Raw genomic sequence first — 54,834 nt, 5'->3', positions numbered from 1 at the left:
GGGCTGTTTGGCCGCAAAAAAGAAGCGGTGAAAGAAGAACGCAAAGGTTTGTTTAACCGTAAAAAAGAAGCGCCGGAGCCCGAGCCGGAACCCAAGGGCCTGCGCAAGTTGTTTCCCAAAAAATCAGACTAGGCCCGCCGGCAAAAGCCAGCAGCTTATGGAACGGTATTGGCAGCTTTGTTGTAAAAAACAGCATGCAATTCATTCCACTGGATAGTGCCCAACAACTGGCCAAAATTAAACAGAGCCCTGCGCCTGTTGTTATTTTCAAACACAATACAACCTGCCCCATCAGCAAAGGGGTTCACCGTGGCCTGGAACAGGATGGATCCGAATTGGGAAATACACCGGTGTACCTGCTCGACCTGATGGCCCACCGCGACCTGTCGGATGCGGTGGCGGAGCAGTTTCAGATTCCACATGAATCGCCACAAATCCTGGTGATCAAAAACGGCGGCTGCACCTACAGCGAATCGATGCTGCATATTTCGGCGGCAGCAACAGCAGAAGCGTTGCAGGATTGATTTGTAAAAACCCCGGAAGATTTTAGGTACAACATGCAGTTGTTATAAAAACACCTGCATGTTGTATATCCCCTTTATTAGGAGGCTGTTTTCACGCTTTTCTCCACACCCAGCGCTTTCCTCACAGCGGGTGCCACTACGGTGCCCAGCAACTCAATGGAGCGCATCAGGTATTTATGCGGCAGGGCGCCCACATCCATCTGTGCCAGAAAACGGGTATGCCCGAACAACTCGTGTTCATACAAAATTTTATCGATCACTTCCTGCGGGCTGCCTACCAGCAAAGCGCCATGCGGGCCGGTGCTTTGGTCAAACTGCTGGCGGCTCGACGGTGGCCAGCCCCGTTCGCGGCCAATGCGGTTCATGGATGCGGCGTAGGTGGGGTAAAACTCGTTGCGTGCAGCCTGCGAATTTTCGGCTATATATGCATGTGAGTTGATACCGAGTTGCATGGGCGCTGCATGACCCGCTTTTTGATACAACTCGCGGTATAGTTTTGCAAAAGGCGCAAAACGAGCCGGCTGCCCGCCAATAATAGCCAGCGCCATGGGCAGGCCATAATCTGCAGCCCGCACCACCGACTCCGGCGTGCCGCCAACGGCCACCCAAATGGGCAGTTTGCCCCGCACTGGTTTTGGATAAATGTGCTGCTTGTGCAAGGGCTGTGTATGCTTGCCGCTCCAGGTTACTTCGCCCGAATTGTTGATGTGCACCAGCATGGCCAGCTTTTCGGCGAACAGCTCATCGTAGTCTTCGAGTTTGTGGCCAAACAGCGGAAACGATTCGATAAACGAACCGCGGCCCGCCATGATCTCGGCACGGCCGCCCGAGATAAGATCAACGGTGGCAAACTGTTGGTACACCCGCACCGGGTCTTCGGACGAAAGCACGGTAACGGCGCTGGACAACCGAATATTTTTGCTGTGTGCAGCTGCCGCAGCCAGGGCCACTGCCGGCGCCGACACGGCATAATCGGGGCGGTGGTGCTCGCCAATGGCAAACACATCCAGTCCCACTTCGTCGGCCAGTTTTACTTCTTCCATCAGGTTGGCCAGCCGTTGCTGTGCACCCAACTCCTCTCCGGTTTCGGGGTGGCGGCCAATATCTGCAAATGTGTACACGCCTATTTCCATAATGTTGTGCCCATTGCTTGCTGCAATGGAGCTATAAAGTTGCAGAAAAAAGAGCGCCCTTTGCAAAAGGGCATCCCGTTTGCCGCTAAAGCGCATCAGCATTATGTTGGGCGAAAAAATTCCGTTGTTCTATACCGCGGCATCCGGCACCTATGTGTGTACCCGGTGTGGCCATGCCCTGTTTGGCGCACACCAGCAGTTTGATGCGGGGTGTGGGTTTCCATCGTTTTAGCTGCACTTAGCCAACGGCGTAACGCAAAAGCAATTGGATACTTATGGGCGCAGCCGCATCCAGTTGTTGTGCACCCATTGCGGCCAGCACCTGGGTCATCTTTTTCCCAACAAACATACGCCTACCGGGCTGCGTTATTGCATCAGTCACACAGCAATTTCCTTACAGGATTCAGCAGATAAAAACATTTCCATGAACGATAACACATCACACTTCGACGAGCTGAAAGAGTTTATTAAAACGCAGCGGAGCAATGAAAGCAATTTCGAAACCGTGCACCAAAAATTAAGCGAAGAACATGCGTTTGCACAGCAGGCAGCAATGACCGGTTATGCAGATAGCCTGCAGGAGATTTTGGACAAACAGGTGGCTGATTACCGCAGTGCAAAGGAAAGCGCTGGGGCGGCATGGCCGGAGTACGAGAAGCTGGTTACGGCCTGGGAACGGGCTATTGCGGCGGTTGGTAATGGTGGGTAAAATGTCGGGGGTTCTGGTTAAAATCGATGATATAGATTGCGCGGCACTTTGTGTGGCGCTCTCCGATTGCTACATTGCTTCGTGAAGCAATGTAGCAAACAACTTTTTCTGCGACTCTTCTTTTACTTTTTTGCAGGGGCAAAAAAGTAACCCCGCAGGCCCGAAATCAAATGACAGCTTGATTCCAGGATAGACCCTTTATTAGGCTGTGGTACTACTGGAGTGAAGTGCAACAGATCATTATTCGATAATGGGATAGTTGCTACTCTTCAATCGGCATTTGTACGAGTATTTAATAGAACAGTAGCAGATTTTACCATACCCCTACTTCTTCAACTCAAACACCACCTTCGCATTTTTCTGCTCCGATGAGGAAATGTGCACCTGGTAGCGCTCCTCGCCTGCAGTAACAATCATCAGCGATGTATTGGGCGGAATGCTGCCCAGGTTGTGGGCCACCATGATCAGTTCGTGGTGCGGGTTGTCGGCATCAATGCGCACCTTAATGCGGATAGGCGTTTGCGTTAGTCGGGCTGCCGCCACCACCTGCCGGTTGTTGTGGTATACGCTTACCGTATCGCCATCAATTTGCCCGTTATCATACAGGTCAATCAGGAGTTCGCCTTCGCCTGTTTCTATCTGGCGCACCAGCGGGTTGGCACGGGTACGCAGTACGGCGGGCACGGGCACCGCCGTTACGGGCCGCAACTGTGGCTGCGGCACGGGCTCAACAGCCACCGCTTTTCGTTGTGGCGTTGTAGCCACTGGTTTGTCAGCTGTTGTTGCAACCGACGTTTTTTCTTTTGGCTTGGCAGCTACAGGTTTTGCTGCAGCCGGCTTTTGTGCGGTTGTAGTAATGGGTTTCTTTTTAGGCGCAGCCGCAATTACCGGCTTGGGCGGCACACATTCCCTGAAGGTGATATCATCCACCGCGAAGTCGTTGCCGCAACCGCCAATGGTGCTGTTCAGCAGCGTCAGCATCACCGCCGTTTCGCCGGCAGGTACGGTAAACATGCCCGCAAATTTGCGCCACTGCGGCGTGGTGCGCTGCGGCAGGTCGCCGATGCGGTATGACGCCAGTTTGCGTCCGCTGGCGGTAGACAACTGGAATGAAATGGTGGGCGACAGCGACGAGCAGCAAATATGCAGGCGGCATACATTGATCATCCACAGCGCCACCTCGTAAGTGCGGCCACCAGTAAGGCCGCGAATGGGCCTGCTGAAAAATACGCCGCCGCTCGGCGATGCATTTACCAGCAGCATATTGCCGTTTACATCGCCGGGTGTGTGGTCCTGCGCAATGGTAAACCAGTCGCCGCGAAAACAATCGTAAGTGGCCGGTGTGTAGGTGTAATGTCCGTCGGTGGGGCAAGAGCCGAGGATGCGGTCGTAATTGGATAGCGATGCGGTATTGAAATCATCCACATCGGCACTGCGGCCAAAATCAATCTGCACTACCGGATCTTTTAATGTGCAGCCTGCGGGTTGCGCAAAACAGAGGTGCATCTGTGCAACAAAAAGGGCGCACAGCAAGGTGTAGCGTAAGGTTGGTGCTTTCATACAAAAGCATTTCGTTGGTAAAGGGAAATTGCTTTTTAAAAGGTACCGCTATTTCCGCTTATTTCATCACCGGCAGCAACCCTTTCCACCCGCTCAAATAATACACCCGGAACAGCTTGGCCTTCTGACCACTGCGGCTTACCTCCATGGTTTGCTGTAGCCTTATGTTTTGGTAATACCGGCCGTAATGCGCTGCCACATCAAAATGTTCGTCGGCGGGCACAACGGTAAAAGCCCGCTGTATCGCTACTTCATCTTTACGCTGGTAGTTGAGCCAGGCATAGTGGTGAATGTCGCGGATTGGGCCCAAGCCAATCATGGGTATATCGTGTGGGCGGGCAAAATAATATTCCACATGGGCGCCCCACCAGGTGTTGCACACCAGCGGCGTACCCTCCGGTATGGCACCGGAGGCCACCATGCGGTTGTAATAAGTGCCAAATTTTTCGCCGCTATCTTCCCAGCCCAGGCGGTCCAGCGTTACATCGCCGCTGCCAAAATCGTCGGCCCTTTTACTACCCCAAGTGCCGGGGTAAAAATGCGTGACCAGCGGCCAGCTGAGAGAAAAGACCAGCAACGCACCCAGGCTCCAGCGCAGCCACACCGGTTGCGGGCCGACGCCCCTTTTTCGGGCCAGGTAAAGCGCGGCAATGGGCATGAGGGTAACATAAGCCGGGCCGCTCCAATGCGGGTACACCGTTCTAAAAAGGGAAAGAAACAACAACACGGCAGCCAGCGGCAACCCGATGCACACAAACAGCCACAGGTTGGGCCGCACCTGCCGGATTCGCCTAAAAAAAGCCGCCAACGCTACGCCGGATAAAACAACATTGACCGGGTTGTTGAAAAAAACCTGGCCCCACACTTCGCCGCTAAAGGTGCGCCAGTTAATGCCTTTGCCGGCCACCACCACCCGTTCGCTATGAAAGCGATAGGTAACAAAATCGTACTCGGCATTCCAGATAAGGATGGGACTGATTACCACCAGCGACACCAGCGCTGCTGCATACAACTGCGTGAGGCGCAGCCAAGCCCTTTTTTGCCACAATATAAACAGCCCCAGCCCGCCCCACAGAAATACGCCGTGCACCTTGCTCATGATGCAAAGCCCGGCGGCCAGCCCAAATAGCAGCCAACTGCTCCAGCCCCGTTCGTTGCGGAGCAGGCGTGCCAGCATCCACAGGCTGGCGGTCCAAAATACCATTTGCGGCGAATCGGGCATCAGCAGCAGGCCGGCCACCATGCCTGCATAAAAAGAAGTATTGTATAAAACCACCGCGTACCAGCCCGCCTTTGGCGAGTGCAGCGTAGCGGCTGTTTGGTACATAAACAGCGACGACGATGCACAGCAAACGATGGGGCCCAGCCGCACAAAAACTTCGTACTCCTGCAGGGCGTTGTTGGCGGTAAACAGGCGCCCCAATAGTGCGACCATCGGCGGATGATCGAAATAATTCCACTGCAACTGCTGCGTGTACAGCCAGTAATAGGCTTCATCATTGCCCAGCTCGATAATGCCTGCAAGCAGCAGGCGCAGCAGCGAGCAGGCCAGTACCAGCCAACCTGCGGCACGGCCATAATGTAGGGTTTTGGGTACAATGGCGGGTTGCAAAACCAGCGTTTGTTCGGCAGGGTGTGTCAAGTACTACAAAGTTTGTTGATAAGGGCGAACGTCTTGCTTTTGCAATATACGGGCCGTTCAAATGGCCTGCTGCCAGCTGGCCGCAAGGGGAGCAACACCTTAAACAGCAGGAATGTTGTTTTTGCTACAACAATTGCAACCTGCTGCACCAAACCGTTACCCGGTGCGGCTTGCACCGGCAATGCTTTATGCCGCAATTAAAATGCGGGCACCTACGGCGATGCTATGGCCTCAACTTTGTATAGATGCCCAAAAAGAATTATGATAGAAAAGCAATCCATAAACGGCAAGGAAGTGTGGCTTAAAGTGGACGCACACCCCATGCAACGCGACAACCCGAATATTATTCCCCGCGAATATTTTACCGCCACTTATTACACCGAAGACCCCAACGGCGGGCCCATCCACGGCGAGGTGGTAACCGACGAAACCGGCGAACCCAAATTGTTTGAATCGCCGGTGGCAGCAATGTCGTTTGCCCGCAGCCGCATGGAAGGTGAGAACGGCCGCCAGCGATGATGGTGGCCGCGGTGGCCTGTTTTCATTACATCGTTTTTTTGGGGAAAAACAAAGGGGCATTGCCTGTTGGTGCTGCCCCTTTGTTTTTTGTGCTTTTGTAAAAAAACCGGGCGGCTGCCCTGCGCCGCCCGCCACAGGCCCAACCATTTACCCGCAAAAATGTTTACCTTCTTTACTTAAAACCCAACGAACCATGTCACTAACTTTTCGGCTGGCAGCCCTCCTGTTGACTGCTGCCAGCATCACTGCCTGCAACAATGCACCGATTAAAGAACCCACAACAACCGATAGCACCGCCAACACCATGAACAAAAATGCCGACATCAGGGAAGAGCCCGTAAGCTATACATCGGGTGGCACTACGCTAGCCGGCTTTGTGGCTTACGATGCGGCCCGCAACGATAAACGCCCCGTGGTGCTGGTGGTGCATGAGTGGTGGGGCCTAACCGATTATCCCCGCATGCGGGCCCGCCAACTGGCACAAATGGGTTACCTGGCAATGGCGGTAGATATGTACGGCGATGGCAAGATCGCTGCCAACCCCGAAGAGGCGCAAAAAATGGCAACACCATTTTATCAAAACCCGCAGGAGGCCAAAGCCCGCCTGGATGCAGCCCTGGTCAAAGCCCTGAGCATGCCACAGGCCGACACCACCAAAACCGCCGCCATTGGCTATTGTTTTGGCGGATCGATGGTGCTGAACGCAGCCAAACTGGGCAGCAACTTCGATGGCGTGGTGAGTTTTCATGGCGGGCTGGAAGGTGTGCCGCCAAGCAAGGAGGCACTGAAAGCAAAAGTGCTGGTGGCACATGGCGGCGCCGACAATTTTGTACCTGAATCACAGGTGGCAGCATTTAAAAAAAGCATGGACTCGGTTGGCGCCGATTACGAGTTTAAGGTGTACCCCAATGCCACCCACGCTTTTACCAACCGCGATGCCGATAAAAAAGCAGCCGAGTTTGGCATGCCCATCCGCTATAATGGGGCGGCCGATACCGCATCCTGGAACGATATGAAGGCGTTTTTTACCCGCATTTTTTAAGCCTGCGGCTAAACGTATTTTCATCTAGTAGCCATTTTGGGTGCAGTAAAACGGGCCGCATCTTTTGGCAATGTACTTGTGCTGTATTTATGGGCGGGGTTGGTAAATGGCCTTGCCCGGCCGGAAAAACCGGTCTGTTGTTAACCGGAAAAATAATCAGCTATGGAGCAGAACAGGGGAAATGAAGCGGTGCGCCGCGATGACCTGCGGCAAAAGAACGAAGACGGGGTGGAATCAACCCGCACGGGCTCGACCGGCGGCGACATACAGGCCACAGAGTGGACGCCGGGCGGCGATGCGCAAAAAGTAAGCGAAGACCCGCATGCCGGAAGCTATACAGGCAAGGGCACCAATGCCGGGAACGGCGGCGATTATACCGACCGTTAGCAGGCAAAAAAATATGCGGTACCGTTTGCAGCTTTTTATTGTCGCCGGTTGTCATTATTTGCACCCATTGGGCGACTACGATTGCAAACCTGCCGGAGCATGGCGATTAGCTACAGCTTTGTAACTTTCCGTAATGCTCCGGTATTTTTTTGCCCTCCTTATTGGTCTTTTATTGTTGAACGGCGTGCAGGCACAGCCCGAAACCGACTCCTTGCTGCAACGCATTTTAAAAGCCAACCCCAGCCCTGCCCTGCAGCACGTGCTGCGCAACCCGCAGGCCTACCGGTGCCAGATCATTTACACCCAGATCAACCGCAACAAAAAAAACAAACCCCAGTTCAGGCACTACTATTTCAACTACGACCCCGACCTGTATTTCAATCCCGCCTCTACAGTAAAGCTGCCGCTGGCCGCACTGGCGCTGGAAAAGCTGCACCGCATGGAAAGCCAGGGGCTGGATAAACATACCACCGTGCTGTTCGACAGTAGCTACCCCGGCCAGCGGCGCCTGCTGCGCGATACCACTGCGATCACCGGCCTCCCATCGGTGGCGCATTTGATCAAGCGGGCCCTGCTGGTTTCGGAAAACGATCCGTACAACCGGCTGTACCAGTTTTTGGGGCAGGGCCCCATTAATAAAAGCCTGCGCAGCAAGGGTTATAAAGAGAGCCGCATTACCCGCCAGTTTATGCCTTTTACCGACGAGCAAAACCGCCACACCAACGCGGTGCAGTTTGTGGGCGCCGACGACCGGCCGCTGTACCTGCAGCCGCCGGCTTACAACAAGGATTCTTTTAAGTTCCGGAAAAAGTTTTTGGTAGGCAAAGCCCACATCGACCGCAACGGCCGCACCGTGCAGGCGCCCCTTGATTTTACCCGGCACAATTACCTGCCGCTGCAGTCGCTGCAGCAAATGCTGCAGTCCATTATTTTTCCGTACTCGGTGGGGAAAAGGGAACGCTTTTATTTCAGCACCGACGACCGCGAATTTTTGCTGCGCTACCTGTCGCAATACCCTTCCGAAACGCCGTGGCCGCTGTACGATACGGCGACGTATTACGACAGTTATGTGAAGTTCTTTTTTCAAAATGGCACGCACCGGATGCCGGCCGGTGTGCGGGTATTTAACAAAGTGGGCTGGGCCTATGGCTTTATGACCGACGTGGCTTATGTGGCCGATTTTGCCAACGGCATTGAGTACATGCTTTCCGCCACGGTGTATGTAAACAGCGATGGCATTTTGAACGACGATAAGTATGAATACGAAACGGTGGGCATCCCGTTCATGCATGCACTGGGGCAAACCATTTACCAGCACGAACTAAAGCGGCAGCGCAAGTACCGCCCCAATCTTTCGGACCTGCAAATTCAATACGAACAACGCGACCCGGCCGATAAAAGAACAGCCATTTCGGTGGTGGATAATTAGAGAAAAAACAGTCCGCATTTAACAACAATCAGGATTTGAACATGTCACTCCTGCATCGGGATGACAGTGCACAAAAGGATTGATGATGCAATACAAAAAGGGGTGGTGAGTTAATGCAACTCGGAGCTGTATTTCATCTATATCTGCGATGTGTGTTAACCTCTTCTTGGCAACTCCTGCAAACACTCGTGCACCCGCTCTTTCACCGTATGATATAGGCCTGCATGCCCCAGCGGCATGGCCTGCAACAACATGCGGCATTCTTTTAGAAAACGCGGTGCAAACTGCGGGTCGGCTGCGGTTATTTCGTGGCTGTTATCGAGTATATCGGCGTACTTGATGGTTTGCGCATAGGGGCTGATGCGGCGCATCCGTTCCCGCTCCTCTTCTTTACGTTTTTTGCGGTTCCAATTCGGGTAGCGTTCCTTGGTGTATTCGTCGGTCAGATCATTTACCAATGCAATGGTCGTTTCGGCATCTTCGGGCGGCATAACAGTGTGCAAAAACCGGAGCAATTCTTCACTGGTTACAGGTGTGTCTTCCAGCACATCGTGCAGCAGGGCTGCAGCCAGCACCGGCACCGAATTGTTGTAGCGGCTGCATATTTCCATTACCCTGATCGGGTGCACCATGTAGCGCTCCGGCGTGTATTTGCGGGTTTGGCCGGCATGTGCTGCTTCGGCAAAATCGAGCACCTGTTGTAGGGGTTCCTGCATGTGTATAATCTTTCAAACGGCGGGCCGGAATAAAGGGCGATTACAGTTTTAATTTAATGTCTAAAGTTTAAAGTTGGGTGGATTCGGGAGGGGTTAAAAACAGGAGGTTGGTGTGCGGTCAGCGTCATGTTTTATACAAAAACAAAGCGCTGCGAGGTGTTATTTGCGGCAACAATTTTGCAGCGCCAATGGTATAAAACAAAACATCATGGAGCAGCAAAAAAACGAGGAGCAACTTGCAGGCAAGCACCGCAATGCGAACGATAAAACAGTGGAAGGAAGGGAAGCTGAAGGAAGCCTGAAAGGCAGCAAGAAAAGCGCATTTAACGAACGCAATATGCAGGAGCACGAACGCCCCAACAATAATGAAATGGACCACCTCGATGCACGGGAAGATGCTACAAACACCGGGCCTGCGGGTATTTAGCGGCAGGCAAATAAGGTGTTAAATAGCGATGCCGTTTGCAACGCAACATTAAGCCTGTACTGTGTTCAATAGGCTTGTGTGCATTGCAGAAAATCAATAGCCAGATTTACTTTTTAGGTGCCGTGGCCGGCAGCAGTTTGAAGTAGGTAGCTACAAAACGGTCGTTGGCAACTTTGCCTTTTACTTCGGCTTTGCGGATGGCATTGCAAAAACCATCAGTGGCATGTGCATCGCCATGATCGTCGATGTTGGAGCCATCAACAAAATAAGCCTTGCCATCAATGCGCACCGCAAGGCTGCAACCATCGCCTTTGAGGCCAAAACGACACTGGCCGCAAGATGCTTCCACGGTTTTTATTTGCTGCGCCGTATCGGTAGCGGGCTTTTGCGGCCCGCTGCTTTGTGCGGCAGCACCCATTGCACATCCCATCATCAGGGCCAGTAGCCAATGCTTCATAGCGGTTTATTTTATAGCCGAATATAGCCCATAATGAGCAGCGCTACCACTTGATTATGATCAGCCGGTTATTGATCGCCTAGCTTTTGCCGCAGCAATAATTTATTGAGCATAGAGGCAATGCGGTTGGCCTTCGTGCTTTCTGTTTTGGCGGCGAAGATCCAATCAATAAAAGCCTTTTGCGCTCCTTTGGGATAGCTTAAAAAAATGGCGTGTTCTTCGGGATAATCCTGCAGGCACAAGATCAATTCTTCCGGGATGGCCAGTGGCTCATTGTCCCGCTCCAGCACCAGTTGCACAGTGTCGCCCTGCCGCTTGCCTATTTGCTTGCGTATGGCGGCTTTTACCGGTAAAAATAACACGCCGTTGCCCAGCGGCATCAGGCGGCTGCTGTGCAGCGGGTGGTTGTCGATGCAGCCCCTTACTTTGATCCACCCAAAATGCGCATGTTTGTCGGGCGGCACTTCGGGCAGGGCAATATAAGTCCAGCCGCCCTTGCCTTTAAACTGTTCCAGCAGGTATACTCCATTGACCAGCATTGTTGAATTTTCTTTGCGTTTGATTTTTTAAATGCGCTTTATTCCAGCACCATGCATTGAAAACCGCTGGCCTCCACCAGTTCAATTACCTGGCTGCCGTTTACTGTTTCGCCTTCCACCCGCAAAATGCGGTCGCAGTCTTCCAGGTCGAAGTTGATTTTACTGCCGGGAAGTTGTTGGCCAAATGCAGCCAGCAGTTGCCGCGCCACCTGTTGGTTGGGCACGTTGGTTTTAAAAACTTCTACCATAAAAATGTGTTGCAGCAGGCCGTTGCCTGCCGTAGTTAGGCAGCATGGAAACCGCGGGGCTCCCATGCTTTTGCCCTACAAACCTAACTGCATTTTTGGTATCATACGGTATACAACTACGACATTCGGGGTGGTATTTTGCGACAAACAGGCCGCAATAAATCAATGGTTAAACATGCGGCCCACCGGGCTATTGCCAACCGATCTTTCGGATCATTTTATTATCCGTATCGGCCACAAAAAATTGGATGTTGCCCGCAGCATTTTGCACCAGCACCAACCCTTCGGGATGGCGCATGCGGCCAGTTTTTCCATCTTCATTGCCGGGGTCGCCCGTGCCAATGACATCGGTTTCTACACCTGTCGGTGAATATTTTTTAATGCGGTGCAAACCGCGATAGAGCACATACAAATTGCCATCGCTATCCAGCGCCATGTGGCTGGGATGATTGTTCACGCTGAGGTAGCCGCCAATGGTAGAAACCTGCCCCGTCAATGCAATTTTGCGGATGCGGCCACCGCCTCTTTCGGCCACGTAAATGTTGTACGCCTCATCCAACACAATGCCGCCGGGCCACGAAATGCCGGCCTCTATATCCATGCCGTCGCTGCTGTTGCTCGACCCATTACCTGCAATGGTAGTCACTACTTTTCCAGGTGTTATTTTACGGATACGGTGATTGGCATGATCGCCTACATAAATGTTGCCCACATCATCCACGGCAATGCCATATGGCGTACTGAACTGTGCGCTGGCAGCGGGCCCATCCCTGAATCCATAAGTGCCTGTTCCTGCGACCGTGCTCACCACACCAGCCGGTGTAATTTTCCGGATGGCGTGGTTGCTGCCATCGGCCACCAGGATGTTTCCATTCATATCTACTGCTACGTTGAGCGGGTTGTTGAACGTTGCTTCGGTGAGTGCATTGCCGTTGTTCATGCCCCGTGCACCGGTGCCGGCGATGGTGCTCACCTCGCCTGCCGGTGTTATTTTGCGAATGCGATTGGCAGCGGCATCGGCCACATACAGGTTGCCTGCGGCATCCATGGCCATGCCCTTGGGTGTGCGAAACGTGGCTGAGCCTGCAGGGCCATCGGCATTGCCTGTGGCACCGCTGCCCGCAAAATGACTGAGCGACCAACCAGCTGGTGGCTCACCGGGTTGCTCACTGGCAGGCACAACCGTAAATGTAGCGGCGCTCATGTGCTCTTTGTCGGCTCTTGCTATTTTGATCTTACCTGTGGTGGCACCTTGCGGCACCGTGGTAACGATGGTATTTCCATTGATGGAAAGAAACGTTACCGGCACACCGTTGAACGTTACCACAAGGCTGTTGGTGTTGTTGCCAAAATGCTGGCCTGTGATGGTAACCGTAGTGCCCACCGGCCCTTGCTGCGGTGTAAAGGATGTAATCACCGGCCCCTGCTCTTCTTCGCCTGTGGGCTTTTCGGGTTGGGGTTTGGTACAGGAAACAAAAAGGGTACAAATAAATGCTGCAAGCACGACAACGGGTCGGCGGGCAGCAATGAAACATTGAATTTGAAACACGTCAGTTGGTTTTGGGTGTGTAATTCCCGGCAGGCATGTTGTCGCCGGTTTTGTTAGCAAGGCAAAGAAAGAAACCAACTTCCACTACACATCATAAAAGCTGGACGAACAGCCGCACAAACAAATAAATGGAAAAAGGTAGCACCGATAGCGTCTCATTTTTACAACAGCATCAAAAGTTGTTGCACTAACCTGCATCACCTGCAGCACTTTTGCAAAACATTACCTTCGCCGCCAAAACAGAACACTATGAAAGAAGCAGAACTGCACCAGCGCAGCGGCGGCAAATGCGAACTATGTGGCGCAACAGAAGGCTTGGAACATTTTGAAGCCGGGCCAGAATCGGCAGCTACCGCCGATGCCAGTGTGCTGCTGTGTGCAAAATGCAGGGCACAAATAGAAAAGCGTGAAGAATTGGACGCAGCGCATTGGACCGTGCTGTCGGAAAGCATGTGGAGCGAAGTGCCTGCCGTGCAGGTGCTGGCCTGGCGCATGCTCAACCGGCTGCGCAATGAAAGCTGGGCGGCCGATAACCTAGACATGCTGTACCTGCCCGATGAAACCCTTGCCTGGGCCAAAGCCACCGGCGATCATGAAAACGACGCCAGCGTGGACCTGCACCGCGATGCCAACGGCGCTGTGCTGCAGGCCGGCGATACCGTGGTGCTTACCCGTTCGCTGGATGTAAAAGGCACATCGCTCAATGCCAAGTTAGGCACCGTGGTGAAAAACATACGACTAGTGGAAAACAACACCGAACAAATTGAAGGCAAGATAGAAGGACAGGTGATTGTGATTTTGACGAAGTATGTGCGGAAGCAGGGGGCGTAACATCAGCCTTTTACTGCAGGCACATTTCAATAGAAACAATTCAAAGCCATTGCTTCAGTAAAATTCCTTTGTTAGGAATCGGTATATTTAGCTGCAACTATTTTGCATGGCAAATAGTAAAATGTAGCTTGTCAGCAACAGTAGTTAGCGGCAAATGAAACTTTTACTATATGGTTAGGTGCTTATGAGAAAACTTCTATTATTAATTGTACTCTTCGTATTTAGCTGCCACTCTAAAAAGGAAGTTTTTGACGAAGCCGATTATGTTTTGGTGAAGTCTGATTCATTAAATGGAATTGTTGGTACTGAGTGGTTGGTATACAAATATGATAGCTTGCGGATGCTCCAAGTTGACTATTATGGAGACGGCAAGCTGATGGGCAAAGCATTTTTATACAACGGAAAACTTGATGGCAGAAGAGTTGTTTATAATTTTGACGGAAAGTCGTTGCTGGCTGTGGACTCTTACAGCATTGGCAAGAAAGTTATTCCGACAAAGTACTTTAAACCGGCTGATACTACTGTCAAGGAGTTTTCAGATGGTAAGTTAAAGCCATTTACAAGCTTAGATTCGCTGAAGTAGCCTACGATGCCGCTAACAGAGCGTTTGTAAAAGAATGGCCGACAAACTATCGTTCAACGATATAATATAAATCTACGACACCGCAAAAGTGAAGCTGAGGAAACACAGTACACCACTCCTTCACAAACGCTTTTCACGTTAAGTGTGAATATGGCGGAGTGTTGTAGCAAAAAATGTGCAGCACATAAGTATTCCCAGATAAATCATTCAAAACATTTCGAAAGCCATTGGCATTGTTCCTAATGCAGAAAATATGAAAAGCATTCTGAGTAAGATTCCCTATTTGCGGTACGCATATTTCTACCGGGAAAACTGCGCACAGCGGCCGGGTCATTATTATTCGCCAGTTGTAGACCTGGCCGATCTATCAGCCAGGAAGGATACTATTTGGAAAAAAGGTAAAAAGCTTCCGGGAATCGATTTGAATACAGCAGGCCAGGAAAACGTTTTAGACCAGATTGTAGCACACAGTCAGAAGATTCCATTCTCAGATAATAAGACGCAACAATACCGGTACTACTACAACAATAAGACCTATGAACATGCCGATGGATGGGTGTTGTTTGGTATGCTCAATGCCTTCCGGCCGCACAGGATTATCGAGGTTGGTTCCGGCTTTTCTTCTGCGCTGATTTTGGACACAAAAGATGAATTTTTAGATTACCCGATCGACCTGACTTTTATAGAACCCAATCCACAAGATCGGCTAACCGGGCTTTTGAAAAAAGATGACTATAAGAACACAACGATCATCAAAGACATTGTACAGCATGTGCCGCCAGAAACTTTTCAACAATTAGAAGCCAACGACATTTTACTTATTGACAATTCGCATGTGTCTAAAACCGGTAGTGACGTTAATTATTTAATGACAGAAATTCTGCCCGTTTTAAACAAGGGAGTAATTGTTCATATTCACGACATCTTCTACCCGTTTGAATACCCGGAAGAATGGCTTTTTGAACACCGGCTTAACTGGAATGAACTGTACTGCGTGCACAATTTTCTTTTGTTCAACAATGCTTTTAAAATAATCTTCTTCGCTGATTTTATACAACAGGAATACAGCGCAGCATTGCAGGAAAAAGTTCCCCTGTTTTTTAAAGGCAGGCCCGGAAGTTTGTGGATTCAGCGGGTATAGCCTGCTGCAGTTTTCGACTCTATACGAATGCTGGCAAAAGCTGAAATTTAATGAAGCTTGCAATAGCCAATAAACAAAAGAAGCCGCATCCCTCGATGCGGCTTCTTTTGTTATTGATATACCCAACTACATCGCTTTTGCCGTAGTAGTCTTCGCGCCTTTCACGTATCGCTCCAGCCATTGAAACTGCTCCCATAACACATGCAGCAGGTTTTCCTTGCCGCGGTAGCCATGCGCCTCGTAAGGCAGCATCACCAGGCGCACCGTGCCGCCATGGCCTTTTACGGCGTTGAACAGTCGTTCGCTGTTGATGGGGTAAGTACCGGTGTTGTCGTCGGCCTCGCCATGGATCAGCAGCAGCGGCGTTTTAATTTTGTTAGCGTAGCTAAACGGGCTCATCTCGTAGTATAGCTGCGGCGCCTGCCAGTAGGTGCGGTCTTCGTTTTGAAAACCAAACGGCGTCAGCGTACGATTGTATGCGCCGCTGCGGGCAATGCCGGCTTTAAACAGGCTGGTATGCGCCAGCAGGTTGGCCGTCATAAAAGCGCCATAGCTATGGCCGCCCACTGCCATGCGGGCCGTGTCGCCCACACCCATTTCGGCCAGCTTGTTGATGGCTGCACGGGCATTGAGCTCCAATTGAGCGATAAAGTTATCGTTGGGTTTTTTGCCTTGCGCTGCTACAATTGGCATTTCAGCCGCATCGAGCACAGCGTAACCTTGTGTTACATAAAAGATCGGCGAGCCAGCAGCAATGGTGGTAAACCTCGATTGCGAACCACGCACCTGCGCTGCATCATCAGCCGAGTTGAACTCACGTGGATAAGCCCAGATCACTGTTGGCAGCGGCCCGTCTTTTTCCTTGTTGTACCCTTTGGGTAAATACAAATTGCCGGTCAGGTCCACACCATCGGCACGCTTGTAAAAGATCTTTTGCATGCTCACGCCTTCCATTTGCGGATAAGGGTTTGCAAATGCAGTAACCGGCTGGTCAGCAATTCGCCGCACCAGGTTTTTGATGTAATAATTGGGCACATCTTTTTGCGATTCGCGGCGGGTTAGCAGCACCAGTTTATCGGCATCAATTACATCCACTACATACTCATACACGCCTTCGTTGCTGCGCCAGATCACTTCGCTTTTTTTAGCGGCCAGGTTATATTTTGCCAAAAACGGCAGGTCGCCTTTAGGCGATGCACCAGTGGTGTTGTTCATCAGCAGGCTGCTGCCGCCATCAACGGTAAAAATCACCTGGCGGCCAAAATTGTTTTTACGTGTAACGGGTGTGCCGGGGTTGTTATACGCATCGTTCTGGCTCAGGTCATACAAGGTTTCCAACTTGCCAGTAGCGGGGTTGAACAGGCTGGTGCGGGATACCTGTTTGGAGCGCAGGCCTTCCATTACCAACGCCAGTTCGGCATTGCCCCATTGCACGCCGCGGTAGCGCATGGCGGTGCGGAATATTTCTTTTGGCTGCCCGCTAAATGGTGCCGCAAGTGCATATACGGCATCGTGGTGCGGCACTTCTTTTTTGATAAGGCCGCTATCCAGCGGATGCGCCCATACCAGCGTGGCCGCTTCATCGTCGCGCCAGTCAAAGCCGCGGGGCAGGTTTTGCGTGTTGTCGTAACCGCTGGGCGTGCCTTCGGCCGAGGGCAGCTCAAACAGTTGTTTTACCACCTTGCCCGATGCATCTAAAATGCGGATGCTGGAAGGAAAACCGTTGGCCGTAACGAGGTAAGAAAACGGCTTGTTGAGGGTGCGGGTCAGCAGGTATTTTTTATCCGGCGATAGGGATACGGTTGTGTAAATGGCCGGCGTGCCCAGTTTTGTTTCCACGTCATTCCTATTTTGCACCAATTGCGACGTAGCATAAAACTGGAACAGGTCTTCGTCGTACGGCGATTTGATCAGATCCTGGTAAGTGGGGCTGGGTGCGGCTTTGCCCAGTGCTTCCTGCACGGCAGGCCTTTTGGGTGTAAGCGATCGCTTGGGTGCCGCAGTGGCCGGTTGCGTAGCTGCTTTATACAACACCGTAGCATCATCTACCCATTGGTATGCAGCGCCCAGTGTGGCGTTCACCGCACTCTTGCTGATGCGGGTAGCTTTTTGCGTAGCCACATCAATCACATACAGGTCAACGCGTGTAGGATTGTTTTGCAAAAAGGCAATCTTTTTTTCGCCGGGGCTCCACGAAACGGAGGTGGCCCGGAGGCCAGCGGGCAGGCCGGCAACCGGCATTTCCTTACCGGTCTTTATGTTTTTGATGCGGAAATTGTTGATGAAATTCTGGCGGCTCGGCGAAAAGTTTTCGGGGTTGAGGCGCAGGCCTGCAAGGCGCAGTTCGGGCTGGCCCAGCTCTTCCACATCGGGGTACGAGGCCCGTTCGCTCAGCAGCATCCACTCGGCCTTGCCATCCACGCTAACGGTAGGTGTAGGCTTGGCCAGCAGCAGGTCGGTAATGTCTTTTGGTGGTGTTTGATAGGTGGCTGCGGTTTGTGCCTGCAGCGGGCCGGACAAAATCAACAGGCCGGCAAGGCACCAAACGATTGGTTTCAATTTCATTGCGGGTGAGCTTTTCTGTATTTAAATCATGTGTTGCGGGCAAAAGGTACGAAATCGAGATAAAAGGACTTTTTCTGCTAAAAACGGCGAGGTAAGTGAAAACACTGCTCATCCCTAAAAAACATAGCTAACATAAACGAAGGTAATAACATAAACATAGCTTTGCAATCCACTAAAACTAGCTCTGCAATGAAAAAATCAATTTTAAGTATCCTCATCTTTGTCATTTTCTCGGTTGCGTTGACTTCTTGTGCAACAGTTAATAGATCGAAAACCGCCGATTATGACTACATGTTCATCTCAAAACAAGGAATAATCCAACGGCCTCTCGTTACAGATCTTGAAGTTGCAAAGGAAAAACAAAAGCTTGCCCGCACTTATGTAAATGTGACTGTAGCACAAGCCAAAGAAAACATTATGGGTGACTTTATTGAGCAATTCAAATGTGATTTGATTGTTCAGCCTTATTTTACTACATCAACCGAAGGAACGTCAGTAAAAACGACGGTAAATATTACAGTTAACGGCTACCCCGCTTCTTATAAGAATATAAGAATGTATGAACCAAAGGACTCTGCCAATTTCAAAATCAGAGCTTTTGTAAATAACGAACAAAATAAGCCTATAACTAACGAAAGTTCTGAATTGACACCTCAGAAAAAACGTAGTGTCGTAGGAACGGTTTTGGGTGTATTAGGTACCGCTGCCTTGGTTATTGTGGTTGCAGCTTTAGCTGGCGCCTAACTTAAATTAAACGCGAGGCCTTTAAACGAAAAAGGCAAAAACATAAAGGCCATACTTTGTCTCATGCGCAGATGAAGTATGGCCTTTATGTTTCAAAGTATGTTTCATTCGAACAACTTTATCAATAAGCTTCAAAAAAATCGGATAGTGTCATGCTTATCTTTGTAAAAAGGCGTCAGGTATCAAAATGGTTTTCAAACCAGTATTGGAAGTTGTACAATTCTTGTGTAACCAATGATAAAAACGACCTATCGTAAATTGTAGCCGAAATGAAAAAGTCAAAAAGTATTGTGCTGTGTAGTGTGCTGGCTGCTGCCATCAGCAGTTGCGGCGGCAAGGAAAAACAAGACGACTGGATTGTAGGCGATGAAGGCGGCCGTACCCGCGACACTACCCTCAACGGCCAGCAATACCGCCACTACGGCGGCTTTTGGTATCCCCTGCTGCTGGGGCGCATCAGCCCGGCATCCTACAACGGCGCCACTGCTGCACAAATCAGCCGGCCCGGATTTACACCCACCAAAATACGCACCGGTGGTTTTGGTTCTTCTTCCCGCACCGTTTCGGGATAAGCGCCTGCCCGCATTTCAGGTGCATCGCAGTTTACCAACAGCAATCTATTTTTTATAAAAAAAAGCGCATGGCCAACAGGCTTTGCGCTGCTCCCCTTTATGCAACGCATTGCCATTACACCCCGCCCCAACTGGACCCAAAAAGTAGAAGAGCAAGGCTTTCTTTTTTACGACCTCAATAACTATTACAACGAAACGGCGGCTTATGCATTCAGGGCCGATGAAATAGATGCGTTGGAAAAAGCCACCGCCGAAATTTTTGACATGTGCCTGGCGGTGGTGGAGCATGTCATTGCAAATAAATTGTACTCCGATTTTCACATACATGCCGCTTTTGCCGATCTCATTGAACGGTCGTGGGAGGAAGACCAGCCTTCGTTTTACGGAAGGCTCGACCTGGCGTACAACAATGGACAAATAAAGCTGCTGGAGTTTAATGCTGATACGCCCACTTCGTTGCTCGAAGCATCGGTGATACAATGGTACTGGCTGCAGGAGTTTGACCCCGTTTACGACCAGTTCAATTCCATACATGAAAAACTGGTGGCCCACCTGCAGGATTGTGCTGCGCACCTGAAACCGGGCACGTTGTGGTTTACGTCGGTAAAGGACAATGTAGAAGATTTTATGACCGTGAAATACCTGCAGGATTGTGCGCTGCAAGCAGGCCTTGCCAACGATTTTGTACACATCGAAGACCTGGGTGTAAACGAGTTGGGCGAGTTCATGACCGGCTCGGGCCAGCCGGTGCCCAACATCTTTAAGCTATACCCGTGGGAGTGGATGTTCAACGAAGAGTTCAGCCCGTACCTGGGCCACAACATGGATAAAACATTGTGGATCGAGCCACCGTATAAAGCCATTTTATCCAACAAAATGCTGCTGGTGTACCTGCATAAATTGTTTCCCAACTCACCTTACATTTTATCGGCCCACTACAACGGGCCCGGCGGCCTGCAGCATTATGCAAAAAAACCGGTGTTCAGCCGCGAAGGTGCCAACGTTAGCATCATTCAAAACGGTGCCGTGGTGGAGCAACAGGGCGGCGACTATGGCGAGGAAGGTTTTATTTACCAGCAATACGCACCACTGCCCGAATTTGGCGGCAACAAAGCCGTAATTGGCAGCTGGCTTATTGGCGGTGAACCTGCCGGCATTGGCATCCGCGAGTCAGACGGATTGATCACCGGCAACACCAGCAGATTTTGCCCGCACTATTTTGCCTAACCTAACGGCAACCCGCAACCGGTTAATAGTCAAACGTGGATTGCGTGGGTGCCTGCTCCACACCGCCTGTGGCATTGTATTGTTTGCGTTGCTGTGGCAATCCTTCCGCATTGTAGGTATATTCAAACCTGCTGGTTGCCTCCACCGTATTATTGGGCAGCAGTGTGGATACCTTCAGCGGGTTGTTGCGGTGTAGCACCACACCCGGAAGCACTACGCCCAGCACACCATCCGGCTCCGGGTTGGGCTTGTTATCATAGGTTTCAAACAGCTTTGAAAAATTGGTGGTAAACGGCTCAGCCAGTTGGTGGCGGTAAGCAAAATCGATACGCCGCACATTTCCATTGGGATGGTAGGCATAACTTACTTTTGTTTGCAACACATCATCGGGCATGCGCAGTTCGTTGTGTTCAATTACCCACGCCAGCTTGCCCTTTTCAAAGCCGTATGTCATCGAGCTCAGTTTGCGGCCGTTGGATAAAAAATGATCTGAACTTTCCAACTTGCCATCTTTATACACAAAAGTAGCGTGGCCGCTTTCATTTTGCCAGCGGGTGATCTGTCCTGCATCATTATAAGTGTACACGCTGTTGAGCCGGTTAACGCTGCCGGCGCCATTGGCCCACTGCGATACATGCCGGGTGAGCAAGCCTGCGGTATTGTACTCGTAGGTAGCAAAGTCCTGTTCGGACCAGCTGACCTTTTTTACCGTCTTTGCCGACGGTGTTTCGGGCGGTGGCACAGGATCGTTCTGGCAGGCAAAAAGGCCAAAAAGCAAAACGGAAAAAAGCAGTAAGGGGTTGGTTGCGGCCCGCATAACATTGGTTTTGGGGGGTGAAATATGTTTTAGCTACTGACAACGCCACCACGGCCGGCCGCATGAATTTGGGATGAACGGCCGTATTGTGTGATGGCCATGGTTGTACTGGATTGCGTGGCAGTAACATGCCGCAACATAGCGGGTCCAAAGCACAAAAATCTTGGTATGCGCCAAGATTTTTGTGTGCAGCACCAAGCAGCTTTGTGCAACAAATAAAACAAACTGTTTATGAAAAAATCATCCCTTATTCCAATGCTCTCCAAAGGATTTATTTTATTGTCGGCCTGCAGCCTGCTGTCGGTAAGCCTGATGGCTTTTGCCAACCCGCAATCGGTAATGGACATGGTTGAGGTATCACTGGAAAACAACGATGCTGCCAGCTCCATCCGCGGCGTATATGGCGGCGTGGGGCTTACATTGGTGCTGGCCTTGTTATACACCATCCGCAAAAATGTACAGGAAGGTTTGGCGCTGCTATCTCTGTTGTGGGGACTTTATGCCGTGTCGCGCATCATTACCATTTTCAACGAAGGCAGCCTCGGTGCATTTGGCACCAAATGGCTCACCATCGAGTCGCTGTTTTTTGCCATTGCACTCACCCTTTTTTTATTGGGCAAACGATCTTACGCAAAGCAAACACCTGCATTGCGTTAATTCGAGCTAAAACCATTTTCCCGCAACCGAAACAAACCAACTTAAAGAGCAACTTCGGTTGCTCTTTTCTATTTGGAACAGGAAAAAAATATCCCTGTCCGCATGGCGCAGACAGGGATGTTCCAACAAAAAATAAACGGGTTACTCTCTGTCGTTATCGACAGCATTTTCAATTTTGTCGCCTGCTTTACGGGCAGCATCGCCTACTTCTTTACCGGCTTTCTTCACACCTGATTTGGTTTTATCCCAGGCGTTTTCAATAGCGTTACCGGCACGGTCGAAAAAGCGACCGGTTTTCGATACTACTTCACCGTCTTCCAGCACTACTTCATTGCCATCGCGGGTTACACGGCCATCGCGATATACCACTACACCATCATCAAGACGCACATCGTTATCAGCTTCTACCCATGCACCGTTGCGGTACACCATTACGTCATCGCCGCGGCGGGTAACGTCACCTTCGCTGGGGGCATAAGCATAGCTGTCCGATGTCGTGGCAGCAGCGCCCATTGTATCCATGGTAGTTGTTTCGGGCACCGTTGTAGTTTCGGTGCTTACAGTTGCGTTTTCGCCGTCGTTGCAGGCGACAAGGGAAACGGCAGCAAATGCCAATGCAAATATCTTTTTCATAATGACTGATTTTGAAGCGTGGTTTAAAGCAAGCTGCACCCTGCACATGCAGGGCACTATTGCACGCCACACCTTTTGTTTGGTGTGTATAAAAAATGTGTGCCAAAACTACTGATCGGGGAAATTTTCAACGTGCAAACGGCTCTGTTTAGCTTGTTTAAACAGGACACAACCGTTCAATGTTGCTGCATTTTTTGTGTAAAAGCTGCAACAAAGAATATCGTGTTTCATTGAAATTAAAATCTGTTGCATACCATGAATAATGCACAAACGGCAGCAGGTAATTCGTTTTGATGTCCGAAAAATTTTGGCTGCGTAAAGTCACTTGTCGTTGCACATCTGCTTGTTTCCGCAGCGCATCTTTTTTATTTTTTAGCCAAAACCAACAGCATGAAGCCAACAGTCGTTTTACTTTTGTCGCTTTTGAATGTGTTGCCGCTTGGTGCACAACAAACTGTTGCCCATACAGTCAACAGTGCCGGTGTGCAACTCCTGTTTAAAGGCGTTACCACCAAACTCACCGCGGCCGATAAAGAAAGCATTTTTAAGCAACTAGGTTTTTCGGTTGCGCCAGACCGTAAACAATTTATAGCCGGTGCCGATGCAAAGGAATTTCCGTTTACCGCGGAGGTATTGCCCACGGATTTGAACCGGGATGGCATTGAAGAACTGTTCGTGGTGTATGGCAACTCGTTTACATCGGGGCATACGGGTTCATCGGTAGTGTTGTTTATTAAAAATGCTGCAGGCCAATATGAAAGCAACCTGGGTTTTCCGGGCACGGCACCCGATGTGCTCCCCACAACCAACAAAGGCTATCCCGACCTGGTGATTGGTGGTCCCGGATTTAGCTACCCCGTGTGGCGATGGAACGGGAAAAAATATGACCTGCTGCGGCAGATCTCGGACAAAGCGCTGACTGCAGCAAAAGCCCGGAATGTAGCCGACCTGAGCGCAGCTTATACCAGGCAATAGACCGCATTTATACAAACGCTTTTTTCAGCCGGATCACTTGCAGCAAATGTTTGCCAAACGGCGTACATTACAATAAACAATAACCCTTCAATGCTCGCTGCAATGCAGCTAGGTTCAACCCATTTTATTAAACCCACTAAACCTGGATCCATGAAAAGATACTTCAGCTTGCTGCTGTGCAGCGCTGCGTTTACTGCCTGTGCGCAGCAAAAGGTGCCCACTGCGGAAGTGCAGATCAAACAGGCGCTGCTGGCTGCACCGGCCGACAAGCGGGCAGGTGCCACCGTGTATGGCTACGATGCCAACAAAGAAGTGGTGGTGCTGCGCAAAGGCACCAACGAACTGATTTGCCTGGCCGATAATCCTTTTGAAGCCGGCTTTTCGGCGGCCTGTTATCACCGCGACCTGGAGCCGTTTATGCAACGTGGCCGTGCCCTGCGCAAAGAAGGCAAACAGGGCCGCGAAATTTTTGATCTGCGGGAGCAGGAAGTAAAAGCCGGCAAGCTGGTGATGCCCAAACAGCCCACCACGCTGTTTGTGTACACGGCAAAAGATGAAGACGTGGAAGGCGGTGGTGGTGTAAAAAACGGCTACCTGCGCTACGTGGTGTATGTACCTTATGCCACCGCCGAAAGCACCGGCCTGCCGCTAAAACCCGAAGGTCCTGCAATGCCGTGGATCATGGATCCCGGCACACACGGCGCCCATATCATGATCTCGCCGCCGAAGCAATAACGCCTGTTCTTTAATACAAGTTGATTTAAAAATAACGCCTTGCAACTGTGATGAATCATTACAGTTGCAAGGCGTTTGCATTGGTGCAATACTAACTACTCGTCGATGCCGAGGCCCGAACCTACCACTACAAAACCGTCGTCTTCTTCTGGTGTTTCGCGTGGGTTGGTTGGCGGGTTTTGTGCATCCGTATGTACCGGCTGAATGGGTTCGTTGCTGGTGGTAGCCGGCATATCTGCCTGCCCTTTTTTATCCATTTCTTTCATAGTCTGTTTTTGCTGCAAAACGGTACTAAAACCATGCCCCTGCGGCAAAACAGCACGGATGTAATAACGCCCTAAATGCTTTATTGCTGCAGCATTTGGGGCGTCCACACAACGGCGCTGGTGCAACAAGCCCGGCTGAATGGCCAAATCAGGTACAGAAAGTGGCAACAGGCATCAATTGTTGTTGTTTCTGGTGGCATTCTTGCGGCCGATGGGCATTCAATTAAACACTACACCTAAAAACAACACCATGAAAAAGCTTTTGCTATTGGCCATACTGGCCACTGTTTTTGTACAATGCAATACACCGCAACCCACTACCACGCCCACTACCAATGCCATGGATACTACTACAACAACCACGACCGACACAACCCGCCAACAACCCTAAGCAAAACATAAAGGCGCAGGCCATAGGTTTGCGTCTTTATTCACGAGATTTTTTTCCAAAAAATTAGTTCCTGACTACAACTGCACAACACTATAAAACTGCAATGCCGTTTTGTATTTTAACCAAAACATTTAACCATGAATAAAATAGTTTTTACACTGTTGCTGCTGGCAGCTATGCCTGTGGCTTTTGCCCAGTGCGAAAAAAATGTGTTGCTTTCTTCTTCTAAAACTGAATACGTTGATGCATCGGGCAACGTGGACCGCACCGTCGAGGAAAACAGCACGGTTGCCATCACCAAAGACTCCATCGTTATTACACCCGGCCACGATCAAACCATGTCCGGTACCATTGTATCAAAAACCTGCAATTGGACCGTACCTTTCAAAGAAGGTAAATCGGTGATGAAAGTGCAGCTAAAAAACGGCACCGATAGCGAGGTACGCAACCTCACCATCACCGTGGAAGGCAAAGAGGGAAAAGTAACCCTGCTGGCTGTGATGGACGAAATGCCCGACCGGCAGATCAGGGTGCCGATTGATAGTTTTGTTGAAAAGATGTAAGGACAGCTATACAGTTATTCTATTACTGTTATCAGTGTTGTATGCCACAAATAAAAACATCACTATACCACTTGTTCGACCGCTTTCATCGTTTGTTATATCCCCATCAAAAGCATACACCCATTGAACTTGAGCCGTTGGGTTATGCCCCTGCCACACCCGGCAACAAAGTACTGCTTGTGGAAGAGGAGCAGGATCTATGCACACTAATCAAAATTTATTTAAACCGCATCAACTACGAAGTGCAGGTGACGCACAACGGCATTGAAGGTTTAGCAACAGCCGCCGCTACAAAGCCCGATATTATTTGGGTATCGTCAACGCTTGTTGCCCAGGATCCGGACCTGCCGTTTAAACTACGCGATGCAGCACCCAATGCACGGGTTTCAGAAAAAATGAATATCAAAGAACTACTGAAAAATAATCGGGATAACAATGGTGCAAAAATTGAGTAATCTCCTGTTCTAAACCTCACCGCATGAAGAACATGAGCTTGCTGCTGCTGGCCCTTTTTGCAGCCACAACGGTAATGGCGCAAGCCGCCAACTATCCGCACCCCGTTCGTTTTGTATCACTCACCATTGAAGGGCAGCCGGTAAAAATGGCTTATATGGATGTGGCGCCGGCTGCACCCAACGGCAAAACCGTTTTGCTGCTGCACGGCAAAAATTTCAACGGCTATTACTGGAAAGAAGTGATCCCTTTTTTACAACAAGCCGGCTTTAGGGTGGTAGTGCCCGACCAGGTAGGCTGGGGCCGGTCGGACAAGCCCAATATTCATTACAGTTTTCACCTGCTGGCCCACAATACACGGCAACTCCTCGATACGCTGGGCGTGCAGCAGGCCATTGTGCTGGGGCAAAGCATGGGCGGCATGCTGGCTACCCGCTTTGCGCTGATGTACCCGCAACGGGTGGCGCGGCTGATTTATGAAAATCCAATCGGTTTGGAGGATTACAAAACCTTTGTGCCCTACCAACCGGTTGATGCACAATACACCGCCGAACTAAAAGCCACAATGGCATCGCTGCGGCAATACCAGCAAAGCTATTACCCGCAATGGAAGCCCGAATACGAACAGTATGTAACCGCACAATATGATGCTTTGCAACAACCCGATTTTAAACAGGCCACCTGGGCCAGTGCACTTACGTACCAGATGATTTACGAACAGCCGGTGGTGTATGAGTTTAAAAACATCGGCGTGCCTACGCTGATCATTATTGGGCAGGAAGACCGAACCGTGGTGGGCAAAGGTTTGCTGGAAAAAGCAGTGGCTGCGCAACACGGCAATTACCCGCAACTGGGCCGCTGGCTGCAGGGCCAGATCAAAGGTTCGGAACTGGCGGAACTGCGCGGCGTGGGACATATTCCGCATATACAGTCACCCGAAGATTTCAAAAAAGCAGTGTTGCAATTTATCAGTAACTAATTCTTGAATTAAGAAGTGAAAATTTTACCGCCATAAATGGCTGCAGCAAGATATTTTTATACATAAACCAACAGCAATGGACAACCGAAATAAGAAAGAAAAGCTAGGTATAGCACTGGTAGGGCTTGGATCGTATAGCGAGGGGCAACTGGCACCGGCACTGCAGCAAACAGCGCATTGCTACCTGGCAGGCATTGTTACCGGCTCCGAAGAAAAAGCCAAAAAGTGGCAGGTGCAATACAACATACCGGAAACCAACACCTACAACTATCAAAATTTCGAGGACATTGCACACAACAGCGATATCGATATCATCTACATCGTGCTGCCCAATTCGATGCATGCCGAATATGTGATCCGTGCAGCAACCACTGGCAAACACATTATCTGTGAAAAACCCATGGCCCTTTCGGTGGAAGATTGCAACCGCATGATTGATGCATGCAACAAAGCCGGCGTGCAATTGTCAATTGGTTACCGCCTGCATTTTGAACCATTCAATGCCGAAATGATGCGCATTGGAAAGGAACAGCCTTTTGGACCATTGAAAAAAATTAAGTCTGACCACGGCATGGCCGACACGGACGGATGGCGCATCGAAAAAGCCCTGTCGGGCGGCGGCCCGCTGCAGGATCTGGGCATCTATTGCATACAGGCATGCCGCTACACCACCGGCACGGAGCCGATTGCTGTAACCGCACAGGAAGGCGCCAAAACAAAGCCTGAAAAGTTCAAGGATGTGGAAGAATCAATGACCTGGCAAATGGAATTTCCGGGTGGCATCACCGCCGAATGCAGCACTACATACGTCAAGCGTATGAGCTACCTGCGGGCTGAGGCAGAACGGGGCTTTGCCGAACTCGATCCCGCATTTGATTACAACGGCCTGCAGGGTAAAACCGGCGATGGGCCCATGCAATTTGCCGACATCAACCAGCAGGCGGCGCAGATGGATGATTTTGCGCTGGCCTTAAAAGAAGGGCGCCCCACACCGGTACCCGGCGAAATGGGCCGGCAGGATGTGGCAATCATACAGGCTATTTACAAAGCAATGGAAACAGGCCAACGTGTAGAGCTAAAATAGCCACGAGTAGTCATTGCCCCACCGCATTGCATGCAGCCCATTGCAAAACATCAACCCTTTTCAACTATATGCCTAAGGTTCACATCAAGGCCAATGAGATACTTTCCAATGGACATTTCAAGCTGCAAAAAATCAGTTTTGACATTGGCAAAAAAGACGGCAGCACCGGGACACAACACCGCGAAGTGTTGTTCCGCAACGATGCGGCCACCGCACTGCTGTATAACAGGAAAGCACAAACGATTATACTCACAGAGCAGTTTCGTATTGCCACCTATGTAAACGGTAATGCAACCGGCATGCTGCTGGAAACGCCTGCAGGCCTGCTGGAAGATGGCGAAGACCCAAAGCACAGCATCATCCGGGAGATCAGCGAAGAAACGGGTTATGCGGTAACGGATGTTCGCCAAGTGCTTTCGGTCTATTCATCGGCCGGGGCACTTACGGAGTTGATCCACCTGTTTGTGGGCGAATACAACAAAGAACAGCAGGTTTCAGATGGAGGCGGGCTGGAGGAAGAAGGCGAAGAAATTACGGTTCGGGAAATGCCGTTTGCCGAGGCGGTAGCGATGGTCAACCGCGGCGAAATCAAGGATGCGAAAACGGTGTTGTTGCTGCAATATGCGCAGATTAATAAATTGCTGGAAGCGGGAGAATGAATGATGAGAATGTCGAACAGATGAATAGATGAACAAGGAACAGAGGAAGTTGAGAAGAGAATATCGAACAAGGAACAAGGAATGATGAACCGCAGAAGGGAACAGCCGGTGGGGAATGCTTGAATATTGATAATTAGGGTTTATCAATGAAGGGGATGGTGAAGAAATAGCGCAAATATTTTGCATTGAAAAAAGTGGGCGTAGCCCACACCATTTGGTAGCAACATGTAAACCATGAAAATCATTTGGGCGTAGCCCAAACCGGTGCACGGGCACATGCTGTCCATATTGCAAATGGCTGCAGGGTTGATCTACGATCAACGGAAATGAACAAAATGTTTAGCGGGTTTTGCTACCAACTGGTTTGGGCTACGCCCAAAATATTCTATTCATTTTTAAAATCTCCCACAACGGGTTCGTTCGTAATTCACAATTCACCACTCACCATTCACCATTCCCCTCACGACGCCATTTTTGCCAACCGCACCGGCCGCCATACTGGCATGGACGCAAACACGATATAACCCAACCCTACGGCAATCATCGAAAAAAACAGGAGCAGGAAAAAATCGCGGAAATAAAAGCTCAATCCAATGCCGCCCAGGAAATAACAAAACACCGCAACCTCCAACACATATACCCAACTGATCTTTCGTTCCAGGTATGCGTTGTTGCTGGCTGCATCGCTCATTTTGGGCGTACGCACAAACTCCGACTTCGAGCCCCAAAAGCCCTGCATCACTGCGCAGGCATTTTGTACCGAAAGGCCCATATACACCACCAGGAAAATGGGGTAATGCCTAAAGAACTGCACCATACCCTGCCTGCCGCCAACAGCAGCGCCATTGTAATAAAATACTGTTAGCGCCACCAGGTTCAGCCCGGTAATAACGGTGTATTTACTCCACTCCATGATCTCGGGATACATGTTGCGAAACACCAGCAGCGGCACCGTAAGCAGCGCATTTACAAACAGGCATACAAACAAAAACGACGACAAGAGATGAAAAACACCGTGCAACTTTTTATCAATGGGCAATGCAGCGGCCAATAGAGCCCGCACATTTTTGCGCAGGCTTTGTGCCATGCCTTTTGTCCACCTGAACTGTTGCACCTTAAATGCCTCAATCACCGAAGGCAACTCCGCAGGCACTTCTATCTCCTGGTCGTACACCAGCTTCCAGCCCTTCATTTGTGCCCGGTACGACAGGTCCAGGTCTTCGCTCAGCACATTGCCATCCCAGCCGCCGGCAGCCTCAATACACTCCTTGCGCCAGATGCCTGCAGTGCCGCAAAAGTTGATGAAATAACCGGCATTACTGCGGCCGGTTTGCTCCACCGAAAAATGCGTGTCGAGCAAAAAAGTTTGTATGCGGGTCAGGTGGTTTTGTTCGCGGTTGAGGTGGCCCCAGCGGGCCTGCACCAGCCCCACATTGGGGTCGGTAAAGTAGGGCACCATTTTATTTAAAAACTGAGGGTCTGGCGTAAAGTCGGCATCAAAGATAGCAATGAGGTTGCCTTTGCAATGCGCCATGCCTGCCTGCAGCGCACCGGCCTTGTAACCCTTGCGGTTGGGCCTGCGCAGCACGGTGGCATCAATGCCATTTTGCCGCAGGCGCCATACCGCCGCATCAATAATGTTGGAGGTTTCATCGGTGGAGTCGTCGAGCACCTGCAGCTCAAATTTATCTTTTGGATAATCCAGCTCCGCCAGGTTGTGCATCAGCCGCGCAATCACGTATTTCTCGTTGTATACGGGTATTTGTATCGAAACAAAAGGCAGCGCACCAGGCAGTGCAGCGTCCGGGCTTTTGCGCCGGCTCTTTTTTTTATAATGCCACAACAGGTGCAGCTGCACCAGCCCATTGATGAGCAGCCATGCGGCTGTAAGCACATAAACTCCAAAAACAACGTACGCCACAATTTTTACTGGATCGGCCACAGAGCAACTGTATTAGGCCAAAACCCCAACAAAACTGGTGCCCTTTAATGATTGGCGGAAAAGTAAAAACAGCTATTGCTCCAAATACCGCTCAATAGCCTGAACAATACGGGAGATCAATTCGTACGACGGACCGTTGGTTTCACGCTGCAGCGATGAAAGCCCCTCGGTGCTTTTGTACATAATGGTGCCGTTGGGGATAAGGTGGTGCAGGGTAGTATCGGGCACTTGTATGTGCACCGAAAAAAGATCGGAAGCTGTGGTGATTTTTACAAAAGCAGTGTATTGCCTGCCTTCAAAAGAAAAATCCACGGTAAAGATTCTACCCATATAATTTGGTTATCAAAAACAGGTATCGGAGTTGCCAGCGCCGCTTCGGTTAAGCATGGCTGCGATAGCAAGCTAAACAAATAAAAATATAATTCGCAGAAATGCACCCTTTTGCACTTCATATTTATCCACCGATAGATGTTCGATAATGAAAACCATCTTCCATTGATTTATGTTCATTTTGCAAATATGACGCCCCGCCACTGCCCACTCACTATTGCTTAATTGCGCTATTTTGCCCTTTTTATTGGAGGGATGTTTGCAAACCCCAAAGGCCGCAATACATCCATTGCAGCTAGCACCTATGACCAAAATTCTCATTATATATACCGGTGGCACCATCGGCATGATGAACGACACCACTACTGGCGGGCTCCGGCCGTTCAACTTCTCGCAGATTGTGGAAAATGTACCCGAGCTTAAGCGGCTCGATTATGAGATAACGGTGGTTTCGTTTGACCCCATCATTGACTCATCGAACATGGAACCCGCCATTTGGGTGCAGCTGGCCAAACAAATTGGGGACCATTACAACGAGTACGACGGCTTTGTGATCCTGCATGGAACGGATACAATGGCGTACACCGCATCGGCACTGAGCTTTATGCTCGAAGGGCTCAACAAACCCGTGGTATTTACGGGGTCGCAATTGCCCATTGGCGAAATTCGCACCGATGCCCGTGAAAACCTCATCACGGCGCTGGAAATTGCTTCTGCAAAAAAAGACGGCAAGGCCCGTGTGCCGGAGGTCAGCATCTACTTCGACTTCCAGTTGTTCCGCGGCAACCGCACTTTTAAATACAGCTCATATAAATTCGAAGCGTTCCGGTCGCCCAACTACCCGCCGCTGGCTGAAGCCGGCGTGCACCTCAGGTTCAACGACAACAACATCAGGCCCTGCCCCAATTGCAGCCTGCATGTACAAACCGAAATCAACCCTTCTATTGCCGTTTTAAAATTATACCCCGGCATACAGCCCCGCACCGTAGAAGCCATGCTGGATGTGGATGTGGCAGCCATTGTGATGGAAACGTTTGGCTCGGGCAATGCGCCCACTAATGGCTGGTTTTTGCGGGCCCTGCGCCGCGCTATTGATGATGGCAAAACGATCCTCAACATTTCGCAGTGCCCTGTGGGCTCTGTTGAGCTGGGCCGCTACGATACCAGCCGTGCCCTGAAGGAAATGGGCGTGGCCAGCGGCTACGATATGACCTTTGAAGCGGCTGCAGCCAAACTGATGTACGGCATGGGCAAAGGCCTGCGCGGCCGGCGCCTGGAACTGTTGCTGGAAGATGATATTGCCGGAGAGTTGACGAAAGAAAAAGGAACGCGATAATTCAAAATCCAAAAGTAAAAAGGCAAAATTGGCTACCGAATGAGACAAGCCTTTTTGACTTTTGAATTTTTACTTTTGACTTATTGATAATCTACCCGCCTTTATTATTGTCGCCGCTTCGATAACTTAGCTACTCATTGATCATACAAAAACCAATAACATCATGATTCGTAACGCAACAGCCGTATGGACCGGATCCGGTAAAGAAGGAAAAGGAAACCTGAGCACCCAAAGCGGAGTGCTGCAGGAAACGCAATACTCGTTCAACACCCGTTTTGCCGATGGCATTGGCACCAACCCCGAAGAGCTGGTGGCTGCCGCACATGCAGGCTGCTTTACCATGAAGCTGAGCTTTGTATTGAACGAAGCAGGCTTTACTGCCGACCGACTGGAAACCAAATGCGACATTACTTTTGAAAACGGCTCGGTTACCAAATCACACCTCACCGTGTCCGGCTCCGTGCCCAATATCAGCAAAGAGCAATTTGACGAAGCAGTGAAAAATGCAGAGCAAAACTGCCCGATTTCCAAGCTGCTCAATACCGAAATTTCTTCGGAAGCTACCTTGTCTTAATTCGTTTTTTATAAACGCAGTAAAAGCCCCGCAAGATGCGGGGCTTTTTGCTTCCGGCACCATTTTAGAACCGCCAACAGGCAGGCCGCACCGCACAACCGGGGCAGCTCTTTATTCACCCTTAAAAATGACAACCATGAACACAAAAGACAACAATGAACGCCTGGATGGCCAGCAAAACGAATCGGGTTCGGACAACTACACCAACCCCAACGACCAGGTTAAAAACGTAGGCAGCGAAAGCAATGCAAACATCCGCCGCGGCCAGTCGGCCGGCATGAGCGAACGCCCATCGGAGGGCACTGTGGGCAGCACGCACAGCTCGGGCATCAGCACCAAGCGCAGCGTTACCGGCAGCGATTTCGACGGGCAGGTATCGCCGAGCTAAACTGTTGGGTTTAATGTTTCAGGTCTAAAGTTTAAGGTTGGGTTTTACCATACAACATTGAACCTTAAACTTTAAACATTAAACACCAAACCCTCGTGGCACAATGTTTTTACCAACAGATCTGCCATATAATTTTTTTGATCTAAAAAATGTACAACTATGTCAGAAAACAGAAACGAGGACATGGGCCGCAACCAGCGTTCGGACGGTAGCATGAACGACCAGCAAAACACATCGGGCATGCAAGGCTCCGACATGGGCAACACCCGCAGCTCTGAAGGCCTAGGCGGACAGGGCCAGCGCTCCGATATGGAGCAGGAAGGCCGTCGCCAGGACACCAGCAGCGGGCAGCAAAACCTTGGCCGCTCCAGCGTAGCCGATTATGGCTCCTCTGGCCAGCCGCTCGATAGCGGTGATGCAGGCCGTGGTGGTAGTGCAGGCTCGGGCCGCACCGATACCGGCGGTATGGACGACATGGATGACGAAGGCATGGGCCACAGCCGTAATGGCGCAGGTGGCATGTAATGCATCCGATTGCTTGCAGCCACCGCAGTGGCTAAACCAGTGCGCCTTGTTTTTATAGACAAGGCGTTCTGGTTTTTACAACGGCAGCAAACCATGGCGTTCGTTACTACGCAATTCATTTAACCGATAAAAAACAAGATCATGTCAGACGAAAAAAATAAACAACACCGCCCCGAATCTTACCCCAAACCCACCGAGATGGACAGTGCATTGCGCCAGCAGGATGAGTACTCCACGCTGAAGCCCAACGAGCAGGGCCACATCAGCGGTGTAAGCCAAGACAACAACCCCGGCGAAGACAACGCCGCCAACCAGGAAGATGTTCGGGAAAACTTTGACAACTACCGAAAAAACAGCGAAAGCGGATCTTGAGGAAGATCGAACAGACGGACAAGGAACAGATGAATGACGAAGGGAATGATGAATTATTGATGATGGATTATTGATTATTGGGCTCGTTCCAAATTAGTAACTCATCATTCATCATTCCTAATTTTCTTTCTGCGGTTCGTCATTCCTTGTTCCTTGTTCGATATTCTTTCCTCAACTTCTTCTGTTCTCTGTTCCTTGTTCATCTGTTCGACATTCTTCCCCTCAAACCTCTGTTAATCCCGCCGAAACGGCGCGGTTACACGGCAGGTTTTCGGTAAATTTGCACCCTTATGGAGTTCTCAAGTGCACTGCTCGAAACGGCGGTAAATGAGTTTGCAAAGCTGCCCGGAATTGGCAAAAAAACAGCGCTGCGGCTGGTGCTGCACCTGCTGAAGCAAGATGCCGAAGAAGTGCAGCATTTCAGTGAGATTGTGGCCCGCATGCGCAGCGAAATCAAGTTTTGCCAGCGCTGCCACAACGTGGCCGATACCGATACCTGTTCCATCTGCGCCAACGCCGCCCGCAAGCAGGATGTGATCTGCGTGGTGGAAAACATCCGCGATGTCATTGCGTTGGAAAGCACGCAGCAGTTCAATGGCACCTATCATGTAATTGGGGGTGTTATTTCCCCGCTCGATGGCGTGGGCCCGTCGCAGCTCAACCTCGATACATTGATCCATCGAACACAAAAAGAAAGCACGGCCGAAGTGATCTTTGCCTTGTCGCCCACCATTCAGGGCGATACCACCATTTACTACATTCAAAAGAAATTGCCGCCCGGCATCAAGGTTACCACCATTGCCCGGGGCATTGCTTTTGGCGGCGAACTCGAGTACGCAGATGAAATGACCCTTGCCCGCTCCCTGCAAAACCGCCTGCCGGTGGAAAGCTATGTGGGCAGCAGGTAGCACATTTCGTTTTGATTGATGAACATTAGCACACCAATACTTTTCAATAGCAAAGCCGCTCCGTTTCGAGTGGCTTTTTTTATGTTACCAGCATTTGTATTGCTATTGTGCACCTGTTGCGTCGCACACTTGTACTGCTAGTAATCCTGCGCAACAAATAATCGTTTCAAACCATTTGTAACCCAAGCCCGGAGGGGTTGAACCTTCAATAGCCGCCGGTGCAACCGGTAGATAACATTTCCGCGTGGTGCATTCAACCCCAAAGTGGTTGCACATGTTCTGCGCCTTACGCATGTTCAACCCCTTCGGGGTTGCACGTTACCGACTTACTAATTCATTTCTGTAACCGCCGGTTGCCCCGGCGGCTAATCATATTGCAGCCCTTCGGGCTGCTTGTCATCAATCAACTCACTCTTTGCCCATCAAACAATTTGCTCATCTGCCAAACACTCTGCCTGTCATGCTGAGCGCAGCGAAGCATCTGAGTGTTGTAAATACGTACTGTTGCAAAAGTAGCAGGCTCCTTCTTCCATCAACATTTCCCCTAGTGCAAAGCTCAGATGCTTCGCTGCGCTCAGCATGACAAGGCCGGACCCTGTGGTTTTGCAAACACCGATTTTACTCCATTGCCGCCACCCAGCTTCCCCTCCAGCCCTCACCATAGCGCATGATACTTTTTACCCCTATCTTTGCCCCTGCTGGCGGATTTGTTTATTGTTCGGCCAAAACCCCGTAGTGGGAACAGAACTAATAAACGTGTGAACATACTCCTCTGTAGTAGTTTCTCCTCGTTTACCCGTTCCTGCGCAGGCATTGCCCTTTCCGCCACACCAACCTCCCGGAGATTGGGGCAAAAAATTTTTGTGATCCTTTGTGCCTCCTTGTCTCCGTGGTTTAAAACAAAAACTATGGACATCCGCAAACAACTCGAACAACGCATATTGGTGATTGATGGCGCCATGGGCACCATGATCCAGCGGCATAAATTAGAGGAAGCCGATTATCGCGGCGACCGCTTTAAAGATTGGCCCTCCGACCTTAAAGGCAACAACGACCTGCTTTGCCTCACGCAGCCGCAGATCATCAAAGGCATTCATAAAGAGTACCTCGCCGCCGGCGCCGATATTATTGAAACCAACACCTTCAATGCGCAGCAGGTTTCCCTGGCCGATTATGGCATGGAAAGCCTGGCCTACGAAATAAACGAAGCGGCAGCGCGGCTGGCAAAAGAAGCCATCACCGAGTACGCACAGGAAAGCGGCGATACTACGCCCCGCTATGTTGCCGGTGCCATCGGCCCGCTCAACAAAACCCTGTCGCTGTCGCCCGATGTATCCAACCCCGGGTACCGTGCCCTCAGTTTTGACGAAGCGGTGGCTGCTTATTACGAGCAAATCCAGGGGCTGGTTGCCGGCGGCGCCGACCTGTTTTTGATTGAAACCATATTTGATACCCTCAATGCCAAGGCAGCCATTTTTGCCGTAAAAAAATGGAGCCGTGAAAGCGGCCGAGAATTGCCGGTAATGATATCGGGTACCATTACCGATGCTTCGGGGCGTACGCTAAGCGGACAAACACTGGAAGCATTTTATACATCGGTAATGCATGCCAAGCCGCTGAGCATTGGATTGAATTGCGCATTGGGTGCACAGGAAATGCGGCCGCACATTGAAGAGCTGAGCTCTATTGCTTCTTGTTTTACCTCGGCTTATCCCAATGCAGGTCTGCCCAATGCCATGGGTGAATACGATGAAGCGCCGGAAGATACCGGCCACTACATTGAGGAATGGGCGAAAGAGGGCTTTGTAAATATTGTGGGCGGCTGCTGCGGTACCACACCTGATCATATCCGCCACATCGCAGAGCATGTAAAAAGTTTAAAACCCAGGCCGTTGCCGGTGGTGGAAGCAGTTGTTTGATACACATAAAACCACGGAGACACGATGGCACAGAGTAACACGGAGATTTATCATGAACCATTGTCCGACTGGGAGAAGTGGCTGGCGCAGCAGATTGTAAACATTGCCTACACCATCCACAAACAATTGGGTCCGGGACTGCTGGAAAGCGTTTATGAAAAATGCTTTTGTTACGAGTTGTCAAAGAGAGGGATTGCTTTTCAAAGGCAATGCGCTTCACCTATTAAATATGATGAACTAGTAATCGATGGCGCATTAAGGATTGACATTTTAGTTGAAAATCTGATCATCATAGAATTGAAAGCACAGGAGCATTACCATCCTGTTTGGGAAGCGCAACTACTTAGTTACTTAAAACTAACAGGAAAACGACTGGGATATTTAATCAACTTTCATGTGCCGCTGATGAAAGATGGCATTAAAAGAAGAATACATTAAAAACCGTGAACCTCCGTGTCCGCTGTGACTCTGTGGTTCAAATGCATTATAATGAACGCTATAAAACCTTATCTCCGCCTCTCCGGCCTCGAGCCGCTGGTGGTGCGCCCCGAATCGAATTTCGTAAACGTAGGCGAACGTACCAATGTAACGGGTTCGAAAAAATTTGCACGCCTCATTCGCGAAAACAAATACGAAGAGGCGCTTTCCGTTGCCCGCCAGCAGGTGGAAAACGGTGCGCAAATTATCGATGTAAACATGGACGATGCGCTGCTCGATGGCGTGCAGGCCATGACCACTTACCTGAACCTGATGCAAAGCGAACCCGACATTGCCAAAATCCCGGTGATGATCGACTCGTCGAAATTTGAGATCATTGAAGCGGGTCTTAAATGCGTGCAGGGCAAGTGCGTGGTCAACTCCATTTCGCTGAAAGAAGGCGAAGAAAAATTCATCGAGCAGGCACATACCTGCTTGGCTTATGGCGCAGCCATAGTAGTGATGGCGTTTGATGAGGCTGGCCAGGCCGATACGCTGGAACGCCGCATCACCATCTGCGAACGGGCATATAAAATACTCACCGAACAAGTGGGCTTCGACCCGCAGGACATCATCTTCGATCCCAACATTTTTGCCGTAGCTACCGGTATAGAAGAACACAACAACTACGCGGTTGATTTCATTGAAGCCACCCGCATCATCAAGCAAAAAATGCCGCTGGCCAAGATCAGCGGCGGCGTTAGTAACGTGTCGTTTTCGTTTCGCGGCAACGATCATGTTCGCGAAGCCATTCACTCCGTGTTCCTGCTGCATGCCATCAGGGCGGGCATGGATATGGGCATTGTAAATGCAGGCCAGTTGGTGGTGTACGACCAAATAGAACCGCAGCTGCGTGAACTTTGCGAAGATGTGATCCTCAACCGCAGGCCCGATGCCACAGAGCGGCTGGTAACATTTGCCGAAACGGTAAAAGCAAAAGGTAAGGAAGAAGTAAAAGACGAAGCATGGCGGGCCAACTCTGTGCAAGAACGCCTCAAACATGCGCTGGTCAACGGTATTACCGAATACATTGATGCCGACACTGAAGAAGCAAGGCAACAGTATCCGCGTCCGCTGGAAGTGATCGAAGGCCCGCTGATGGCCGGTATGGATGTAGTGGGCGACTTGTTTGGTGCGGGTAAAATGTTTTTACCGCAGGTGGTAAAAAGCGCCAGGGTAATGAAAAAAGCCGTGGCCGTTTTAACGCCATACATCGAAGCAGAAAAAGAAGAACGACTGAAAGCGCATGCTGCTGCGGGTACTACTGCTACCGAAACGGCAGGTGCCGCAAAAGTGTTGATGGCTACCGTTAAAGGCGATGTGCATGATATTGGTAAAAACATTGTAGGCGTAGTGCTGGGTTGTAACGGGTATGAAGTAATTGACCTGGGCGTAATGGTGCCTGCCGATAAAATACTGGACACCGCGCAAAAAGAAGGCGTTGATATCATTGGGTTGAGTGGACTCATCACACCATCACTCGACGAGATGGTGCATGTGGCCCGCGAAATGAAACGCCGTGGCATGAAGCAACCGCTGATGATTGGCGGCGCTACTACCTCACGGACACACACAGCCGTAAAAATTGCACCCGAGTACGATAATGGCGTGGTGCACATACTCGATGCATCGCGCAGCGTAACGGCAGTAAGCAGCATGCTGAGCAAAGAACAAAAAGAAGGCTACCTGCAACAAGTTTCGGAAGAATATGATGGGCTGCGCAAACAGTTTGCCGCCAAACAGGGAACCAAGGCCTCCATTACATACGAACAGGCAGTGGCGCAAAAAGAACAGTTCGATTGGGCTGCATATAATCCAGTTAAACCAGCCGTTGATGATGTGCAGGTGTTCCAGGCCTTTGACCTGGCAACCATTGCACGCTACATCGATTGGGGCCCGTTCTTTATTGGTTGGGAAATGCCCGGCCGTTTTCCGCAGGTATTGAACGATCCGCAGTTTGGTGCGGAAGCAACCAAGTTGTACAACGATGCTCAAAGAATGGTGGAGCAAATCATCAATGAAAAATGGTTTACCGCCAGAGGCGTGATTGGCTTTTGGCCGGCGCAAAGCAACAACCGCGATACGATCACACTGCAAACAAAAGAAGGCGCAGTTAACCTTGAATCGCTGCGGCAGCAAAATAAAAAAGCGGCCGGGCAACCCAGCTTTTCGCTGGCCGATTTTGTAAGCCCCGTAGCGCAGGATTATATGGGTGCATTTGCCGTAACTGTCGACGGCGCTAAAGCACATATTGACCGCTTTGCCGCCCAGCACGATGATTACAATAAAATTTTGGTACAAATCCTTGCCGACCGGTTTGTGGAAGCCTTTGCCGAATGCCTGCACCACCAGGTGCGTACGGAGCATTGGGGTTATGCAAAGGACGAACAGCTTTCGAACGAAGAATTGATTCGCGAAGGCTACCAGGGCATTCGCCCGGCACCGGGTTATCCGGCCTGCCCCGACCACACCGAAAAGCTGAAGCTGTTCTCACTGTTAGGCGTAACCGAAAACATAGGCATCGAGCTTACCGAAAGCCTTGCCATGAACCCGCCGGCATCAGTGTGCGGTTGGTATTTTGCACATCCCGGCAGCCATTACTTTGGTTTGGGTAAAATTCAGCGCGACCAGTTGCAGGATTATGCACAACGAAAAGGTATGAGTATTGAAGAAGCGGAGCGCTGGTTAAGGCCCGTGCTTGAATAACATTTAATAACATAAAAAACGCAGCTCAAAAGGCTGCGTTTTTTTTAAAAGCGCTGTTTGCTATTTCTTCAGTACAATCTTGCGCATCATCCGTTGGCCATCAATCACGACTTCAAGGAAATAAACACCGTTGGCCAATGTATTTCCGTTAAGCGTAAACTGCTGGTTACCCGCATCGCGTTTTCCAGAATATATTTTCTGCACCAGGCCTCCTTTTGCATCATACACATTCACCGCCACTGTTGCTGTTTGCGGCAGGCGCAATGCCACCGACAGCTCGTTGCTGAATGGGTTAGGCGATACCTGCAGGCCTACTTTTGTTTCCAGTTCAATGGGTGCATCTTTCACCTTGTTGGTCATACCAGTGCCCACCATATTGCCCACATAATAAGGCCGCATCATTTCATGGTCTTCATGCGATAAAATATGGCAGTGCCATGCATATTCGCCGGCGCGGTCAAACCGTGCAATCACCCTTATTACCTGGCCGGGATACATTACATAAGTGTCCTTCCATCCTGCTTCACCGGCAGTTGGCCACATAGGTTCACCCACCAGTGTAACACCTGTTGGCTTGCCCGTTTCAGCATCAATGGTTGCTGCAGTAAACTCCTGCCGGTTGATGAGCAACATGGTTACCAGATGCAGGTGAATGGGATGCGCATCTTCGGTTTCATTGTATATCTCCCAAATTTCGGTACTGTTCAATGCGGGGTTTTCGGTTACCGGGTCATCGTATTTCAATGCGCCATGCTCCATTGTGCCCAGCATCGGCATCAGCCGGCCGTATTGATCCATGCCTTCAAACAAAATCAGCTTGCGCCGCACTGTTTCATCGTTATAAGGCAGCATTTGTATGGGCGTACGCAAACTGGCCGGCAGCGCCGCTTTCGGGATCTTTGTGTTCAGCTGTTTCGATACCCGGAACGCCATCACCTTGCCAGCAGTGGCAGGATCTACAGCATCGCCATTGGGAAAAGGCGTAGCCGCATCGTTGTGCACAATAATCGTTTGGCCCTGCCAACCCGAGAAGTCAATCACCACATCTCTGCGTTCGCCGGGGCCAATCAGCATTTGCTGCAGCGGCACCGGAGCAGGCAACAAACCATTGTCGGTGCCAATTTGTGTAAAGCCTTGTGCATTTGACAAGAACAAATTGTAAAACCTGGAGTCGGACCCATTGAGCATCCGGAACCGGTACGGCCTGGGCTCCACCTCCAGCACCGGCCAGATGGCGCCATTGACCAAAATAAAATCACCGAAAAACTCGGGCAGGATGCTGGGCGTTGGTGCACCTGGTTCCTCTGGTGTAGCTGGATAATACAATTGCCCGTCGGATGTAAACATACGGTCCTGTATGGCCAGGCCTATATCGTATGGCCCTGAAGGAATCTTGTGCTGCGCCTGCAGTTCCGCTTCGCGGTCATCGGTAAGCAGATAAAAACCGGCAAGACCCGCATACACATTTAAACGCGTAATGCCCATTGCATGATCGTGGTACCACAGCGTGGCCGCATCCTGGTCGTTGCTGTATTCGTAAGGCTGGTACTGGCCTTTTTTAAAGTCGGGACCTGTGCGGGTAAAATTGGGTGTGTACCATGCTTCCGGCAGTCCATCGCTGGCCGATTCGGTATGGCCGCCGTGCAAATGGGTAACCACGGGTACACCATATTGTTGCCAGTTGGGCACGCCGTGCAGCGCCCAGTTGATGGACGCATCCAGGGGCAGCAAATGCGGCAGCGGGCGGTTGCCCTGCATTAATTTGTTTTGGTAAAAAACACGCACCGGCACATCCTTTTTGGCCACAATGGTAGGCCCGGGGTACGACCGTTCGTAACCCCACACGGTTGTCTTTAGCGGCTTATGTTTGTTGCGCGGGTCTCTAAGTCCAAGCTGTTGATCAAACTGGCTGATCTGAAGGGTCAGCGTTTTTCCACTGGTGGCATCAATCACTGCGGGGATGGGCAGCGGCGTTTCAAACTGCGGTTGCGTTTTGGGATCGAGCAGCACCTGGGCCGCTACTACGCCGGGGAGTAATACTGCCCCTAGCATCACTAAATGGTTCGATTTCATAATGGCAGTTATTTAGGTAATAGATGTATAAAAATTACAATACATATTATCCTAATACAAGTGACCAAAGTCGCCCGAACCGGTGACGCAGGTTATGTGCGGCAGCATGCAAAAACAGCGCACACAATAATGGTGAATATCAATTTTATGCACGCATGGGCTCGTTGCACCATGCTGCGGCTATTGATAAAAAAACATTTTGCAGGCATAGAATAGGTACCAAATCAAATGCTGCGTATATGACGCAGCATTTGATTTGGTACCGTAAAAAGGCAGTAGCTTATTTAGCACTGGTTACAGCACATTGCGCTGTTGCAATGCTGCCTGCAATTGCTCCGGGCTTTCAAACCGGATGCTGGGAATGCCCATAGCTTCTGCGGCTTTGATGTTGCGCAGGTTATCGTCGATAAATAAGGTTTCTTCGGGTTGCAGGCCGTAGCGATCAAGCAGTACTTTGTAAAACTCGGGTGCAGGCTTGCGCATCTTTTCCTCGCCACTCACTACACGGCCATCAAACCAGTGCAGAAACTCGTAGCGCTCCAATGCAATAGGAAACAGCTCGGCACTCCAGTTGGTGAGTGCATAAAATTTGTAGCGGCCTGCTTCTTTCATTTGGCGGAACAATTCAACCGAGCCTTCAATGGCACCGCCGAGCATCTCCGTCCAGCGGCCGTAGTAGGCTTCAATTTCTGTTTTCCATTCGGGGTGTTTTGCAGCCAGTTCCGTTGTGGCTTCTGCAATCAGGCGGCCGGCATCCTGCTCCTCGTTCCAATCGGAAGTGCAGATGTTGGCAAAGAAATATTTGCGGCGTTCTTCATCTTCAATCACCTTTTCAAATACATAGGCCGGGTTCCAGTCGATGAGCACATTACCGAGGTCGAATATGATGGCTTTGGGAAGCATATTTTTGATTTACGAATTACGATTGACGATTTTAGATTGGGGTTACAAAGAAACAAAGAGCCGCAAGAATACAATCATTTTGTTTTGGTAACCCTTGATCGTACATCCAAAATCGTCAATCGTCAATCCCCTCATCTTTTCTCTAGCAGCCACCACTGGCGGCGGCGCGGTTTTACTTTGTAGTTTGCCTGTATGTATTTGTAGATATGATCCATTGCTTCGCCCACATCATCCGTGAGCAGCACCAGTTTCAGGTCTTCTTCAGAAATGGTTTTCTTTTCGGCCATCATTGCCATCACTTCCATCAGCGGCTCGTAAAACTCTTTGCCAAACAACACAATGGGAAAACCATGAATGGTTTTTGTTTGCACCAGCGTTAGCGTTTCAAACAGTTCATCCATGGTGCCAAAGCCACCGGGCATGATGATGAATGCGTATGAATATTTTACCAAAATGGTTTTACGCGTAAAAAAATATTCAAACGTCATGGAGCGCTGCACATAAGGGTTGCCGCTTTGCTCAAAAGGCAGGCGGATGTTGCAGCCCACCGACATGCCGCCGGCTTCAAATGCGCCGCGGTTGGCGGCTTCCATAATGCCCGGCCCACCGCCTGTCATGGTAGTAAAGCCAATGCCGGCAATGCGTTTGCCAAACTCCCGTGCACATTCATACCACTTGTCGTCTTCTTTAAACCGCGCCGACCCAAACACGGTAATGCAGGGCCCCACAAAATGCAGGGTGCGAAAAGCCAGGATCAACTCGCGGAAAACTTTCCATGCAAACCTTAGTTCGTAGCCGCGGCTCTTGGGTCCTTCGAGGTACACATGCTCTTTGGGCGGAATGATAGGGTCGTATTTTTTTACAGCCATAATGGTAAAATAAGATGCTCCGAAAAATACAGTTTATGCAAATGTAAAGCCGCTCTATTTGGGAGTATATTGCAAGCCGCATTTGGTCAATCGTCAATCGTCAATCGACCATAGATCTTGTACAAGTTACAACCATTCTTTTTCCATGAAGATCATTTCGTACAACGTAAACGGCCTGCGTGCCGCAATGAAAAAAGGTTTTGCCGAATGGCTGCAAACACACCCGGCTGATGTGGTGTGCATACAGGAAGCCAAGGCGCAGCAAACCGATGTGGATGCTTCTGTGTTTCGTGATCTTGGATACAACGATTACTGGTTTTGCGCACAGAAAAAAGGATACAGCGGCGTTACTGTTTTTTCTAAAATAGAACCCGATGCCGTGCAATGCGGCACCGGCCACGAAGTAAGCGACAGCGAAGGCCGCGTGATACAATTGCAGTTTGGAAAACTGCGCCTGATCAATGCATATTTTCCATCGGGTACGGCTGGCGATGTGCGCCAAACCTACAAGTACCAGTGGCTCGATGAAATGTATGATTACCTGCAACACCTGCGGCAATCGGAACCCAACATCATCCTGTGTGGCGACTATAATATTGCCCACCGCGAAATAGACATCCACGACCCGAAAGGCAATAAAAAGAACAGTGGCTTTTTGCCCGAAGAACGGGCATGGATGGACAAACTATACAGCAACGGATGGGTAGATGCATTCCGGTGTATGCGCCCCGATGAGCCGCACCGCTACAGCTGGTGGAGCCAGCGCTTTCCAAGTGTGCGGCAGCAAAACAAAGGCTGGCGTATTGACTATATTTCGGTAACCGAACCACTGCAGCCACACATCAAAGAAGCAGACATTTACCCCGATATAAAACACAGCGATCACTGCCCGGTGTATATGGATATTGCGGTTGATGGCGGCGGTGTGTAGTAAGTTTAATTTGTTCAATGCGTTCAGTACTTGTAAAACATTTTGAACCTATTGAACATTTTAAACCAATTGAACTTTACTGAACGCATTGAACAAACCCAAACCTTACCGCGATGATCATTTACAACATTACCACCAAAGTGCACAGTGCCATAGCAACCAACTGGCTGCAGTGGATGCAAACCGAACATATACCCGAGGTAATGGGTACCGGCTGTTTTACTGAATTTAAAATAGTGCGGCTGCTGGAGGCGGACGACAGCGAAGGCCCAACATACGCTGTGCAATACCATGCAGCCGATTTGGAAACGTTGCAACGTTACAGGCAGCAACATGCGCCGGCCCTTGCCGCAGCGGCATTCGACCGTTGGGGTGATGGTTTTATTTCTTTTCGCTCCGTAATGCAAGTGATTTCTTAAATGGCAGTAGGCTGTAAAAACAACGGCGTCAAACGCGGGCCCCACCTGCATTTGGTGCAACATCAATTAAGCAAACACAGGCGGGGCAAGGGTTTGAGCCAATGCATGAAAAATACCGCAATACAACAAAACAAGCCCACAGCGGCAAAACCTTTATCCCGCAAGGGTTTTGCCTTATATAAGCATTTTGCAGCATGATGAAATTTATTTTGCTGCTCTAAAAAACCGGCTATTTTTGTTGCACTCAATTTTAAAAAAACCACTATGAACAAAGCTGAATTGATAGCCAAGATCTCCGAAGACGCTGGCATCACCAAGACCCAGGCGAACGAAGCGCTGGATTCTTTTGTGGAAGCCGTAACTAAAACCCTGAAAGGCAATGGTAAAGTAACATTGGTAGGTTTTGGTACTTTCTCCGTATCCAAGCGTGCTGCCCGCAATGGCCGCAACCCGCAAACTGGCGAAGTGATTAAAATCAAAGCCCGCAAAGTGGCCCGCTTCAAAGCTGGTAAAGAGCTTGCCGGAAAACTCTAACCGCTGCATCAACCTCATTTCAGCTCCGTTTACCGCAGTGCGGCAAACGGAGCTTTTTTTATGTGCCGAATTTTAAGCAATTTGCACCCAAATCAATACAATCATGGGTAGAGGAGATAAAAAAACCAAAAAAGGAAAGATTTTCAAAGGTTCTTTTGGCAAGTCGCGTCCGACTTCGAAAAAGAAAAACCCCAATACAGCGCTGACCGCTGCCGCAAAAGCATAGTAGCGGGTTGTAGAATATCGAACAAGGAACAGACGAATGTTAAAGTTGAGTGATGAATTATTGATTATGGATTATTAATTATTGGGAACATTTACCCAATTCATAACTCATCATTCATAATTTTCCTTCGTCATTCAACATTCCTTGTTCCTTGTTCGATATTCTTTCCTTAGTTCTTCTGTTCAGCATTCCTTGTTCGTCTCATCACCATTCCCTATGGTGACAGGCGTTCAATCTTCCAGGAGCCATTTTCCTGTAAGGTATATTGTATGCGGTCGTGCAGGCGGCTGGGACGGCCCTGCCAAAACTCCACCACCACGGGCTGTACCAGGTAACCACCCCAATGCGGCGGCCTTGGAATTTCGCTGTTGGCAAACTCCCTTTCTTTTTGTGTAAACTGTTCATCCAGCCACTCGCGGTTGGGCACCACGCTGCTTTGCTGCGAGGCCCATGCGCCTATGCGGCTGCCCGCAGGCCTTGATTGAAAATAGGCATCGCTTTCTGCTGCGGCCACTTTTTTTACCACACCGGTAATGCGCACCTGCCGCTCCAGCTCGGGCCAAAAAAACACGAGGCAGGCCTTTGGATTTTCGGCCAGGTGGATGCCTTTAAAGCTGTTGTAGTTGGTAAAAAATACAAAGCCTTCCGCTGAAAAACCTTTGAGTAAAATAATGCGTGCTGCGGGCAACCCGTCGGCCGATGCGGTGGCCACCGTCATGGCATTGGGCTCTATCACCTCGCTGTTGAGCACCTGCTGCCACCAGGTGCTGAATTGTGCAATGGGATCGGGGGCAACATCAGATTCGTGCAGGCTGAGGGCCGCGTAATCTTTGCGGATATCGGCTATGCTTGGCGTCATATGCAGTACAATAAAAGTGAGGCCTAAAGGTAAAGGCCCCGGTGTTTGGTGCATATGATTTTTAGCAACAACAACGGGAAGTAAAAAGCAAAAAGGCAACAATCAAAAGTGGAAAACACAGTATATGCTGCTACCCTTTTTGATTTTTGCCTTTTTAATTTTGACTTGAAAATATCTTTCAGCCTTACGACTGCTTTTTTCCCAGGCCTTTGCTGCGGTCCCGCTCTTCGGCCATCAGGTTGAGCATGCTTTCCAGTTCGCCAATGCGGCGCAGTTCTTTTTGCAGCTTGCTCTGGCTTTCCGATACGCTTTGCGATTCGATCTGCGCATCCTGCAGGTACTTGGTGCGCTTCATCAGTTGCTGGCGCTGTGCGTTGGCTTCGGCCAGTTTTTCCTCCGTCAGGTTCAGCTCCGACCGCAAACGGCGGTTTTCGCCCACCAGTTCTTCTATTTTGTCCTGCTTACGCAACAGGTCTTTGTGCAGTTGTTCGTAGCCCTGCTTCATGTCGTCCAGCTCCAGGCTCAGGCTGGTGGCCTTATTGGCCTGCGCTTCCAGCGAGGCAATTTTATTCTGCAGCAATTCGAACTCGCGGTACACTTCGTCAATGCGGCCGGCCATTTGCTGCGCCACGGTTTCTTGCTGCTTGGCGGCTTTCAGTTCCTGCTCTTTGCGCATCAGCGCCAGTTCCAGTTCTTCAATGCGCCCCTGCAGTTCGTCGTTCTCCTCCCTGTAGCTGTTGTTGCCCTCTGTTTCGCCCTGCAGCTCCTCCACCTTTTGCATCAGGTTTTCCAGCGTTTGCTGCTGCATAAATAAGGTTTCTTTTAATCCCGCTACCGATGCGGTACCGGCCGGTGCAGGCGCTTCGTATTCCAGTGGCTCGGGCCATGAAACGGCCGCTTTTTTCAGGTTGGGTGCAGGGGTGCTGCGCTGCTGTGGCCGCTCTTGTTTGGTGGCTAATTTTTTCACTGCCTTTTCCTGCGGCAGCTTTACCGGCCGCTCGTAGGTGTTCATCATACGCCGCAATGACTTGCGGGTGGTGTAAACAAAATAGATGGCGCAGCCCAAAATAAGGATGCTGGCAGGCAGTATAATAACTTCGAGAAGGGACAGGTTAAACAAAATAAGGTACATGCAGGGTACTTAATTGCGCTTCAAACTACATATTTTTTAGTTATGAAAAAGCAAGCTGAGCAATATTTGCTTTTTGCAATTATAAATAAAGAAAAAACCCGCTGTTCCACCCGTATTTTACAGGTATCCAGCGGGTTAGATCGTTTATAATTTGGCGGGCTGCGCCGGTTAGCCGTGCACCAGGGTGCCTACTTTTTCGCCGGTTACCACGTCTTTCAGGTTGCCGGGCTGGTTCATATCAAATACTACGATGGGCAGGTTGTTTTCCATGCACAGCGTAAATGCGGTCATGTCCATTACATTCAGTTTTTGCGTAATGCACTCCTGGAACGTAATGGTGCCGTATTTGGTAGCGGTCGGATCTTTCTCGGGGTCGGCGGTGTAAATGCCATCCACACGGGTGCCTTTCAGGATCACATCGGCTTTTATTTCAATAGCCCGCAAGGAGCCTGCAGTATCAGTGGTAAAATAAGGGTTGCCGGTGCCGGCTCCAAAGATCACCACGCGGCCTTTTTCGAGGTGGCGGATGGCGCGGCGGCGGATATAAGGCTCCGCAATCTGCTCCATTTTAATGGCGCTTTGCAAGCGGGTGTACACGCCTACTTTTTCGAGGCCGGCCTGCAATGCCATGCCGTTGATAACGGTGGCCAGCATGCCCATATAATCGCCATGTGCCCGTTCAATGCCGGTTTCTGCTTCGTTCATACCGCGGTAAATGTTACCGCCACCAATTACCACTGCCACCTGTACGCCCAGTTCGGTAATGGATTTAATGTCGAGTGCATACTGGTTGATCACACCGGGGTCCATTCCAAAACTCTTATCACCCATCAGGCTTTCGCCGGAAAGTTTCAGCAGAATGCGTTTGTATTTAGGAAGCATAAAGTGGTTGAATTAAGTAAAATTTTGCAGCGCGGTGCGAAGATAATGGATTGAACAATGCCGCATTGACGTTGCTCCTTTTGCATGCAGTGCTTTTGCTTTTTACAGTGATATAATTACCCGATGGAGCGGGGATAAAAATCATGCAGCCAGCTTTATCAAAGTGGCTTACTTTGTTGCAGTGCTGTTCCATTTACTCAAACAATATTCCCGCCTGATGCTGCGCATTTATTGCCGCAGGCTGGTTATTAATAAACCTGAATATTTAAACCTGAAAGGGCCGGTGTTGTTTGCCGCCAACCATCCCAATTCTTTTTTGGATGGCATCATCCTCACCACGTTGATGCAAGGAAAACTGTACTCGCTGGCCCGCGGCGATGCATTTAAAGGCAAGTGGAATAGCCTGCTGCGCCGCCTGCGCCTGCTGCCTGTGTACCGCCCATCAGAAGGGGTGGAAAACCTGGCGCACAACTACACTACTTTTTCCGAATGCAGGAACGTGTTTGAGCAGGGAAGCATGGTGCTTATTTTTAGTGAAGGCAAATGCGTAAATGAGTGGCACCTGCGGCCGCTGCGCAAAGGCACGGCCAGGCTGGCTATTTCGGCGTGGGATGCAGGCATTGATGTAACCGTTATCCCGCTTGGTTTTAATTATAGTTCGTTCAAAAGGTTTGGCAAGTCGGTGCACCTACTTTTTGGCGAGCCGCTCCAACGCAGTGCCATTACTGCACATGCACAGGAAGGCCGGCAGCATTTTTATTTCAACCAGCAATTGCGCCAGCAGTTGGAGCAACTGGTGTATGAAATTCCGTTGGATGATGTGGGGCAGCAAACAAGCGTTTTTAACACCAATGCGCCCATTGTAAAAAAGGTATTGCTTGCGCTGCCGGCGGCCGTTGGTGCTCTGTTGCACCTTCCGTTTTATTGGGTAGCTACGGCTGTTGCCGGCAGCTTTAAAGAAGTGGATCATTACGACAGCATAATGGTGGCGATGCTGCTGATATTTTACCCGCTGTACCTGTTGGCTGCTATTGGTATTGGCTGGTTCTTTATTGGGTCAAATGCATTGTGGTTGTTACTGTTGATGCCAGTGTGTGCATGGGCTTATGTGCAAATTAAACGCAGTTAAATTGCAAGGGCGCCTTTTAGCTATGCGCAAATTTATTGCATGATTTATTGAAAAAACTGAACCATCAAACAGGCATTTTGCTAATGCAGAATGTTGCGCAGTGCCGTGGGGAGGTGTATTGCATTTACGTAAAAGGAATTTTACTTTTATAGTAGTTGAACAATTGAATGCTGCGCTGCGGTTGTATCATTAAATGCAAAGGCCTTGTTGCTAAGCCAATAGCTGCCTCTACCCTTCTCCATTCCTTTCAATTACCTATTCGATTCAAGAACTGAATCCTGTACCTGTCGACCGTTATGCTTTTGAAAAAATCATGGTTTATGAAATATAAACTGCTTTTGTTGTTGGTGCTTATTGCGGCAATGCCTGCTACAGCACAACACGCCGACTCGCTGCTTTTACGCCAGCAAGCAAATCATTTTCTGCAAAAAGGCAAGCGGCAACACACGGCAGGTTGGGTGTTGCTGCCGGCAGGCGTGGTGGGCCTTATTGCTACCGCTTCAGCAGACGTTGCAGACGAAGTTTATGGAGAGGTGGTTGTGCCGCTGTTTACCGGTGGTCGGGAATCGTATGACTCAAGATCTTATACCGGCTACTATCTATTGTCGCTTGGCATGATTGGAACAGCCATTGGCTTTTTTGCGAGTGGCGATGAAAACAAGAAAAAGGCCCGCAGGGCAGGTGTTTCATTTAAAATGGAAACAGCACCCATCCAATACAAAGGCCTGCATGGGCAACAACATTTCCCGGCAGTAGGCGTGCGGGTTCCTTTGTAAGGAGGAGATGAGCGGATTTAGAGATTGCGGATTTCGGATTTTAGATTTCGGACTTTTATAGATGGCATATAATACAATAGCCCCTGCATAAGCCGGGGCTATTGTATTATTGTTTGAAGCAAGTGCGGCAACAGGAATTATCCCAGTGCTACACGCTTGAATTCGATCACTTTCAGATCGCTGTCAACAGACTTCAGGTAATCGCCAACAGACTTGCTGTTGTCTTTTACATAAGCCTGCGCAGTGAGGGTGCTTTCTTTGAAGAATGCATTGAGTTTGCCTTCAGCAATTTTAGAAATCATTTCTTCGGGCTTGCCGGCCATTTTCGGATCGGCTTTCATTTGCTCCATTACAATGTCGCGTTCGCGGGTAACCACGTCGGCAGGAACCGAAGCAGCATCAACGGCAACAGGGTTCATGGCAGCAATTTGCATAGCCACATCTTTACCAGCGTCGGCAGCTTCTTTGTTGAAGGCAACCAGCACGCCCATGCGGTAAGCACCGTGGATGTAAGAAGCTACATAAGGTGCCTCTACACGCTCATAACGAGCAATACCAATCTTCTCGCCAATAGAAGCCAGTTTGTCGTTGATCAGGTCCGATACTTTACCACCGTTTACCGTGGCTTCGTTCAGTTCCTCGGCGCTTTTAGCATCGGTGGCAACAGCTGCGTCGGCAATGCTTTGTGCAAAGGCAACGAAGTCGGCGTTCTTGGAAACGAAATCGGTTTCGGAAGAGATGGTGAGTACATAACCGATCTTGTTGTCGGCAGATGTACGGGCAATCACCACACCTTCTTTTGCTTCGCGGTCGCTGCGCTTGGCGGCAACTTTCTGGCCTTGCTTGCGCAGCCAGTCGATAGCAGCTTCAAAATCGCCGTTGGTTTCTGTCAAGGCCTTGCGGCAATCCATCATACCGGCACCGGTAGCCTGGCGCAGTTTATTGATATCCTGGGCTGTAATTTGTACAGTAGACATGGAAGTAAATTTGAAGATTTGAAAATGGGCAAATGTGCAGATGGCGTGAACCGATAGCTTGTATGCTAACGGGTACCGATATGCGCATGATGCCGGATAGTGTTATAAAAGCACAAGTGTGCGACGCAAGGGACGCCAAACCGGAGTTCTGCTGCCCACTACCACATCACACACTTGTTTTATAAAGAACTACTGAATAACGAAGTGTTGGGTTTGCACCCTGATTGCTCCGTTGGGGGAGCGGGAAGAATTATCTTCTGCCACCACCGCCACCAGGACGGCTACCGCCACCACGGTTGGCACCACCGCTACGGCCACGGCCCGGACCACCGGAACCTTGCTGTGCACCGCCACGGCCCTGACCAGCTCCCTGGCCAGCACCACGACCACCACGGCCACGGCCACCAGCTTCGGCTTGTGCTTCAGCCTCGAGGCGTGCTGCGCGACGTTCGTTTTCTTCGTCGTTTGCAGCGTCATCTCCGTCGATGTCTTTATCAGCCTGACGCTCGGCCAGACCTTCTGCAATAGCAGCAGTGATATAGTTGGTAACGATTGCGATGGACTTGGTAGCATCATCGTTTGCCGGGATGGCAAAGTCTACCTTGTTGGGATCGCAGTTGGTATCAACAATACCAAAAGTGGAGATGCCCAAGCGTTTTGCTTCGGCCAGTGCGATGTGCTCGTGACCGATATCGATGATGAACAGTGCGGCCGGTACGCGACCCAGTTGGGCGATACCACCGAGCACTTTTTCCATTTTGTCTTTATCGCGGGTAAGGGTCAGGCGCTCTTTCTTAGTGATCGAGTCGAATGAACCATCGCCCAGCATTTTTTCGATGCTCTGCATCTTCTTCACGCTCTTACGAACGGTGTTGAAGTTGGTGAGCATGCCACCCAGCCAACGCTCGGTAACATAAGGCATGTTCACACGCTGAGCGCATTCGGTAACGATGTCTTTAGCCTGTTTTTTGGTACCAACAAACAGGATTTTTTTACCGCTGCGTGCTACCTGTTTCAGGGCAGCTGCAGTTTCCTGCATGCACTCGGTGGTTTTGTTGAGGTCGATGATGTGAATGCCTTTCTTTTCAGCAAAGATGTAAGGCAACATCTTCGGGTTCCACTTCTTCTTCAGGTGACCGAAGTGTACACCTGCTTCGAGGAGTTGTTGTTGAAGGGAAGTATTTTGTTCCATGATTGTAGTTGAAATAAAATAATACAATGGTTGATAAGAGCTGCGAGTAGTGAGCTTCGAGTTTCGAGAAAACATCCCGCAGCCCGCAACTCTTGCCTCGAAGCCAGATTAACGTTTCGAGAACTGGTAGCTGCGACGAGCTTTTTTGTGACCGAATTTTTTACGTTCAACAGAACGGGGATCACGTTTCAGCAGGCCTGCTGCTTTCAGTGCAGGGCGAAACTCGGGGTTAACGTCGACCAGCACACGGGCAATACCCAGCATGGCGGCTTCGGCCTGACCTTTTACGCCACCGCCGGCAGCGTTGATCTTGATGTCGAATTTATCCAGTCCTTCCACAGCCTTCAGCGGACGCTCTACCTGGTTTTGCAGGTATACCAGCGGGAAGTACACTTTGTAGTCTTTATTGTTTACGGTGATGTTGCCGGAGCCTTTGGAAAGGAATACACGGGTAACCGCTTCCTTACGACGTCCTACACCATTCTTTTGCTTTTCCATGTTGTTTAGAGAAGATTTAAGCACTTAGATTTTAGTACTTAGACGGGTTGGTTTATTTGCCTTTTCGTCTTTATACTGCGTACTAAGTACTAAGTACTAAAATTTTAATTCCTTGGGTTGCTGTGCAGTGTGCGGATGCTCGGCGCCGGGGTATACAAACAGCTTTTTGTACATCTGGCGGCCCAGGCGGTTTTTAGGCAGCATGCCTTTAACGGCACGCTCAATCAGCACCTCAGGACGACGCTTCAGCAGGTCTTTTGCCAGCTCTTCTTTACGGCCGCCGGGGAAACCGGTAAAGCGGTCGTAAACTTTTTCTTCCATTTTATTGCCGGTCAGTTTCACCTTGTCGGCATTGATGACGATGATGTAGTCGCCGGTGTCAACGTGAGGGGTGTAGTATGCCTTGTTCTTACCGCGCAGGATTGCGGCGATACGGGCACACATACGACCCACGGTTTGATTGGTACCGTCCACAACGTGCCAAGCCCGTTGTACGGTAGCCGCATTCGCATGCTTGGTTGTAAAATGTAGTTTGCTCATAAAAAAGATAATGTTTTGCCACTGCCATCCCGGTGGCTTTTTAAAAAATGAGCCGCGAAGGTACAGGGCAGTTTTCAGTTTGCCCAAAAAACGGGGCACTATTTTTCAGGGCACCTTTATAACTGATTGGTTTTTAATAAAATTTTTGACTAAAAGTTTTCAACATAAGGATTGGATGGGTGAGTTTCACACCTTTCCCGGGCCATTGCGGTGGCTTTTGGACTACAAAGGCTGGAAGACGGGAAGGAGCACGAAGGTTTTGCGCCGATTTGGCGGGTATTATGGAATGGTAGTAGTGGCAGGGTAGCTATAGCTGTATTTCATGTACTATCCATTTACCATCTATTTACTATCCATGTAGTATCTGCGGGATAACCGGGGCAGGCAACTTCTCTTTTTATAATGTTGTACACCAACCGTCATTGCGAGGCGCAGCGGTGTACCTTTTATTAGAATGGATTGGGTGCGCCGAAGCAATCTCCTTTTATTGCCTGAGCTTTTTTGCCGTTGCTGGTGTGAGGCGGAGGACTTTGCTTGGCCCACCAGCAACCTGAGGTGTACCGGTTTTGATGAACAGTTGACTTGCTTAGGTTAAAGAATAAAAGTAATGGTTTTCATATTCCATTGGACTTTGGTAGTTTAGGGCTGAATGTTTACGGTG

General features: G+C 50.1%; 62 protein-coding genes and 1 pseudogene (1 of these 63 only partly in view). 39 read left to right on the top strand and 24 right to left on the bottom strand.

Translation table 11 applies throughout. From position 1 onward, the window contains the following. On the top strand, positions 1–132 hold the final stretch of the coding sequence (locus DRJ53_RS10530; protein ID WP_123893497.1) for a hypothetical protein. It extends 666 nt beyond the left edge of the window; only the last 132 of its 798 coding nucleotides appear in the window; its start codon lies beyond the left edge, outside the window; its stop codon occupies positions 130–132. 62 nt (positions 133–194) lie between these two features. Further along, on the top strand, positions 195–524 hold the full coding sequence (gene ytxJ, locus DRJ53_RS10525) for a bacillithiol system redox-active protein YtxJ (protein WP_114235594.1): 330 nt from the start codon (positions 195–197) through the stop codon (positions 522–524). 77 nt (positions 525–601) lie between these two features. Here ytxJ and DRJ53_RS10520 read toward each other — a convergent pair whose 3' ends face one another. Further along, the gene (locus DRJ53_RS10520) at positions 602–1,753 is read right to left on the bottom strand and encodes an LLM class flavin-dependent oxidoreductase (protein WP_241558519.1); all 1,152 of its coding nucleotides are present in this window, start codon (positions 1,751–1,753) and stop codon (positions 602–604) included. A gap of 7 nt (positions 1,754–1,760) precedes the next feature. Here DRJ53_RS10520 and DRJ53_RS21875 point away from each other — a divergent pair. Both DRJ53_RS21875 and DRJ53_RS21705 read left to right on the top strand, forming a co-directional pair. After that, a pseudogene (locus DRJ53_RS21875) lies at positions 1,761–2,042 on the top strand (peptide-methionine (R)-S-oxide reductase); the annotation flags it as partial. A 39-nt stretch (positions 2,043–2,081) separates the two neighbouring features. After that, positions 2,082–2,366, top strand: a complete 285-nt coding sequence (locus DRJ53_RS21705; protein ID WP_241558517.1) for a hypothetical protein — start codon at positions 2,082–2,084, stop codon at positions 2,364–2,366. A 324-nt stretch (positions 2,367–2,690) separates the two neighbouring features. On the opposite strand, the gene DRJ53_RS10510 is transcribed toward DRJ53_RS21705, so the two are convergent. Then, positions 2,691–3,926 carry a hypothetical protein gene (locus DRJ53_RS10510; protein ID WP_114235593.1) on the bottom strand — a complete coding sequence of 412 codons (1,236 nt, stop codon included), beginning with the start codon at positions 3,924–3,926 and terminating at the stop codon, positions 2,691–2,693. A gap of 58 nt (positions 3,927–3,984) precedes the next feature. After that, positions 3,985–5,568 carry an ArnT family glycosyltransferase gene (locus tag DRJ53_RS10505; protein WP_114235592.1) on the bottom strand — a complete coding sequence of 528 codons (1,584 nt, stop codon included), beginning with the start codon at positions 5,566–5,568 and terminating at the stop codon, positions 3,985–3,987. 261 nt (positions 5,569–5,829) lie between these two features. Between DRJ53_RS10505 and DRJ53_RS10495 the strand changes: the two genes are divergently transcribed. From DRJ53_RS10495 to DRJ53_RS10480, 4 genes are all read left to right on the top strand, one after another. Beyond that, positions 5,830–6,087 carry a hypothetical protein gene (locus tag DRJ53_RS10495; protein WP_114235590.1) on the top strand — a complete coding sequence of 86 codons (258 nt, stop codon included), beginning with the start codon at positions 5,830–5,832 and terminating at the stop codon, positions 6,085–6,087. A 193-nt stretch (positions 6,088–6,280) separates the two neighbouring features. Continuing rightward, positions 6,281–7,129, top strand: a complete 849-nt coding sequence (locus DRJ53_RS10490) for a dienelactone hydrolase family protein (RefSeq protein WP_241558516.1) — start codon at positions 6,281–6,283, stop codon at positions 7,127–7,129. Positions 7,130–7,291: 162 nt separating this feature from the next. Continuing rightward, entirely contained in the window at positions 7,292–7,516 is a 225-nt protein-coding gene (locus DRJ53_RS10485) for a hypothetical protein (RefSeq protein ID WP_114235589.1), read from the top strand. Between the two features lie 133 nt (positions 7,517–7,649). Next, positions 7,650–8,945, top strand: coding sequence for a serine hydrolase (locus DRJ53_RS10480; RefSeq protein ID WP_114235588.1), 1,296 nt, complete (start codon positions 7,650–7,652; stop codon positions 8,943–8,945). Positions 8,946–9,100: 155 nt separating this feature from the next. On the opposite strand, the gene DRJ53_RS10475 is transcribed toward DRJ53_RS10480, so the two are convergent. After that, positions 9,101–9,661, bottom strand: a complete 561-nt coding sequence (locus DRJ53_RS10475; RefSeq protein WP_114235587.1) for an HD domain-containing protein — start codon at positions 9,659–9,661, stop codon at positions 9,101–9,103. 208 nt (positions 9,662–9,869) lie between these two features. On the opposite strand from DRJ53_RS10475, the gene DRJ53_RS10470 reads away from it, so the two are divergent. Then, positions 9,870–10,088, top strand: coding sequence for a hypothetical protein (locus tag DRJ53_RS10470; protein WP_123893495.1), 219 nt, complete (start codon positions 9,870–9,872; stop codon positions 10,086–10,088). Positions 10,089–10,194: 106 nt separating this feature from the next. On the opposite strand, the gene DRJ53_RS10465 is transcribed toward DRJ53_RS10470, so the two are convergent. From DRJ53_RS10465 to DRJ53_RS10450, 4 genes are all read right to left on the bottom strand, one after another. Beyond that, positions 10,195–10,545, bottom strand: coding sequence for a DUF6370 family protein (locus DRJ53_RS10465; RefSeq protein ID WP_206609757.1), 351 nt, complete (start codon positions 10,543–10,545; stop codon positions 10,195–10,197). A gap of 68 nt (positions 10,546–10,613) precedes the next feature. After that, positions 10,614–11,084 (bottom strand): YdeI/OmpD-associated family protein, encoded by a 471-nt coding sequence (locus DRJ53_RS10460; protein ID WP_114235585.1) that lies wholly within the window; start codon positions 11,082–11,084, stop codon positions 10,614–10,616. Between the two features lie 38 nt (positions 11,085–11,122). Further along, positions 11,123–11,332, bottom strand: a complete 210-nt coding sequence (locus DRJ53_RS10455; protein ID WP_114235753.1) for a hypothetical protein — start codon at positions 11,330–11,332, stop codon at positions 11,123–11,125. A 190-nt stretch (positions 11,333–11,522) separates the two neighbouring features. Continuing rightward, positions 11,523–12,881, bottom strand: coding sequence for an IPT/TIG domain-containing protein (locus DRJ53_RS10450; RefSeq protein ID WP_162303851.1), 1,359 nt, complete (start codon positions 12,879–12,881; stop codon positions 11,523–11,525). A gap of 249 nt (positions 12,882–13,130) precedes the next feature. Between DRJ53_RS10450 and DRJ53_RS10445 the strand changes: the two genes are divergently transcribed. From DRJ53_RS10445 to DRJ53_RS10435, 3 genes are all read left to right on the top strand, one after another. Beyond that, a complete protein-coding gene (locus DRJ53_RS10445; RefSeq protein ID WP_114235583.1) occupies positions 13,131–13,712 on the top strand; it encodes a PhnA domain-containing protein in 582 nt (193 codons plus the stop codon). 184 nt (positions 13,713–13,896) lie between these two features. Further along, the gene (locus tag DRJ53_RS10440) at positions 13,897–14,295 is read left to right on the top strand and encodes a toxin-antitoxin system YwqK family antitoxin (RefSeq protein ID WP_114235582.1); all 399 of its coding nucleotides are present in this window, start codon (positions 13,897–13,899) and stop codon (positions 14,293–14,295) included. Positions 14,296–14,548: 253 nt separating this feature from the next. After that, positions 14,549–15,436: a class I SAM-dependent methyltransferase gene (locus DRJ53_RS10435; RefSeq protein WP_114235581.1), complete on the top strand. Its 888-nt coding sequence runs from the start codon at positions 14,549–14,551 to the stop codon at positions 15,434–15,436. Between the two features lie 126 nt (positions 15,437–15,562). Here DRJ53_RS10435 and DRJ53_RS10430 read toward each other — a convergent pair whose 3' ends face one another. After that, the gene (locus DRJ53_RS10430; RefSeq protein ID WP_114235580.1) at positions 15,563–18,001 is read right to left on the bottom strand and encodes a S9 family peptidase; all 2,439 of its coding nucleotides are present in this window, start codon (positions 17,999–18,001) and stop codon (positions 15,563–15,565) included. A gap of 189 nt (positions 18,002–18,190) precedes the next feature. On the opposite strand from DRJ53_RS10430, the gene DRJ53_RS10425 reads away from it, so the two are divergent. The 3 genes from DRJ53_RS10425 (at position 18,191) to DRJ53_RS10415 (ending at position 20,544) form a co-directional block, all read left to right on the top strand. Beyond that, positions 18,191–18,745 carry a hypothetical protein gene (locus DRJ53_RS10425; RefSeq protein ID WP_114235579.1) on the top strand — a complete coding sequence of 185 codons (555 nt, stop codon included), beginning with the start codon at positions 18,191–18,193 and terminating at the stop codon, positions 18,743–18,745. A gap of 269 nt (positions 18,746–19,014) precedes the next feature. Further along, positions 19,015–19,317 (top strand): hypothetical protein, encoded by a 303-nt coding sequence (locus DRJ53_RS10420; protein WP_114235578.1) that lies wholly within the window; start codon positions 19,015–19,017, stop codon positions 19,315–19,317. Between the two features lie 99 nt (positions 19,318–19,416). Further along, the gene (locus DRJ53_RS10415; protein WP_114235577.1) at positions 19,417–20,544 is read left to right on the top strand and encodes a glutathionylspermidine synthase family protein; all 1,128 of its coding nucleotides are present in this window, start codon (positions 19,417–19,419) and stop codon (positions 20,542–20,544) included. A 22-nt stretch (positions 20,545–20,566) separates the two neighbouring features. On the opposite strand, the gene DRJ53_RS10410 is transcribed toward DRJ53_RS10415, so the two are convergent. Next, entirely contained in the window at positions 20,567–21,361 is a 795-nt protein-coding gene (locus DRJ53_RS10410) for a hypothetical protein (protein ID WP_114235576.1), read from the bottom strand. 231 nt (positions 21,362–21,592) lie between these two features. Here DRJ53_RS10410 and DRJ53_RS10405 point away from each other — a divergent pair, with 231 nt between their 5' ends. Next, a complete protein-coding gene (locus tag DRJ53_RS10405; protein ID WP_114235575.1) occupies positions 21,593–22,018 on the top strand; it encodes a DUF4345 domain-containing protein in 426 nt (141 codons plus the stop codon). 141 nt (positions 22,019–22,159) lie between these two features. Here DRJ53_RS10405 and DRJ53_RS10400 read toward each other — a convergent pair whose 3' ends face one another. Then, positions 22,160–22,651: a DUF6799 domain-containing protein gene (locus tag DRJ53_RS10400; RefSeq protein ID WP_114235574.1), complete on the bottom strand. Its 492-nt coding sequence runs from the start codon at positions 22,649–22,651 to the stop codon at positions 22,160–22,162. A gap of 390 nt (positions 22,652–23,041) precedes the next feature. On the opposite strand from DRJ53_RS10400, the gene DRJ53_RS10390 reads away from it, so the two are divergent. Both DRJ53_RS10390 and DRJ53_RS10385 read left to right on the top strand, forming a co-directional pair. Beyond that, positions 23,042–23,626: a hypothetical protein gene (locus DRJ53_RS10390; protein ID WP_123893493.1), complete on the top strand. Its 585-nt coding sequence runs from the start codon at positions 23,042–23,044 to the stop codon at positions 23,624–23,626. A 150-nt stretch (positions 23,627–23,776) separates the two neighbouring features. Further along, a complete protein-coding gene (locus DRJ53_RS10385) occupies positions 23,777–24,361 on the top strand; it encodes a putative periplasmic lipoprotein (RefSeq protein ID WP_114235571.1) in 585 nt (194 codons plus the stop codon). A 95-nt stretch (positions 24,362–24,456) separates the two neighbouring features. Here DRJ53_RS10385 and DRJ53_RS21300 read toward each other — a convergent pair whose 3' ends face one another. Further along, positions 24,457–24,627: a hypothetical protein gene (locus DRJ53_RS21300; RefSeq protein WP_155523209.1), complete on the bottom strand. Its 171-nt coding sequence runs from the start codon at positions 24,625–24,627 to the stop codon at positions 24,457–24,459. Between the two features lie 250 nt (positions 24,628–24,877). On the opposite strand from DRJ53_RS21300, the gene DRJ53_RS21295 reads away from it, so the two are divergent. From DRJ53_RS21295 to DRJ53_RS10350, 6 genes are all read left to right on the top strand, one after another. Then, positions 24,878–25,018: a hypothetical protein gene (locus DRJ53_RS21295; protein ID WP_155523208.1), complete on the top strand. Its 141-nt coding sequence runs from the start codon at positions 24,878–24,880 to the stop codon at positions 25,016–25,018. A 137-nt stretch (positions 25,019–25,155) separates the two neighbouring features. Continuing rightward, positions 25,156–25,581 (top strand): hypothetical protein, encoded by a 426-nt coding sequence (locus DRJ53_RS10370; RefSeq protein WP_114235568.1) that lies wholly within the window; start codon positions 25,156–25,158, stop codon positions 25,579–25,581. A gap of 41 nt (positions 25,582–25,622) precedes the next feature. Further along, on the top strand, positions 25,623–26,036 hold the full coding sequence (locus DRJ53_RS10365) for a response regulator (RefSeq protein ID WP_123893491.1): 414 nt from the start codon (positions 25,623–25,625) through the stop codon (positions 26,034–26,036). Between the two features lie 23 nt (positions 26,037–26,059). Further along, entirely contained in the window at positions 26,060–27,013 is a 954-nt protein-coding gene (locus DRJ53_RS10360) for an alpha/beta fold hydrolase (RefSeq protein WP_114235566.1), read from the top strand. A gap of 76 nt (positions 27,014–27,089) precedes the next feature. Then, positions 27,090–28,097 carry a Gfo/Idh/MocA family protein gene (locus DRJ53_RS10355; RefSeq protein ID WP_114235565.1) on the top strand — a complete coding sequence of 336 codons (1,008 nt, stop codon included), beginning with the start codon at positions 27,090–27,092 and terminating at the stop codon, positions 28,095–28,097. A 68-nt stretch (positions 28,098–28,165) separates the two neighbouring features. Continuing rightward, positions 28,166–28,756 carry an NUDIX domain-containing protein gene (locus DRJ53_RS10350; RefSeq protein WP_114235564.1) on the top strand — a complete coding sequence of 197 codons (591 nt, stop codon included), beginning with the start codon at positions 28,166–28,168 and terminating at the stop codon, positions 28,754–28,756. A 460-nt stretch (positions 28,757–29,216) separates the two neighbouring features. Here DRJ53_RS10350 and DRJ53_RS10345 read toward each other — a convergent pair whose 3' ends face one another. After that, positions 29,217–30,698, bottom strand: a complete 1,482-nt coding sequence (locus tag DRJ53_RS10345; protein WP_114235563.1) for a glycosyltransferase — start codon at positions 30,696–30,698, stop codon at positions 29,217–29,219. 72 nt (positions 30,699–30,770) lie between these two features. Then, the gene (locus DRJ53_RS10340) at positions 30,771–31,028 is read right to left on the bottom strand and encodes a hypothetical protein (RefSeq protein WP_114235562.1); all 258 of its coding nucleotides are present in this window, start codon (positions 31,026–31,028) and stop codon (positions 30,771–30,773) included. A 304-nt stretch (positions 31,029–31,332) separates the two neighbouring features. Between DRJ53_RS10340 and DRJ53_RS10335 the strand changes: the two genes are divergently transcribed. The 9 genes from DRJ53_RS10335 to metH all read left to right on the top strand — a co-directional run bounded on the left by DRJ53_RS10335 (position 31,333) and on the right by metH (position 40,233). Next, entirely contained in the window at positions 31,333–32,364 is a 1,032-nt protein-coding gene (locus DRJ53_RS10335; protein ID WP_114235561.1) for an asparaginase, read from the top strand. 163 nt (positions 32,365–32,527) lie between these two features. Next, positions 32,528–32,938 carry an OsmC family protein gene (locus DRJ53_RS10330; RefSeq protein WP_114235560.1) on the top strand — a complete coding sequence of 137 codons (411 nt, stop codon included), beginning with the start codon at positions 32,528–32,530 and terminating at the stop codon, positions 32,936–32,938. 136 nt (positions 32,939–33,074) lie between these two features. Further along, a complete protein-coding gene (locus DRJ53_RS10325; protein ID WP_114235559.1) occupies positions 33,075–33,326 on the top strand; it encodes a hypothetical protein in 252 nt (83 codons plus the stop codon). A 159-nt stretch (positions 33,327–33,485) separates the two neighbouring features. Continuing rightward, positions 33,486–33,851: a hypothetical protein gene (locus DRJ53_RS10320; RefSeq protein ID WP_114235558.1), complete on the top strand. Its 366-nt coding sequence runs from the start codon at positions 33,486–33,488 to the stop codon at positions 33,849–33,851. A 141-nt stretch (positions 33,852–33,992) separates the two neighbouring features. Then, positions 33,993–34,223, top strand: coding sequence for a hypothetical protein (locus DRJ53_RS10315; protein ID WP_114235557.1), 231 nt, complete (start codon positions 33,993–33,995; stop codon positions 34,221–34,223). 290 nt (positions 34,224–34,513) lie between these two features. Further along, positions 34,514–35,131, top strand: a complete 618-nt coding sequence (gene recR, locus DRJ53_RS10310) for a recombination mediator RecR (protein ID WP_114235556.1) — start codon at positions 34,514–34,516, stop codon at positions 35,129–35,131. Positions 35,132–36,039: 908 nt separating this feature from the next. Next, positions 36,040–37,050, top strand: a complete 1,011-nt coding sequence (locus DRJ53_RS10305; RefSeq protein ID WP_114235555.1) for a homocysteine S-methyltransferase family protein — start codon at positions 36,040–36,042, stop codon at positions 37,048–37,050. A 24-nt stretch (positions 37,051–37,074) separates the two neighbouring features. Then, the gene (locus DRJ53_RS10300; protein WP_114235554.1) at positions 37,075–37,488 is read left to right on the top strand and encodes a GxxExxY protein; all 414 of its coding nucleotides are present in this window, start codon (positions 37,075–37,077) and stop codon (positions 37,486–37,488) included. 51 nt (positions 37,489–37,539) lie between these two features. Next, positions 37,540–40,233: a methionine synthase gene (gene metH / locus DRJ53_RS10295; RefSeq protein ID WP_114235553.1), complete on the top strand. Its 2,694-nt coding sequence runs from the start codon at positions 37,540–37,542 to the stop codon at positions 40,231–40,233. 60 nt (positions 40,234–40,293) lie between these two features. Here metH and DRJ53_RS10290 read toward each other — a convergent pair whose 3' ends face one another. The 3 genes from DRJ53_RS10290 to DRJ53_RS10280 form a co-directional block, all read right to left on the bottom strand. Next, positions 40,294–42,306 (bottom strand): multicopper oxidase domain-containing protein, encoded by a 2,013-nt coding sequence (locus tag DRJ53_RS10290; protein ID WP_114235552.1) that lies wholly within the window; start codon positions 42,304–42,306, stop codon positions 40,294–40,296. Between the two features lie 294 nt (positions 42,307–42,600). Beyond that, on the bottom strand, positions 42,601–43,209 hold the full coding sequence (locus tag DRJ53_RS10285) for an HAD family hydrolase (RefSeq protein WP_114235551.1): 609 nt from the start codon (positions 43,207–43,209) through the stop codon (positions 42,601–42,603). Between the two features lie 131 nt (positions 43,210–43,340). Then, a complete protein-coding gene (locus tag DRJ53_RS10280) occupies positions 43,341–44,078 on the bottom strand; it encodes an LOG family protein (RefSeq protein ID WP_114235550.1) in 738 nt (245 codons plus the stop codon). 145 nt (positions 44,079–44,223) lie between these two features. Between DRJ53_RS10280 and DRJ53_RS10275 the strand changes: the two genes are divergently transcribed. The 4 genes from DRJ53_RS10275 to DRJ53_RS10255 all read left to right on the top strand — a co-directional run bounded on the left by DRJ53_RS10275 (position 44,224) and on the right by DRJ53_RS10255 (position 46,188). Beyond that, a complete protein-coding gene (locus tag DRJ53_RS10275) occupies positions 44,224–45,009 on the top strand; it encodes an exodeoxyribonuclease III (protein WP_114235549.1) in 786 nt (261 codons plus the stop codon). A gap of 113 nt (positions 45,010–45,122) precedes the next feature. Beyond that, the gene (locus DRJ53_RS10270) at positions 45,123–45,428 is read left to right on the top strand and encodes a DUF4286 family protein (protein ID WP_114235548.1); all 306 of its coding nucleotides are present in this window, start codon (positions 45,123–45,125) and stop codon (positions 45,426–45,428) included. Positions 45,429–45,659: 231 nt separating this feature from the next. Next, complete coding sequence (locus DRJ53_RS10260; protein WP_277749274.1) at positions 45,660–45,962, top strand: HU family DNA-binding protein; 303 nt, start codon at positions 45,660–45,662, stop codon at positions 45,960–45,962. Between the two features lie 103 nt (positions 45,963–46,065). Next, positions 46,066–46,188 carry a 30S ribosomal protein THX gene (locus tag DRJ53_RS10255; protein WP_114235545.1) on the top strand — a complete coding sequence of 41 codons (123 nt, stop codon included), beginning with the start codon at positions 46,066–46,068 and terminating at the stop codon, positions 46,186–46,188. A 214-nt stretch (positions 46,189–46,402) separates the two neighbouring features. Here the strand turns inward: DRJ53_RS10255 and pdxH are convergent, their stop codons facing one another. The 3 genes from pdxH to pyrH all read right to left on the bottom strand — a co-directional run bounded on the left by pdxH (position 46,403) and on the right by pyrH (position 49,061). Beyond that, entirely contained in the window at positions 46,403–47,047 is a 645-nt protein-coding gene (pdxH, locus tag DRJ53_RS10250) for a pyridoxamine 5'-phosphate oxidase (protein ID WP_114235752.1), read from the bottom strand. Between the two features lie 184 nt (positions 47,048–47,231). Then, positions 47,232–48,179, bottom strand: a complete 948-nt coding sequence (locus tag DRJ53_RS10245; protein WP_114235544.1) for a hypothetical protein — start codon at positions 48,177–48,179, stop codon at positions 47,232–47,234. Between the two features lie 168 nt (positions 48,180–48,347). Further along, positions 48,348–49,061: a UMP kinase gene (pyrH, locus tag DRJ53_RS10240; protein WP_114235543.1), complete on the bottom strand. Its 714-nt coding sequence runs from the start codon at positions 49,059–49,061 to the stop codon at positions 48,348–48,350. 163 nt (positions 49,062–49,224) lie between these two features. Here pyrH and DRJ53_RS10230 point away from each other — a divergent pair, with 163 nt between their 5' ends. After that, positions 49,225–50,190, top strand: a complete 966-nt coding sequence (locus DRJ53_RS10230) for a 1-acyl-sn-glycerol-3-phosphate acyltransferase (protein ID WP_123893489.1) — start codon at positions 49,225–49,227, stop codon at positions 50,188–50,190. Between the two features lie 320 nt (positions 50,191–50,510). Further along, the gene (locus DRJ53_RS10225; protein ID WP_114235540.1) at positions 50,511–50,966 is read left to right on the top strand and encodes a hypothetical protein; all 456 of its coding nucleotides are present in this window, start codon (positions 50,511–50,513) and stop codon (positions 50,964–50,966) included. Positions 50,967–51,103: 137 nt separating this feature from the next. On the opposite strand, the gene tsf is transcribed toward DRJ53_RS10225, so the two are convergent. The 4 genes from tsf to rplM form a co-directional block, all read right to left on the bottom strand. Further along, on the bottom strand, positions 51,104–51,943 hold the full coding sequence (gene tsf, locus DRJ53_RS10220; protein ID WP_114235539.1) for a translation elongation factor Ts: 840 nt from the start codon (positions 51,941–51,943) through the stop codon (positions 51,104–51,106). Positions 51,944–52,193: 250 nt separating this feature from the next. After that, on the bottom strand, positions 52,194–53,135 hold the full coding sequence (gene rpsB, locus DRJ53_RS10215) for a 30S ribosomal protein S2 (RefSeq protein ID WP_114235538.1): 942 nt from the start codon (positions 53,133–53,135) through the stop codon (positions 52,194–52,196). Between the two features lie 108 nt (positions 53,136–53,243). Further along, positions 53,244–53,633, bottom strand: coding sequence for a 30S ribosomal protein S9 (rpsI, locus tag DRJ53_RS10210; protein ID WP_114235537.1), 390 nt, complete (start codon positions 53,631–53,633; stop codon positions 53,244–53,246). Between the two features lie 96 nt (positions 53,634–53,729). Then, entirely contained in the window at positions 53,730–54,173 is a 444-nt protein-coding gene (rplM, locus tag DRJ53_RS10205) for a 50S ribosomal protein L13 (protein WP_114235751.1), read from the bottom strand. Between the last annotated feature and the right edge of the window lie 661 nt (positions 54,174–54,834).

Source organism: Paracnuella aquatica (assembly GCF_003332885.2).
Taxonomy (GTDB): domain Bacteria; phylum Bacteroidota; class Bacteroidia; order Chitinophagales; family Chitinophagaceae; genus Flavisolibacter; species Flavisolibacter aquaticus.
This window is presented reverse-complemented; position numbering and strand designations above follow the sequence as displayed.

What these genes read in the sequence shown, in the direction of transcription:
- ytxJ (WP_114235594.1), top strand. Translation starts at nt 195, where the DNA reads ATGCAATTCATTCCACTGGATAGTGCCCAACAACTGGCCAAAATTAAA.
- DRJ53_RS10520 (WP_241558519.1), bottom strand. Translation starts at nt 1,753, where the DNA reads ATGCGCTTTAGCGGCAAACGGGATGCCCTTTTGCAAAGGGCGCTCTTT.
- DRJ53_RS21705 (WP_241558517.1), top strand. Translation starts at nt 2,082, where the DNA reads ATGAACGATAACACATCACACTTCGACGAGCTGAAAGAGTTTATTAAA.
- DRJ53_RS10510 (WP_114235593.1), bottom strand. Translation starts at nt 3,926, where the DNA reads ATGAAAGCACCAACCTTACGCTACACCTTGCTGTGCGCCCTTTTTGTT.
- DRJ53_RS10495 (WP_114235590.1), top strand. Translation starts at nt 5,830, where the DNA reads ATGATAGAAAAGCAATCCATAAACGGCAAGGAAGTGTGGCTTAAAGTG.
- DRJ53_RS10490 (WP_241558516.1), top strand. Translation starts at nt 6,281, where the DNA reads ATGTCACTAACTTTTCGGCTGGCAGCCCTCCTGTTGACTGCTGCCAGC.
- DRJ53_RS10485 (WP_114235589.1), top strand. Translation starts at nt 7,292, where the DNA reads ATGGAGCAGAACAGGGGAAATGAAGCGGTGCGCCGCGATGACCTGCGG.
- DRJ53_RS10480 (WP_114235588.1), top strand. Translation starts at nt 7,650, where the DNA reads ATGCTCCGGTATTTTTTTGCCCTCCTTATTGGTCTTTTATTGTTGAAC.
- DRJ53_RS10475 (WP_114235587.1), bottom strand. Translation starts at nt 9,661, where the DNA reads ATGCAGGAACCCCTACAACAGGTGCTCGATTTTGCCGAAGCAGCACAT.
- DRJ53_RS10470 (WP_123893495.1), top strand. Translation starts at nt 9,870, where the DNA reads ATGGAGCAGCAAAAAAACGAGGAGCAACTTGCAGGCAAGCACCGCAAT.
- DRJ53_RS10465 (WP_206609757.1), bottom strand. Translation starts at nt 10,545, where the DNA reads ATGAAGCATTGGCTACTGGCCCTGATGATGGGATGTGCAATGGGTGCT.
- DRJ53_RS10460 (WP_114235585.1), bottom strand. Translation starts at nt 11,084, where the DNA reads ATGCTGGTCAATGGAGTATACCTGCTGGAACAGTTTAAAGGCAAGGGC.
- DRJ53_RS10455 (WP_114235753.1), bottom strand. Translation starts at nt 11,332, where the DNA reads ATGGTAGAAGTTTTTAAAACCAACGTGCCCAACCAACAGGTGGCGCGG.
- DRJ53_RS10445 (WP_114235583.1), top strand. Translation starts at nt 13,131, where the DNA reads ATGAAAGAAGCAGAACTGCACCAGCGCAGCGGCGGCAAATGCGAACTA.
- DRJ53_RS10440 (WP_114235582.1), top strand. Translation starts at nt 13,897, where the DNA reads ATGAGAAAACTTCTATTATTAATTGTACTCTTCGTATTTAGCTGCCAC.
- DRJ53_RS10435 (WP_114235581.1), top strand. Translation starts at nt 14,549, where the DNA reads ATGAAAAGCATTCTGAGTAAGATTCCCTATTTGCGGTACGCATATTTC.
- DRJ53_RS10430 (WP_114235580.1), bottom strand. Translation starts at nt 18,001, where the DNA reads ATGAAATTGAAACCAATCGTTTGGTGCCTTGCCGGCCTGTTGATTTTG.
- DRJ53_RS10425 (WP_114235579.1), top strand. Translation starts at nt 18,191, where the DNA reads ATGAAAAAATCAATTTTAAGTATCCTCATCTTTGTCATTTTCTCGGTT.
- DRJ53_RS10420 (WP_114235578.1), top strand. Translation starts at nt 19,015, where the DNA reads ATGAAAAAGTCAAAAAGTATTGTGCTGTGTAGTGTGCTGGCTGCTGCC.
- DRJ53_RS10415 (WP_114235577.1), top strand. Translation starts at nt 19,417, where the DNA reads ATGCAACGCATTGCCATTACACCCCGCCCCAACTGGACCCAAAAAGTA.
- DRJ53_RS10410 (WP_114235576.1), bottom strand. Translation starts at nt 21,361, where the DNA reads ATGCGGGCCGCAACCAACCCCTTACTGCTTTTTTCCGTTTTGCTTTTT.
- DRJ53_RS10405 (WP_114235575.1), top strand. Translation starts at nt 21,593, where the DNA reads ATGAAAAAATCATCCCTTATTCCAATGCTCTCCAAAGGATTTATTTTA.
- DRJ53_RS10400 (WP_114235574.1), bottom strand. Translation starts at nt 22,651, where the DNA reads ATGAAAAAGATATTTGCATTGGCATTTGCTGCCGTTTCCCTTGTCGCC.
- DRJ53_RS10390 (WP_123893493.1), top strand. Translation starts at nt 23,042, where the DNA reads ATGAAGCCAACAGTCGTTTTACTTTTGTCGCTTTTGAATGTGTTGCCG.
- DRJ53_RS10385 (WP_114235571.1), top strand. Translation starts at nt 23,777, where the DNA reads ATGAAAAGATACTTCAGCTTGCTGCTGTGCAGCGCTGCGTTTACTGCC.
- DRJ53_RS21300 (WP_155523209.1), bottom strand. Translation starts at nt 24,627, where the DNA reads ATGAAAGAAATGGATAAAAAAGGGCAGGCAGATATGCCGGCTACCACC.
- DRJ53_RS21295 (WP_155523208.1), top strand. Translation starts at nt 24,878, where the DNA reads ATGAAAAAGCTTTTGCTATTGGCCATACTGGCCACTGTTTTTGTACAA.
- DRJ53_RS10370 (WP_114235568.1), top strand. Translation starts at nt 25,156, where the DNA reads ATGAATAAAATAGTTTTTACACTGTTGCTGCTGGCAGCTATGCCTGTG.
- DRJ53_RS10365 (WP_123893491.1), top strand. Translation starts at nt 25,623, where the DNA reads ATGCCACAAATAAAAACATCACTATACCACTTGTTCGACCGCTTTCAT.
- DRJ53_RS10360 (WP_114235566.1), top strand. Translation starts at nt 26,060, where the DNA reads ATGAAGAACATGAGCTTGCTGCTGCTGGCCCTTTTTGCAGCCACAACG.
- DRJ53_RS10355 (WP_114235565.1), top strand. Translation starts at nt 27,090, where the DNA reads ATGGACAACCGAAATAAGAAAGAAAAGCTAGGTATAGCACTGGTAGGG.
- DRJ53_RS10350 (WP_114235564.1), top strand. Translation starts at nt 28,166, where the DNA reads ATGCCTAAGGTTCACATCAAGGCCAATGAGATACTTTCCAATGGACAT.
- DRJ53_RS10340 (WP_114235562.1), bottom strand. Translation starts at nt 31,028, where the DNA reads ATGGGTAGAATCTTTACCGTGGATTTTTCTTTTGAAGGCAGGCAATAC.
- DRJ53_RS10335 (WP_114235561.1), top strand. Translation starts at nt 31,333, where the DNA reads ATGACCAAAATTCTCATTATATATACCGGTGGCACCATCGGCATGATG.
- DRJ53_RS10330 (WP_114235560.1), top strand. Translation starts at nt 32,528, where the DNA reads ATGATTCGTAACGCAACAGCCGTATGGACCGGATCCGGTAAAGAAGGA.
- DRJ53_RS10325 (WP_114235559.1), top strand. Translation starts at nt 33,075, where the DNA reads ATGAACACAAAAGACAACAATGAACGCCTGGATGGCCAGCAAAACGAA.
- DRJ53_RS10320 (WP_114235558.1), top strand. Translation starts at nt 33,486, where the DNA reads ATGTCAGAAAACAGAAACGAGGACATGGGCCGCAACCAGCGTTCGGAC.
- DRJ53_RS10315 (WP_114235557.1), top strand. Translation starts at nt 33,993, where the DNA reads ATGTCAGACGAAAAAAATAAACAACACCGCCCCGAATCTTACCCCAAA.
- recR (WP_114235556.1), top strand. Translation starts at nt 34,514, where the DNA reads ATGGAGTTCTCAAGTGCACTGCTCGAAACGGCGGTAAATGAGTTTGCA.
- DRJ53_RS10305 (WP_114235555.1), top strand. Translation starts at nt 36,040, where the DNA reads ATGGACATCCGCAAACAACTCGAACAACGCATATTGGTGATTGATGGC.
- DRJ53_RS10300 (WP_114235554.1), top strand. Translation starts at nt 37,075, where the DNA reads ATGGCACAGAGTAACACGGAGATTTATCATGAACCATTGTCCGACTGG.
- metH (WP_114235553.1), top strand. Translation starts at nt 37,540, where the DNA reads ATGAACGCTATAAAACCTTATCTCCGCCTCTCCGGCCTCGAGCCGCTG.
- DRJ53_RS10290 (WP_114235552.1), bottom strand. Translation starts at nt 42,306, where the DNA reads ATGAAATCGAACCATTTAGTGATGCTAGGGGCAGTATTACTCCCCGGC.
- DRJ53_RS10285 (WP_114235551.1), bottom strand. Translation starts at nt 43,209, where the DNA reads ATGCTTCCCAAAGCCATCATATTCGACCTCGGTAATGTGCTCATCGAC.
- DRJ53_RS10280 (WP_114235550.1), bottom strand. Translation starts at nt 44,078, where the DNA reads ATGGCTGTAAAAAAATACGACCCTATCATTCCGCCCAAAGAGCATGTG.
- DRJ53_RS10275 (WP_114235549.1), top strand. Translation starts at nt 44,224, where the DNA reads ATGAAGATCATTTCGTACAACGTAAACGGCCTGCGTGCCGCAATGAAA.
- DRJ53_RS10270 (WP_114235548.1), top strand. Translation starts at nt 45,123, where the DNA reads ATGATCATTTACAACATTACCACCAAAGTGCACAGTGCCATAGCAACC.
- DRJ53_RS10255 (WP_114235545.1), top strand. Translation starts at nt 46,066, where the DNA reads ATGGGTAGAGGAGATAAAAAAACCAAAAAAGGAAAGATTTTCAAAGGT.
- pdxH (WP_114235752.1), bottom strand. Translation starts at nt 47,047, where the DNA reads ATGACGCCAAGCATAGCCGATATCCGCAAAGATTACGCGGCCCTCAGC.
- DRJ53_RS10245 (WP_114235544.1), bottom strand. Translation starts at nt 48,179, where the DNA reads ATGTACCTTATTTTGTTTAACCTGTCCCTTCTCGAAGTTATTATACTG.
- pyrH (WP_114235543.1), bottom strand. Translation starts at nt 49,061, where the DNA reads ATGCTTCCTAAATACAAACGCATTCTGCTGAAACTTTCCGGCGAAAGC.
- DRJ53_RS10225 (WP_114235540.1), top strand. Translation starts at nt 50,511, where the DNA reads ATGAAATATAAACTGCTTTTGTTGTTGGTGCTTATTGCGGCAATGCCT.
- tsf (WP_114235539.1), bottom strand. Translation starts at nt 51,943, where the DNA reads ATGTCTACTGTACAAATTACAGCCCAGGATATCAATAAACTGCGCCAG.
- rpsB (WP_114235538.1), bottom strand. Translation starts at nt 53,135, where the DNA reads ATGGAACAAAATACTTCCCTTCAACAACAACTCCTCGAAGCAGGTGTA.
- rpsI (WP_114235537.1), bottom strand. Translation starts at nt 53,633, where the DNA reads ATGGAAAAGCAAAAGAATGGTGTAGGACGTCGTAAGGAAGCGGTTACC.
- rplM (WP_114235751.1), bottom strand. Translation starts at nt 54,173, where the DNA reads ATGAGCAAACTACATTTTACAACCAAGCATGCGAATGCGGCTACCGTA.